Raw genomic sequence first — 54,985 nt, 5'->3', positions numbered from 1 at the left:
CTCCCGCCGCAGGATCTCCGCGAGCCGGTAGGGGATCTCGGGATCCTTGGGCAGCAGGTAGTCGCCGAGGTCGAGCAGGTGCAGCTCCGCGACGCCGAGAACCTTGGCCGCGGCCTCGGCTTCCTCGCGGCGCAGGCGACGGACCGAGGCATCGTCGGCGGCCGGGTCCTTCCAGGCGATGTTGGACTCGCCGTTCTCGCCGCAGCTCAGGCAGACGACGGTGACGCGCTTGCCGGCCGTGGCATGCAGCGCGATGGCGCCGCCGGCGCGCCAGACGAAATCGCCGACATGGGCGGTGATGACGACGATATCTGACATGGGCCGGGCTCCTCTGGGGGGCGGAAACTGACTCCGTCGCCCTCGTCTGTCCAGCAGGCGAAACGCTATTTCGGAAATTCACCCCCAAGGGAGCGGGTCAGGCGCGACGCCGCATCCCGCAGGGCGGGCTTGGCCAGCTCGGCATTCTCGGTGGTGAGGCGGGCGACGGGGCCCGAGAGCACCAGCGCGCCCGTCAGCGCCTCGCCCGGCCCGAAGACCGGCATGGCCATGGAGGCCGAATGCGGGTCGGTGATGCCCTGGGTGTAGATGGGCAGCGCGGTGGTGGCGGCATAGGCGGGCAGGGGGCTGGCCCCGAAGATCCGCAGCACCTGGGCGGGGGCGGAGTTGTCCATGGGCAGCAGGTCGCCCGGACGCAGGTGCATCCGCAGCAGATGCGGCGAGTCGGCGCGGAAGAGGCAAAGGCGCTGTTCGCCGCGGCGGACATAGAAGGTGGCGGTCTCGCCGGTGCGTTCCACCAGCTCCTCCAGCATCGGCACCACATGGGCGTCCAGGCGAAAGGATTGCTGGTAGATCATGCCCAGCCGCAGCAGCTCGCCCTCCAGCCGGTAGCCGCCGTCGGGCTGGCGGGAGAGGAAGCCCATCTCCTCCAGGGTGACGGCAAGCCGCATGATGGTGCTCTTCACCAGCCCGGTCCGGGATGCGAGCTCCGCCAGGCTGACCGCGCGGTCATTCTTGCGGAACGCCGATAGGATGGAGAGCGCGCGCCCGGCGGCCGCGACCCCTTCGAGGGCGGGCTTGCCGCGGACGATCCGATCCTCTTGCTGGCTCATGGCTGCCCTTGTATTTCGAAACGGGATTTTATTCTACTCCGAAGGGACCGGGCATGCCGACAGGGTTCAGGATCTGGCCGCGCCAGCGGAAAGTGGCGGCGGAGCTTGTCGCGAAGTTCCGCGAGCTGCCGGTCGCCAATGTCAGCGACAGCATGTCGCGCATGACGGCGGGTGGGCCGCGCCTGCGCCCCATGCATGCGGGCGGCGTCATGGCGGGCCCGGCGCTGACGGTGAAGACCCGTCCCGGCGACAACCTCATGGTCCACAAGGCGATCTCACTGGCCGAGCCGGGCGATGTCATCGTCGTGGATGCGGGTGGCGACCTGACCAATGCCATCATCGGCGAGCTGATGCTCGCGCAGATGGTGAAGCGGCAGGTGGCGGGCGTCGTCATCAACGGCGCCATCCGCGACTACGGTGCCATCCATGCCGGCAGCTTCCCGGTCTATGCCGCCGGTATCACGCATCGCGGCCCTTACAAGGACGGCCCGGGCGAGATCAACGTGGCGATCGCGCTCGACGGCATGGTGATCGAGCCGGGCGACCTGGTCCTGGGCGACGAGGACGGGCTGCTCGCCGTGCCCTTCGGCGTGGCGGAGAAGGTGCTGGCGGCCACCGAGGCCAAGCAGGCGGCCGAAACGCGCCAGATGGCGAATATCCACGCCGGTACGCATGACGCGTCCTGGGTGGACGCCACCCTTCGCCGCCTGGGCTGCGAAGGGCTGGAATAGAGGAGCGGCGCCCGGCCCGGGGCCGGTTCCGTGCCTTACACCGTGCGCGAAGTGTAGCCGTGCGTTAGGCTCCGGCCGAGCACCGGGTCGTGCAGCGCGACGCGAAACTGCGCGGCGGGGCGGATGCCGCCGAGCACGGGCAGCGTGCCGCCGAACATCAACGTGCCGACGCTGGTCGGCACGTTCAGCTCCCGGGCCTTCTGCAGCAGCTCCTCCGGATGGCGCATCGCGGCCACCGAGCCGTCCTGGTAGGGAACCCAGGCGCCGCCCTCGAAGATCTCCGTGCGGATGGCGAGCTGGTCCCAATGGTCCGCCACCTCGGCCCAGGGCCAGAGCTGCGTGCCGATGGGCTTCGGGCACATCTGCTTCGACACGGTGATGGAATAGGCCTCGACCTTGCGGTCCGTGTGGTCGGAGCCGCAGCCGATGAAGCGGCCCTCATGCGCTTCCAGGATGAACCACTCGCCTTCGCCGCTGCTGTCGCCGCCCAGCACGTCGATGTTGGCCGACTGCGTCAGCGTCTCGATGCCGGCGCGGTAGAAGCAGGGGGTGGTGGCGGGCGGCGCCACGCCGAGCGCCGCGAGCTCCTCGATATGCTCCTGCACCTTGTGCGCGTCGCGCCCGGTCCAGCCGGCGATGACAAGGTTCTGGATGGCGACGCGGAGCGTGGTGTCGGCGACGGCGAAGGGAAGTTCCCGCATGTCGGTGTCCTAGACAATTCCAGGCGCCCATCGGAACATGCGCCCAGCAAATAGGGAGGTTGTCCAATGGAGCAGGTAGGCTTCATCGGGCTTGGCATGATGGGCAAGCCGATGGCCATGAATCTCGTGGCCAAGGGCGTGTCCGTCACAAGTTTAGATGCCGCGGGTGTGACCGTCGAGGGAGCCACGCCTGTCTCCGACGCTGCTGCCCTGGCAGCCGCGACCAAGCTCGTCGTGCTCATGCTGCCGGACAGCAGGATCGTCGCGGCCGTGATGGAGAAGCTGGTTCCCGCGCTGCACTCCGGCTCCCTCGTCATCGACATGGGCAGCAGCGATCCGGGCGAGACGCGGCGCTGGGCGGCCGCGCTGAAGGCCAAGGGCTGCGGCCTGCTGGACGCGCCGGTCTCGGGCTCCGTTCCCAAGGCCCGGGCGGGCACGCTCTCCATCATGGTCGGCGGCGAGGATGCGGATTTCGCGCGCGCCGAGCCCGTGCTGCGCGCGATGGGCGAGAAGCTGATCCGCACCGGCGCGGTGGGCAGCGCGCATGCGATGAAGGCTCTGAACAACTACGTCTATGCCGCGGGGCTGCTGGCCGTCGCGGAAGCCGCGCAAATGGCAGAGGCGCAGGGCCTCGACCTGGGCATCCTGACCGAGGTGCTGAACGCGAGCTCCGGCCGCAACATCGCCTCCGAGACGAAGCTGGCGCAGGAGATCATCACCGCGCGCTATGCGGGCGGCTTCCAGCTCGGCCTGATGCGCAAGGATCTGGAGACGGCCGGCAGCATCTCGCGCGATACGGGCGTGCCGGCGGAACTGCTGCAGCTCTGCCGCGAGACCTGGACCGAGGCGATGGCCGAGCTTGGCCCCAAGGCGGACAACACGGAAATCCACCGCTTCCTGAAGAGCCGCCCTGTCACCGTCTGAAGCGCTATCGTCCGAACTTCACGTCCAGGAAAAGAACGAGGAACCACCATGAAGCTGTCCCGTCGCCAGGCGCTGGCCGCGCCGGCGCTGCTCGCGCCGCTTTCGGCCGGCGCGCAATCCTGGCCCGACCGTCCGGTCCGCATCGTCATAGGCTTCCCCGCCGGCAGCGTGACGGACAGCCTGATGCGCAACCTGATCGAGCCGCTCTCGCGCGAGCTGGGGCAGACGGTGATCATCGACAACCGGCCCGGCGGCAATGGCGTGGTCGGCACCATGGCGGTCAAGACGGCGGCGCCGGATGGCTACACGCAGGCCATCCTGAGCGTGACGAATGGCGCGCTGAACACCTACCTCGTGCGCAACCTGCCCTATGACCCGATCCGCGATTTCGCGCATACCGGCTTTCTGGCCGAGGCGCCCTACCTGCTGGTGGTGCCCGCCAACTCGCCCGCGCGCAGCGTGGCGGACCTCGTCGAAATGGCGAAGCGGCGGCCAGGCGAGCTGACCTTCAGCCATGGCAACTTCTCGGCGCTGATCGGCAGCCAGCTCCTGTGCAAGCTGACGGGCACGCGCATGCTGGGCGTGCCCTCGCGCGGCGGGCCGGAGGCGCTGACGGAGGTGCTGGCGGGCCGCATCGACAGCACGCTCACGGATTTCGCGGCCGGGCTGGCGCAGGTGCGCGAGGGCAGGGTGCGCGCGCTCGGCGTCACCTCGCCCAACGCCTTCCCGCTGGCGCCCGAGATTCCGCCGATCTCGGCTTCGGTTCCGGGCTACGAGCTGATCGTGTGGTTCGGCCTCGCCGCCCCGCAGGGCACGCCGGCGCCGGTCGTGGCGCGCTTCAACGAGGCGCTGGGCAAGGTGCTCGCCCAGCCCGAGACGCGCGAGAAGCTGGGCCGCCTCGGCTACGCGCCGCGTGCCATGTCGCCCGAGCAGTGGCGGGACTTCCTGCAATCGCAGATCATGAGCCTGACGCAGCTCGCGCGCGAGATCGGCCTGGAGCCGAGCTAGCCGAAGGGGGGCGGAAGCCCCCCTCCCATGTCTTCAGCCGAGCTTGTGGTCGGCCAGCTTCTCCAGGGCCTGCACCAGGCCGGAATGGTCCCAGCCCTTGCCGCCCATCGCCGCGCAGGCGGAGAAGAGCTGCTGCGCGGAGGCGGTGTTCGGCAGGGCCACGCCGAGTTCCTTGGCGGATTGCAGCGCCAGGTTCAGGTCCTTCTGGTGCAGCTCGATGCGGAAGCCCGGGTTGAAGGTCCGGTTGATCATCCGCTCCGCATGCACTTCCAGAATGCGGGAGTTCGCGAAGCCGCCCATCAGCGCCTGGCGCACCTTGGCCGGATCCGCGCCCGCCTTGCTGGCGAAGACCAGCGCCTCGGCCGCGGCCTCGATGTTCAGCGCGACGATGATCTGGTTCGCGACCTTGGTGACCTGTCCCGCACCGTTCTCGCCCACCAGGGTGATGTTCTTGCCCATCAGCTGGAACAGCGGCAGCGCGCGATCAAAGGCGGCCTGCGAGGCACCCACCATGATGGTGAGCGCGGCGTTCTTGGCGCCCACCTCGCCGCCCGAGACCGGCGCGTCGATGTAGTCGCAGCCCAGCGCATTCACCTTGGCGGCGTAGTCCTTCGTCGCCGTCGGGCTGATCGAGCTCATGTCGATGACGAGCTTGCCCTTGGAGAGGCCCGCCGCCACGCCGCCGGCGCCGAAGAGCACGCGCTCCACATCGGGGGTGTCGGGCACCATCAGGATGATGACCTCGGCCGCCTGGGCCACGGCGGTCGCGTCCGCCGCCACCTGGAAGGCGGCGCGGCTCTCGGCCGAGAGGGAGGCGCGCTCGGGGACGATGATCTCGTGGCCGCCCTTGGCGAGGTTCTGCGCCATGGGCAGGCCCATGATGCCGAGGCCGATGAATCCGATCTTCATGTTCGGTGCTTCCTTGTGACTAAGCATGGTCGCCGGCCGATGCCGCAGCGCCGGAGGCGCGAAGGTCCGAACCGGCGGGCTGGCGGCTATGCCGCCCGATAGGGTGCGAACCAGCCGAGGCCGGCGACGGTCTCGCCCTTCGGGCGATACTCGCAGCCGATCCAGCCGCGATAGCCGCTCGCGTCGATGGCGTCGAAGACGAAGGGCCAGTTCACCTCGCCCGTGCCAGGCTCGTTGCGGCCGGGCGTGTCGGCGACCTGCATGTGGGCGATGTAGGGCAGCAGCTCCTGCGCCTTGCGGGTCACATCGCCCTCGGTGATCTGGCAGTGGTAGAGGTCGAACTGCAGGCCGAGACGCTCGGGCCCGATCGCATCGATGATGCGCTTGGCCTCCGTCGTGGTGTTGAGGAAGAAGCCGGGGATGTCGCGATGGTTGATCGGCTCGATCACCGGCTTCACGCCGGCCTTGGCGCATTCCTCGGCCGCGTAGTCGAGATTGGCGGCGTAGGTGGAGAGCAGCGTGTCGCGGGGCACGCCCTCGGGGATGAGGCCGGCCATCACGTGCAGGCGCGGGCATTTCAGGGCGGCGCTGTATTCGAGCGCGCGCTTGATGCTCTCGCGGAACTCGGCGCGGCGGTCGGGCAGGGAGGCCATTCCGCGCTCGCCCTGGGTCCAGTCGCCCGGGGGCGCGTTGAAGAGCACGTTCTGCAGGTCGTTGCCCTCCAGCCGCTTCGCGATCTCCTCGGCCGGGTGCTCGTACGGGAAGAGGAATTCCACCGCCTCGAAGCCGGCCGCGCGGGCCGCGGCGAAGCGGTCGAGGAAGGGGACCTCGTTGAACATCATGGAGATGTTCGCGGCGAACTTCGGAATGGTTTTTCTCCCCATGCGGCACCGCGCCGGGCGCTGCGCGCCGGACGCCCATTGCCCTCAGATTGCCCGAGCTTCTCCGGGCTGCAAAGGCGCCTTTCGGCGCCTTCGCGGGGCTAAGTCAGGCATTGCCGGCGATGTAGTCCATCGCCGCCTTCACGCCGTCGGGCTTGTGCGGGATGCCGGCCGCGCGCAGCCCCATCTCCACGCCCGAGAGCGTGCCGACTAGGTGCAACTCGCCCACATCGCCCAGGTGGCCGATGCGGAAGACCCGGTCGTTGAGCTGGCCCAGGCCATTGCCCAGCGACATGTTGAACTTCTCGAGGATGGTCGCGCGCAGGCCGTTGGCGCTGTGGCCTTCCGGCACGCGCACCGCCGTCAGCACCGAGGAGTAGTGGCGCGGCTCGTCGCACTGGATCTCAAGGCCCCAGGCGCGGACGGCCCGGCGCGTCGCCTCGGCCATGCGGTCGTGGCGGGCGAAGACGTTCTCCAACCCCTCCTCGAAGAGCATGTCGAGCGCGGTGTCGAGCGCGTAGAGCATGTTGGTGGCCGGCGTGTAGGGGAAGTAGCCGGTCGCGTTGGAGGCGATCATCGGCTTCCAGTCCCAGAAGCTGCGGGTCAGCTTCGCCGTCTCGCTCGCCTTCAGGGCCTTCGGCCCGATGGCGTTGAAGGACAGGCCCGGCGGCAGCATCAGCCCCTTCTGGGAGCCGGCGACGGTAACGTCCACGCCCCACTCGTCGTGCTTGTACTCCATGGAGGCGAGGCTGCTGATCGTGTCCACCAGCAGCAGGGCGGGGTGGCCGGCATTGTCGATGGCCTTGCGGACCTCGGCGATGCGGCTGGTGCAGCCCGTGCTCGTCTCGTTGTGCACGACGCAGACGGCCTTGATCTCATGGCCCTTGTCGGCCTTCAGATAGGCCTCGATCTCGGAGGCATCGGCGCCGCGGCGCCAGTCGCCCTTGAGGAATTCCGGGCGAATGTTCAGGCGCTCGGCCATCTCGCGCCAGAGGCTCGCGAACCAGCCCGTCTCGCACATCAGCACGCGGTCGCCGGGCGAGAGGGTGTTGACCAGGGCCGCTTCCCAGGCGCCGGTGCCCGAGGCCGGGTAGATCACCACGTGGCTCTTGGTCTGGAAGATGGCTTTCACCTTCTCCAGCACCTGCAGGCCGAGCTTGCCGAAATCCGGACCGCGATGGTCCATGGTCGGGTTGTCGAGGGCGCGCAGCACCCGGTCCGGCACGTTGGACGGGCCCGGAATCTGCAGGAAATGGCGGCCGGGCGTCGTCTTGGTCGTGAAATAGGCCATGGTGCGTGCTCCTCTTCTGGCCCGGTCTATGCCCCGATCCGGCCTGCCCTGCCAATGAGTTCGGCTCGTGCGGGCCATGAGGATTATCCATCTGACGGCCGGTGCGTCTCCGGATTAGATAGGCCTATGAACGCCATCACAGTGTCCAAGAACCAAATCGGCGACTCCCGCCTGGCCGGCCGCCTGCGCCGCGAGACGGAGGGCGAGGTCCTCTTCGCGCCGGCCGATCGCGGCCGCTATTCGACCGATGCCAGCATCTACCAGATCGAGCCCGTGGGCGTCCTGGTGCCCAAGACCGCCGCGGACGTCGAGGCCGCCATGGCCATCTGCCGCGAGGAGGGCATCCCCCTGCTGCCGCGCGGCGGCGGCACCAGCCAGTGCGGACAGACGGTGAACCGGGCGCTGGTTCTGGACTGCTCCAAGCATCTGCGCCGCGTGCTGAGCGTCGAGGGCGACACGGCGCGCGTGGAGCCGGGAATCACGCTCGGCGCGCTGAACGAGGCGATCAAGGGCACGAAGCAGTTCTTCCCCGTCGATCCCAGCACCTGGCAGCGCTGCACCATCGGCGGCATGGCGGGGAACAATTCCTGTGGCGGCAAGTCCATTCGCTACGGGCTGATGGCCGACAATGTCCGCGCCATCGACGCCATCCTGGCGGACGGCTCGCGCCATGTCTTCGGCGAGCGCGCGCCCAACACGGACCTCGTCGCGCGGCTGCACGCGCTGGGCGAGCGCGAGGCGGCCGAGATCGCGGAGAAGTTCCCGCACCAGCTGCGCCGCGTGGGCGGCTACAATCTCGATGCGCTGACGCCCGATGCGCGCGCGAACGGCCGCGCGAATCTCTCGCGCCTGCTGGTCGGCTCCGAGGGCACGCTGGCCTTCTCGGCCGCGCTGGACCTGAAGCTCTGGCCCATCAAGCCGCGCAAGGTCGTGGGCATCTGCCAGTTCCCCACCTTCCGTCGCGCCATGGAAGCGTCACGCCACCTCGTCACGCTCGATCCCGAGGCGGTGGAGCTGGTGGATCGCACGATGATCGACCTCGGCCGGTCCATCCCGATCTATCGCGCGACCATCGACCAGATGGTGATCGGCGAGCCGGACAGCCTGCTGATCGTGGAGTTCCACGGGCATGAGGAAGCGCCGCTGCTGCAGGCGCTCGACCGGCTCGAGGAGATGATGGGCGACCTGGGCCTGCCGGGGCAGGTGGTGCGCGCGGTCGATGCCGGCTTCCAGGCCGCCATCGCCGAGGTGCGCGAGGCCGGGCTCAACATCATGATGAGCATGAAGGGCGACGGAAAGCCGGTCTCCTTCATCGAGGACTGCGCCGTCGGGCTGGATGACCTTGCCGACTACACGGAGCGTCTGAACGACGTCTTCGCGAAGCACGGCACCAAGGGAACCTGGTACGCGCATGCCAGCGTCGGCTGCCTTCACGTCCGCCCCGTCCTCAACATGAAGGACGGCGAGGACGTGCGGAAGATGCGCGAGATCGCCGAGGAATGCTTCGCGCTGGTACGCGAGTACAAGGGCTCGCATTCCGGCGAGCATGGCGACGGCATCGTCCGCTCCGAGTTCAACGAGCCGATGTTCGGGTCGAGGATCGCCCGCGCCTTCGAGGCCGTGAAGGACGAGTTCGACCCTGCCGGCCTGCTCAATCCCGGCCGCGTCGTGCGCCCGCCCAAGATGGATGACCGCACGCTCTTCCGCTACGCGCCGGAGTATCGCGCCGACGCGAGCGTGAAGCCCGTGCTCGACTGGAGCGCATGGCCCGGCCCGCAGGGCGGTTTCCTCGGCGCCGTCGAGATGTGCAACAACAACGGCACCTGCCGGAAGTTCGACGCGAATGTGATGTGCCCGAGCTATCGGGTAACGCGCGACGAGCAGCATCTCACGCGCGGCCGCGCGAACACGCTGCGCCTGGCGCTCACCGGCCAGCTTGGGCCGGACGCCTTGGCCAGCGATCAGGTCGCCGAGGCGATGGCGCTCTGCGTCTCCTGCAAGGGGTGCAAGCGCGAATGCCCGACCGGCGTGGACATGGCCAAGATGAAGATCGAGGTGCTGGCGGCGCGCGTGAAGGCGCATGGCCTGAGCTGGCGCGAGCGCCTGATCGCGACGCTGCCGCGCTGGGCTCCCTTCGCTGCCATGATGCCGGCGCTGGCCAATGCGCGAGGCTCCGTGCCTGGACTGGCCGCGCTGTCGGAGAAGACGCTGGGCTTAGCCGCGCAGCGCCCGCTGCCGCGCTTCGCCGGCGACGCCTTCCGCGACGAGGAGCTGCGCGCGCCCGATGGCCGTGAGGGCGAGGTCATCCTGCTGCCGGACGCCTTCAACCGCTATTTCGAGCCGGAGAACCTGCGCGCCGCCATCCGCGTGCTGCGCGCCTCGGGCTACGACCCGGCCGTGGCGCGGCCCGGGCAGGGAAAGCGTCCGCTGGATGAAGGCCGCACGCTTCTCGCCGCCGGGCTGGTCGAGCAGGCCCGGGACGAGGCGCGGCGCACCCTCGCGGCGCTCTCCGCCTGGAGCTCGCCGGTCATTGGCCTGGAGCCTTCGGCCCTCATGACGCTGCGCGACGAGTTCCTGTCGCTGCTGCCGGGCGAGGCCAGCGAGGCGCTTTCCAGGCGGGCCTTCCTCGTCACCGAGTTCCTGGAAGCGCAAGGCACGCTGCCGATGCTGAAGCCCGTCGCGGGCGTGGCGCATATCCATGGGCATTGCCACCAGAAGGCCTTCGGGGCCTTCCCCGCCTCGGTGAAGGCGCTGAAGCGCGTGCCGGGCATGGAGGTGAAGCCGATCCAGTCGAGCTGCTGCGGCATGGCCGGCGCCTTCGGCTACGAGGCGAAGAACTACGAGACCTCGGTCGCGATGGCGGAAATGTCCCTCTTGCCCGCCGTGCGCGCGGCGGCGGCCCAGGATGTGATCGTGGCGGACGGCACTTCCTGCCGCCACCAGATCCAGGACCTTGCAGGGCGCGAGGCGCTGCATTCCATCCGCGTGCTGGACCGCGCGCTGTGAGCGGCTCGGTGCAGGAGATTCTGGATTTCTGGTTTGCCGACGGGCCCGACACCTTCCGCCAGGCCTGGTTCCAGCGGGACGACGCTTTCGACGCCGAGATCCGCGCGCGCTTCGGGCATCTCGTCGTTCCCGCGCGCGAAGGCGCGCTGGATGCGCTGAGCCAGACGCGCGAGGGCGCGCTCGCGCTCATCCTGATGCTCGACCAGTTCCCGCGGAACCTCTTCCGCGGCACCGCCGAGGCCTTCGCGAGCGACGCGCATGCCCAGGCCCTCGTGCGCCAGCTGGTGCTGAAGGAGCGGCTGGATCAGCGGCTGACGCCGACGCAGCGCGGCTTCCTCTATCTGCCCTTCGAGCATGCCGAGAGCATGGAGATGCAGAACCTCTCCGTGACGCTCTACGAGGGCATGCGGGATATCGCCGAGGAAGCCGTCCCGGGCGGGACGATCGACTATGCCTGGCGGCATTGGCACATCATCCGCCGCTTCGGCCGCTTTCCGCATCGCAACGCGGCGCTGCGGCGCGAAAGCACCCCGGCCGAGCTGGCCTATCTGGCCCAGCCCGGCGCGGGGTTCTGAAGCTCAGTCCGCCGGAAGCGAGCCGACCTTCTCCATCAGCACCAGCGCGGCATCCACGCAGGCGCGGGTGGATTCGCCCTCGGCGCAGCGCAGGCGGAGCGTGGTCTCGCCGCGCTCGATATGCAGCGATGCGGCGCGCGAGGGCGGCCCGCGGTGCCAGCCGCGCATTCCTTCCATCCCCGGCGGCATCGGGCCACGCGCCTGCGGCCCCATGCCGGGCGGGGGAGGCGGGGCCGGGGGCTGCGCCTGGGGCGGCTGCGGCGGGGGCGCGGGCTGGGCCATCGCGCCGCCACCGGCGAGGACACCCGCACCGAGCAGGGCGGCGAGCAGCAACTTCTTCGACATGGCATTGGCTCCATCGCCGGTACATCCGGCTGCCGCATCTTAATCCGGCGGTCAGGGCAACGGTTGCTGCGAAGGGCAACGAATGGTTACGGGGAAGGCACCGTCTTTCGTGGGGCATCGGCCACCCAGCTGCGATTACGGCCCCGGGCCTTCGCCTGGTAGAGGGCCTTGTCCGCGCGCTCGATCAGCCCGGCGGGATTCTCATCGTCCCCGTCTCGCGCGGTGGCGATGCCGATGCTGACCGACACCCGGCCGGCCGGCGGATTTTCCCGATGCGTGATCGCGAGGCGCAGCACGTTGTCGTGCATGGCCTGCGCGACGGCGATCGCACCTTCCTCCGACGTGTTGGGCAGGATCGCGACGAGCTCCTCGCCGCCATAGCGCGCGGCGACATCGCCCGTGCGATGCGCGGCGCCGGCGAGGGCGCCCGACACGGCGCGCAGGCAGTCGTCCCCGGCCTGATGCCCATAGGTGTCGTTGAAAAGCTTGAAGCGATCGAGGTCGATCAGCAGCAGCGACAGGGGCGTTCCCGCGGCATGATGCCGCTCCCATTCCTCGGCCAGCGCGGCGTCGAAGCTGCGGCGGTTGGCCAGCCCGGTGAGAGCGTCCGTCGTCGCGAGCGTTTGCAGCGCCTGTTCCGCGGCCTTGCGCGCCGTGATGTCGCGCGCGATGGCGATGGCGCCATCCGGCTCGCGCGTGGAAGGATTGAGGAGGGGCCGCACGGAGGCTTCGACCCAGACCTGCCGCCCCTGGCGATGCGACAGGCGGAAGGCGACCGTCGCACTGCCTTCGGCATGCAGCGTGTCCGCCGCCTTCTCGACCACGGCGCGGTCCTCGGGCGCCACCTCGTCGAGGACCGATCGGCCCAGCAGCTCGGCCGGCGTCAGGCCGAGCAGGTCGATGGAAGCGGGTGAGACATAGACCAGCCGCCTGTCGGGCGCGATGCGGAGCACCATGTCGCCGGAGCGTTCGGCGAGGAGCCGGAACAGCTGCTCGCTTTCCTCCAGCGCGTGGGCATCGGCCTCGCGGCGTTTAAGCAGGTGGAAGAGGCGACTTCCGAGCAGCCCGATGAAAAGGGCGAGCCCGAGTGCCGCGATCCCGCGCTGGATGGCATTGGATCGCCAGCCGGCCAGCGCGTCCTGCTCGTCGATGCCGACCAGGAAGATCAGCGGGTAGCGCTCGGCCCGCTTGTAGGAATAGCTGCGTACCTCGCCGTCGATGATGCCGGAGCCGATGAAGGTTCCCGCGGAAGCCGCCTGCGCATCCGGACCGAAGATGCCGGCATGGCCAACGCCGCCGCCGATCGCCTCTGCGACATAGGGATAGGTTGTCAGCACCGTGCCGTCGGATCGAAGGGCTGCGATGAGACCCCGTTGCCCGACATCCATATTGTCGGACTCCTCGACGAGCCCGGTCGTCGCGGCGCCGATGACCACCACGCCGCCGAAGCTTCCATCCGCCAGCGTCACGCGGCGGGAAAGCGTCAGGAGCTTCCTCGGCGCCAAGACCGTGAGCAGCGGCGTCCCGATGTGTAGGCCCAGATCCGGACGGTCACGGTGAAGCTTGAAGAACTCGGCCTCGGCAGCATCGAAGCCCAGGGGCACCCTCGGGAGCGAGCTCGCGAACAACGATCCGTCAGGGGCGAAGACGGCCAGGACCGTGTCCTCGGGGAGGGGGCTGCCGGCTTCTGTCAGGAGCCGGTCCATGCTCGCGCGCTGTTCGTCCCCGACTCCCGCCACCGACACGCGCTCGGCGATGGAAATGAGCATGGCGTCGCCCAGATCGATCAGATCCCTCGCCCGGCCGTTCAGCGCCGAGGCCAGGTTGCTGGCCCCGCGCGCGACCGCGTCCAGGGTGACCCGCCGGTCCACCCAGGCTTCGCGGGCTTCCAGCGCGAGGACGGCCAGGCAGGCGACGAGGACGAAAAGGGATGTGCTCCCGCTGAGGCTGGGCCGCTTCCGAGGGCGAACAGGCATGCGAGTCCGGTCTTGCAGGGAGGTGGGGCGCGCATTCTGCACATGCTGCCGGGGTCGTGAAGCGCCGCGCGACAGACGAGAACCAACGAATGATGCGGGATTGAAATGGCCGACCTAGGCTTCGCGCGATCTCTCAGGAGGAGATGTCATGCCGGACCTCGTGGCTTCCGATTTCGTCAATCCCTACATGTCGGAGCGCCGGAAGTTCATCTGCTACGCGCTGGCGATGGCCTTGCCCAACGCCCAGATGACGCTGGCCTCGAACAGCCCCGCCACCAGCGGCAAGTTCCGCGAGTGGACGGGACACACGCAGTCGAGCCTGGAAAACGCGTGGCGGGCGGAGGGCTTCACGAAGGACGAGAAGGGTTCCTGGACGCGGGTGGGCGGCGGTGCTGTCACCACCTCCTGCGAGGGGCTGGTGGGCACCGTCTTCAGCAAGATCGAGGCGGCAGGCTTCGGCAAGCGCAAGGGCGGCGCCACCTCCTTCAGCCTGGCCGGCAACGACAAGTGGGGGCGGGAGGCTCAGACCGTGCCGGTGGGCTGGCACTGGTTCCGCGAGCGCGCCAACGGCCTGCACCCGCGCCCCGGCGACGTCTTCCAGATCGGAACGGAGGTGAAGTCCCGCCAGTGGCGCCACCATCATGTGGGCGTGATCACGCAATGGGGCGATGGCGACCCCTTGATGTGGGAAACCGTGGAGGCGGGCCAGGGCGGGCCGCTCTCCGGTTTCGATTCCATGAAGCGGAAGCCCTGGCGGCTCGTGAACCCGATTGATCCGAAATCCCCCACGAAAGTCATCATGGGCTGGCTCGATATCGACGAGCATTTCGGCTGATGGGGAATGGGGCGGGAATGGTGGGCGCTGTAGGGCTCGAACCTACGACCCGCTGATTAAGAGTCAGCTGCTCTACCAACTGAGCTAAGCGCCCGCCGTGGCGCGCTTTCTACTCACCCTGTGGCGCTTGTCCAGTCCCTGGATGCATGGCTTCCATGCCGAGAGGAAATTTTCCTCCCCCGGCGGGCCGTTCCTGGACGTAAGTCGGCCAGGCAAGGCCCGTCACGCGGCCGCGCAGGCCGCGGAGGAGGGCCAGCCCCTCCTCGACCGGAACATGGAATCGCGCCGTGCCCGGCGCGGCATCGAGCTGGTGCAGGTAGTAGGGCTTGATGCGGTTCCGCAGCATGGCGCGGAACAGGTCTTCCAGGGCGGCGCCGCTGTCGTTCACCCCACGCAGAAGCACCGACTGGCCGAGAAGCACCGCGCCGGCGCCGTGCAGCGCGCGCAGGGCGGCATGGCTTTCGGGCGCGAACTCGGCGGCGTGATTGGCGTGGACGCAGAGATAGAGGGGCTTCTCCAGAGTCAGCGCGTCCAGCATCGCGGCGTCGACCCGGTCCGGATCGGCCACGGGCACGCGGCTGTGGATTCGCAGCGTCTCGATATGGGGAATGGCCGCCAGCCGGGTCAGGATATGCCGCAGCCGCCGTGGCGAGAGCATGAGCGGGTCGCCGCCGGTCAGGATCGCCTCGCGCACCTGCGGGGTGCGGGCGAACCAGTCGAGCGCCGCCTCCAGCTCCGCCTCGCCCAGCAGCCCGCCGCCGGGGCCTACCGCCTCGCGACGGAAGCAGAAGCGGCAGTAGACCGGGCAGGCCAGCAGGGGCTTCAGCAGCGCGCGGTCCGGGTAGCGGTGGACCACGCCCTTGATGGGCGTGAAGGGCGCATCCGCCGTGGGGTCGTCCAGCTCATGCGGCGCGGTGACCAACTCCTCGGCCGAGGGGATGTATTGCCGGGCCAGGGGCGCGCCATGTTCGCCGATCAGCCGCGCCACCAGGGGCGTGACCGAGATGGAATAGCGTTCCGAGACCTGGGTCAGCGCGGGGGCGGCATCGGCCGTGACGAGGCCGGCCTCGACCAGATCCTCGGCGGATCGGAGGGAGCGATGCATGGCGGGGCAGCCTGTGCCCTGTTAAGTCGGCGGGTGCAATGGCGAACCCCACATGGCACCCAGAACGCCTCGCGGCGAGGCTCCCCTTTCTGACGGCCCGCTCGCGCCTGACGGCCGCCACCCGTGCCTGGTTCGCGGCGCGCGGCTACCAGGAGGTCGAAACCCCCTGCCTGGTTCCCGCGCCGGGCATGGAAGTGCATTTGCGCGGCTTCTCCAGCGAGTATCAGCCCCATCTGGGCCAGGGCGAGCGGCGGAAGCTCTGGCTCCGCACCTCGCCGGAGCTGGCGCTGAAGCGCCTGCTGGTGGGCGGCGCGGGCCCGGTCTTCGAGCTGGCGCGCGTCTGGCGCAACGGCGAGATCGGCAGCCGCCACGCGCCCGAATTCACCATGCTGGAGTGGTACCGCCCCGGCCTCCCGCTGGAGGGGTTGATGGACGAGGCGGAGGCGCTGGTCCGCCAGCTCTGTCCCCGCCTCGTTGCCCATGAGGAGGTGACCACCGACCTCGCGCTGCCCTTCGAGCGCATCACCTGTGCGGAAGCGTTCGACCGCTGGGTCGGCATCGACCTGCTGGCCAGCATCCGCCCGGACGGTTCGGGCGACGCGGCGGCCTTGGGCGCGCGTGGGGACGAAAGCTGGGAGGAGGCCTTCTTCCGCCTCCTGCTCGAGCACGTGGAGCCCAGGCTGGGCCGCGAGCGGGGCAGCTTCCTCACCCACTGGCCCACGCCGCAGGCGGCGCTCGCCCGCCGCGACCCGTCCGACCCGCGCGTGGCGCTGCGGTTCGAGATGTTCGTGGGCGGGATCGAGCTGGCCAACGCCTTCGACGAGCTCACCGACGCGCCGGAACAGGCGGCCCGCTTCGCCCATGACGTGGCCGAGCGGGAGCGTCTCTACGGCACGGCCGATTCCTGGCCCGTGGACGAGGATTTCCTGGCGGCCCTGGCGCATGGCATGCCCCCGGGCTCCGGAATCGCCCTGGGCTTCGACCGGCTGGCGATGCTGGCCAGCGGTGCGCGCCGCGTCGAGGATGTGTTGTGGATGGGCGGCTTTCCCTACGCCTGACCGCGCGACGGACGCGACACCTCTCCCGCCCCGTCCAGGCGTGATCTATGGCATGTCGCGATGTGCGCGACGTTTGGAGATCGCCCGTGACGCGGCCCAGTGACACCTACCGATGGATCGTCGTGGCTTCGGCCGCGGCGATGCTCGCCATCGTGATGGGGCAGCTCGTCAACGGCCTCTCGGTCTTCTTCATTCCGCTGGAGCAGGAGTTCGGCTGGTCGCGCGGGTCCATCGCGCTGATCAACACGGTGGGGCTGATCGGCGTCGCCCTCGGCGGCATCGTCATGGGACGAGTGGCGGACCGCGCGGGCATCCGGCTGGTCTGCCTGGTCGCGGCGATGGCCGTGGGTCTCGGCGTGGGCGGCGCGGCTTTCGCCGATCAATTGTGGCAGTTCTACCTTCTCTTCTTCCTGGCCGGAGCGCTGGGCGCGGGAGCCCTCTTCGGCCCGGTCATCGCCGCCGTCGGCGGCTGGTTTCCGGCTGGTGCGGGGCTTGCCATCGGAATCGCCTCGGCTGGCCAGGCAATCGGGCAGGGCGGCGTGCCCTTCGTCGCGGCCTATCTGATCGAGGCCCTGGGCTGGCGCGGCGCGCTGCTGGCGCTGGGCGGCGTATCGCTTACCGCGCTGGTGCCGCTGGCACTCGCGATGCGCGAGCCGCCGCCGGTCCGCCCCATGGCGGGCCGGGCGACGGCGGCGCGCCAGACGCCCACGGGCCTCACGCCCCATCGCACGCTGTTCACGCTGAGCCTGGCGGTGATGCTGTGCTGCACCTGCATGGCGGTGCCGCTGATCCACCTCGTGCCGCTGATCCAGGGCTATTGCATTCCCGCCCCCGAGGCTGGCGGCGTGCTCTTCGCCATGCTGATCGCGGCCATCGCGGGACGCGTCGCCTTCGGCAAGCTGGCCGATGTGATCGGCCCCGTCGGCGCCTATCTCGCGGCCTCGTTGTGGCAGACGGTCGGCGTCTTCGCCTTCACGCTGATCCGAGACCTGCCGATGTTCTACCTCTTCGCGCCCATCTACGGCTTCGGGTATGCCGGCGTGATGACCGGGGTGCTGGTGACGGCGCGCGCCCTGGTCCCGGCCGACCGGCGCGCCATGCACATGGGCATCATCCTCGCCTTCGGCTGGCTGGGCCATGCGCTGGGCGGCTACCAGGGCGGGCTCTTCTTCGACCTCACGGGCGGCTACACGGTGAGTTTCGCCAACGCCGCCGCGGTCGGTGTCCTGAACCTGATGGTCGTGGGCAGCCTGCTGCTGCGGGTCCGCCGCCAGGCAGCGCTGGCGGCGGCCTAGGTCAGCCCTTCCAGACGGGCGGCGCCACGCTGCCCACCTGCTCCAGGATGCGCCCATACGCCTCGGGCCGGCGATGGGCGGCGAAGTTGAAGATGGTCGTCCGGCCGAGGTTGCACATGTCGAGGTCGCAGTCGGCCGTGATCAGCTCGTCGCCCCAGCTCGTGGCCTGGGCCATGATCTCGCCCTGCGGGTTCACGATGATGGAGTGGCCGAAGAGCTCGTGCCCGTCCTCGGTGCCGCCCTTCGCCGTCCCCACGCCGAAGCAGGCGTTCTGGTAGCAGCCCGAGCGGATGGAGAGGTGCGAGTGCTCGACGCGCAGGTGGTGCGCCTCGAAGCCGCGATTGTCCATGTTGAGGCTGGGCGTGTTGTAGCCGAGCATGACGATCTCGACCTGCTGCAACCCCATGACGCGCCAGGCCTCCGGCCAGCGGCGGTCGTTGCAGATCATCATGCCGATATTGGCTTCCTGCGTGCCCACCGGCGCGCGGATGACGGGGAAGCCCAGGTTGCCCACCTCGAAGTAGCGCTTCTCCAGGTGCTGCACCTTGCGGATCGGGTCGAATTCCTTGTGCCCCGGCAGGTGCACCTTGCGGTACTTCAGCACGATCTCGCCCGAGGGATGCACGTAGACCGCCGTGTTGTAACGGTGCCCGTCCGGCGTCTTCTCCGCATAGCCGAGGTGGAAACCTATTCCGTACTTCTTCGCGGCCTCGAAAAGCGGCGCGGTTTCGTTGGACGGCAGCGCGTGCTCATACCAATGGTCGGCCTTGGAGATGTCCTCCTCGTACCAGCGGGGAAAGAAGGTGGTGAGCGCGAGCTCGGGGAAGACCACGACCTCCACGCCCCGCTGATGCGCACGCTCCATCAGCCGCACCATGCGGCCGACCGCGACGTCGCGGCCTTCCGCCTTCTGAATGGGGCCGAGCTGTGCGGCGGCGAGGGTGACGAGACGGGGCATGCGCGGTTCTCCTGTAAGGCGGCCGGAGAATCCGCCCGTGCCCGCCGGGGCGCAACCCCGGCCAGGTCAGGCGCTGATGGCGAGCGACTCCAGCATGGGCAGTGTTTCAGCGGCTGCGGCGGGAATGGCGCGCAAATTGGGCGTCACATCCTGTCCGGACCGGATCGCCCGCTGCAAGGCATCGATCACGGCGCTCAGGCGCTCGGCGCCCAGGCTGCGCGCCGGTTCCATCGTCATATGCGCCGCGTGGCGCATGCGGGTCGGGTCGCGCGCGATGCCCGGCTCGGACAGGATGTCGCAGCCCTGGCGGATCTCCTCGATCATGTCGCGCACGGCATGTCCCGCCAGCGGCCCCATCTCCTGCAGGAGCCGTCGCAGCGTCGCCTCGTTCAGCACAGGCGGCGCCTCGGAGGCCGGCTGCGCGCGGGCCGGGCGCTTCCAGCTCGCGCCCGCGACGAGGTCGTGCATGGTGGAGAGCAGGCTGTCGCGATCCACCGGCTTGGACAGGTAGCCGTCCATGCCGGCCTCGTAGCAGGCGGCGACTTCCTCGGGCAGCGTCGAGGCGGTGACGCCCAGGATGGGAGTCGCGTTGCGCGGCGCGGGAAGGCGGCGGATGCGCCGCGTGGCCTCGAGCCCGGTCATCTCGCCCATATGGACATCCATGAGCACGAGGTCGAAGGCCTCCCGCTCCAGCGCCGCTACCGCCTCCACGCCACTGGCGGCAAAGGTCAGCCGGTGCCCCTCGGCGGCGAGCAGCGCCTGCATCACCAGCCGGTTGGGCGCGAGATCGTCGACGACCAGCACGTCCAGGCTGCGGCGGGCCAACGGGCGCGGCGTCTGCGGCCGGTCCTCGCCGGGTGCGAGGATCTCCTGGAGCGGCAGTTCCAGCCAGAAGATGGCGCCCGCGCCCGGCTCGCTGTCGCACCCGATATGGCCCCCCATGGCGGAGACCAGACGCGCGGTGATCGCGAGGCCAAGGCCCGTGCCGAGCCCCTCCGGCCCGGCATGCGGGGCGAGCTGCGAAAAATCGCGGAAGAGCAAGTGCTTCTTCTCGGCCGGCACGCCTGGCCCGCTGTCCGCGACCTCGATCCGGATCCCGTGCAGGCGCGTGGCGCGCAGCAGCCTTAGGGCCACCTGGCCGCCGGCTGGGGTGAACTTCACGGCATTGGACAGCAGGTTCAGAAGCATTTGCCGCAAGCGCATCGCGTCTGCCTCGACGACCGCGGGCACGCCCGCGGCGATATCGAGATGCAGGGAGAGGCGCTTGCGCTCGACATCCGGAGCCATGAGGCCGGCGCAGGCTTCGAGGAGCGGCCGCAGGGTCACCGGGCGGGTGTCGAGGTCGAGCTGCCCGGCCTCGATCTTGGTGAGGTCCAGCAGGCGGTTCACCAATTCGCGCAGATGGCCGCCGGCATCGTGCAAAAGGCGCAGCTGCTCGCGCTCGGCCGGGCCGAGCTCGTTGTTGGTCATCAGCGCCTGCGCGAAGCCCAGCATGCTGTTCAGCGGCGTGCGCAGCTCGTGAGACATGCGGGCGAGGAAGAGACCCTTCGCCTCGTCCTCGGCCTGGGCCGCGTCGCGTGCCTGGGCGAGCTCCTCGTTGGCGTGCTTGAGCGCGGTGATGTCCGTGCGGATGCCGATGGTGCCGCCATCGGGCGTCATGCGCTCGGTCACCAGCAGCCAGCGTCCGTCGGGCAGCAGGCGCTCGATCGGCGGCGACTTCGAGCGGCGCCAGCGCGACATCTCGTCGATGAACTCGTCGACCGAGCCCTCGATCTGTGGGAACTGCCCGCGCAGCGCGCCCTCCCGCATGATGTCGCGGTAGGAGGCGCCCTCCTTCAGAAAGGGTGCGGTCAGGGCGTACATCTCGCGGAACCGCTCGTTGCAGATGACCAGGCGATCGTCAGGCCCAAAGACCACGAAGCCGTCGGTCATGCTGTCGAGCGCACTGGCCAAGGTGCTGCGCCAGCGGTCGCCTGCCGCTTCCTCGCGCTGGCGCAACACGAGCAGCAGCAGGCCCGCAAGTGCCACGATCATCGCGGCGAAGAGCGTGGAGAATAGAAGTGTCGGCCAGCGTTCGCCCGACCAGTCCGCAAGCGCCGCGGCCCGGGGCAAGGAGGCGCGGATGGCGAGCTGGCCATAGGGCGTGGGCCGGGTGACCGCGATGTCACCGGCATCGGGAGCCGCGGCCTGGGTGCCGATCAGGGTCTCGTCATGCGGTGCGGCGGCCAGGACCATGCCATCCTGCCGCAGCAGCAGAACCCGCAAGCCCGGGATCTCGTTCCCCGTCGCGAGCAGACCCGCCAGGGCGCTCAGCGGAACCTCGGCCATGGCAGTGGCCTGCGGCAAGCCCGCGATCGCGCCTGGCTGCGCGAAAAGCAGTGCCCATTCGCGCGAGGCGGGGTTGCGGATGGGCCCGCCGATCCTCAGCCCTCCTTCCTGCAGCCCGTATTCAAGGAAGCCCGGGCCTTGGGGCAGCGGCAGGCGCCGCCGCCGATAGACGCTGAGCGCCGTCGCCACCGCCTGCCCCTGCGCGTCCAGCAGCATGAGGTCGCGGAAGACGAGGTTCTGATTGTTGAGCTCCTGCAGCACCTCACCGGCGCGCGCCGCATCGAAGCGGCCGTTGCCCGGCGCCAGGATGGTGGGCAGCCCGGCGAGGAGGGACTCGATCTGCGTGAAGTGGCGGTTGAGATGGGCCTCGGCGCTGCGCGCGACCCGTTCGACATCCTGGCTCGCCCGGGCCAGGGCCTTCTGCCGGCCGCGCTCGAGCAGGAGTGCCGCCGCGGCAACCTGCAGCAGCAGCAATGCCAGGGCCGCGCCCAGGATCGCGTGCTTGATGCGCCGGGCCACAGGCACGTCAGCGACGGCCCGGGCTCATGGCCCAACAAGCCCGGGCTGGTGGGAGGCCGCCATGTTCCCGCGACTAAGCTCCGGTTGGGGCCCGCCGGCGCGGTCGCGCCAGGGGAACAGCTCCCCAACCGAATCGGGCCCACTCGAATCCGATTAGCTCCCCGAATACGATTCGCCAATCAGTAGTGCCCAATTGCCAGTATGTTATCCCATGAAGTTCATAAGTAATCGTAAGAATACATCTTATAGTTGTGCTGATCTGAAAAGACACTCGCCTTTGGCGTAGGTCGCATTCCCAGGCATTCAGAAGCCCTCTCGCGCCAGCGCGTCCATCGCCTGGTTGAAGCCGCGGGTGGAGAAGGGCAACGCGACCTCGCCGTTCAGCGCGTCGCGATAGGTGAGGCGGCCCTGGAACTCGCGGGCGCGCATGCGGGTGATGAAGGGCGCCGTGATCTCCGCCTCCGCCACGCAGCCGCGGGGGCCGCAGGCCTTGAGGGTGACGGGCAAGGGATTGCCGCCATCGCCCAGTTCCAGCCGCATGGGCACGGCGACGGTGATGTTGGAAGGGATCAGAGCCACGAGGCGCAGGGGATCTTCCCGCCGGATGCGTCCGAAGGCGAATTGCGCCACGGGCTGGTTGCGCTGGTCCTGAAGGGATTGCAGCAGTTCGCACCCGCGGGTCGGAGTAGGTTCGCGCCGGGTTTCGCAGCGCAGGACCCAATCGCCGTAGGCAGCCTGGCTGCGCTCGGTGCTCGGGTCCGCCGGGGCCTGGGCGGCCCCAGGCGCCTGCCTGGCCGGCGGAGTGCCCTGCCGCTGCTGCGCCGATGCCGGTGCGGCCAGGGCCAGAATGAGCAGAACGGAAAAAGTGAAGCGCATCGGGCCCGCCGAGATTTGACGGGCCCGAGGATACCGCTTCGCGATCAATCCGCGAACTGGCCCGCGGCCTGGATCACCGGGCGCCAGCGGGCCACGTCGGCGGCCCAGAAGGCGCGGTGCGCGTCAGGCGTCGCGCGCTCCTGCGCGACGGGCTCGGTGCCCAGGTCCTGGAAGCGGCGCACCAGGCCCGGGTCCCGCAGCGCGAACTGCAGCGCGCGGGAGAGGCGGGTGATCACCTCCGTCGGCGTGCCCTTCGGCGCGTAGAGGCCGTGCCAGATGCTGACCTCGAAGCCCGGCATGCCGGCCTCGTTCGCCGTCGGAAGGTCGGGCAGGGAGGCGAGGCGCGTCGGCGTCGTCACCGCATAGGCGCGGACGGAGTTGGCGCGGATCTGCTCGGTCGTGTTGGTGGTCTGGTCGCACATCAGGTCCACCGTGCCGCCCACGAGGTCGTTCATCGCCGGGCCCGTGCCGCGATAGGGGACGGTCGTCAGCTGCACGCCCAGCGCCGACTGGAACAGCAGGCCGCAGAGGTGGCTCGCCGCGCCCACGCCCGCATTGGCGAGGTTGATGTTCTGCCGCTCGCGCCGCACCAGCGTCACCAGCTCCTGCAGGTTGTTCGCCGGCAGGTTGCGCTTGCCGATGATGGTCATCGGCACTTCCGTGATCAGGCCCACCGGCTCGAACCCGCCGACGGGGTCGTAGGCGAGGCGGCGGTACAGCGTCGGGATGGTGCTCATGCCGATGTGATGGATCAGCAGCGTGTAGCCATCCGGCCGCGCCTGCGCCGTGCGCTGCGCGCCGAGCGTGCCGCCCGCGCCGCCCACATTCTCGACCACGACGGAGCCGCTGAGGTCACGGCCCATCGCCTCGGCCACGAGGCGGGCCACGGTGTCCGTCGGGCCGCCGGCGGCGAAGGGGACGATGACGGTGATGGGGCGGCTGGGATAGCTCTGCGCCATGGCCGGCGCCGCGAAGGCCGCGGAGAGCGCGAGAACCGAGGCGAAGATACGCCGGTTGAGGCGAAGCATGGTTTCCTCCATCAAGGGGACCGGAAGTCGGACTTTGACCGGTTCTTTGGCCAGCCCCCGAAATCTTGGCAATGGATAAAGCGCATGACGCGGCGGAATATGTCTTGAGTCGGACCCGTCCTGAACGCATGGCCCGCTCGTGAAGATTACTGCGGATGAATTGCTGCGGCGCGGCGTGGATCGTCACCGCGCCGGACGTGTCGAGGAGGCGGAGAGCCTCTACCGCCGCGCGCTGCGCCTGCAGCCCGGCCACCCGGACGCGGAGAACCTGCTGGGCGTCTGCGCCCGCCAGCGCGGCGACCTGCCCGCCGCCCTGGCCCATGCCGCCCGCGCCGTCGCCGCCATTCCCGATTCCGCGCTGTTCCAGGCCAATCATGGCGCGACGCTCGCCGAGGCCGGCCGGCTCGGCGAGGCGATCGCGGCGCTGCGGCGCGCCCTGGCGCTGAATCCGGCCGATGCCGTGAGCCTCCGCAATCTCGGCCAGGCGCTGACCGCGGCGGGCCAGGCGGCGGCGGCGCTGGAGCCCCTGCGCGAATCCGTGCGCCATGCCGCGCTGCCCGAGGCGTGGCTCGCCCTCGCCCACGCCGCCCGCGAGGCCGGAGCGGCCGAGGAAGCGCGCGACGCTGCCCGTCGCGTGACCGGCCCGCTCTCCGAACAGGCGGGCTTCCTGCTCGCGGGCCTCGGCGCCGCGCCGCTGCCCGACCGCGCGCCGGCCGCCTATGTGCGCGAGCTGTTCGATGCCTTCGCCCCGCGCTTCGATGCCGAGCTGGAGGGCGCGCTGGGCTATCGCACCCCCGCGCTGCTGGCCGCGCTGCTGGAGGGGACGGCGCCGGGCCGCCTGCTGGACCTGGGCTGCGGCACCGGGCTTTCCGGCATCGCGCTGCGGCCCTTCGCCACGCGGATGGAGGGGCTCGACCTTTCCCCCCGCATGCTGGAGGTGGCGCGCGGGCGCGGGCTCTACGACGCGCTGCACGAGGCGGATCTGCTGGACTTCCTGCCCCGGCGCCCGGGGGCCTTCGACATCGTCGCGGCGGCCGATGTGCTGAACTACCTGGGCGACCTGGCGCCCGCCCTGGCCGCCACGCGCGCGGCGCTGAAGCCGGGGGGGATCGCCGTCTTCAGCCTGGAGGCGGGCGAGGCCGAGGTGGCGCTGGGCGAGGGCCTGCGCTTCCGCCACCGCCCGGACCATGCGGCGCGCCTGGCCGAGGCGGCGGGCTTCACGGTCGCGGCGCGTCAGGAAGCCGTGCTTCGGCGGGAGAAGGGCGCCGATGTCGCGGGCGTGCTGTTCCGGCTGGGCGCCTAAGGGGCTCAAATCCACGCCTCCTTCACCGGCCTGGGGATGTAGCGCCGACCGGCCGCGAGGGTGTGGGCGGCGCGGAGCAGGCGGATATAGGCCAGCGCGGCCTTCTTGTTCCGGGTCCAGATCGAAAGCCGCGCTTCGATCGGCAGATTCCGCATGCTTTCGGACAAATCCGGATCGGCGACCATGGAGGGCGGGCCCGGCAGGGCGCGCAGCAGCTTGAGCCGGCGGGCAAGCACGATGAGCCGCAGCCCGCGCAGGCGGATCGCGCGGCGGGCGGCGCGGCAGATATAGCCCTCCAGCCGGCGGAGGACGTGGCCCTCCGGTGCCGCGGCCAGGGCGATCAGCAGACGTTCCCAGAGGCCGGTATGGGTAAGGCGGCGGAAGTGGCGGGCGATGGTGTCCGGCTTGCCGTGGGCTTCGGGCAGCTCGCGCCACGGGCCGGCGGTGGCGGCGATGCGGAAGAAGGCGTCGACATGGGCACGGAGGTCGCAGGGGCGGCCGCGAGTGGGGGCGGGAAGGTGGGGGAGGAGGGCGGACCATTCCTCATCGGTCAGGGGGGAGTGGGGGATGAGCATGGGGCAGGCCATCCGCCTGTCTAGCCGAGCCTTCAAGAACAAAACAAGAACAAACCGACCCTACACCCGTCTTAACGGCACCCGCCAGGCCAGCACCGTCGCCGCCCCCATCAGCACCGCCGCCCCCGCCAGCATCGCGTGGAACCCGCCGGCGAGCCCCGCCGCCATCAGCGCGCGCTCCTCGCCCGGCAGCGCGGCCAGCGCCTCCCGTCCCGCGCGCATTGCCGCCGCGAAGCGCGCCGCCAGCTCCGAATCCGCCGCCGCGAAGGCCCCGAACAGCACCGCCCCCAGCAGCGCGGTCCCGGCCGCCGAGCCCAGGTTGCGCATGAACTGCACCGAGGCCGTGGCCACCCCCACGCGCCCCACGCCCGCCGCCACCTGCACGGTGGTCTGCACGGCGGGAAAGGAGCAGCCGGAGCCGAAGGTCACCAGCGCCAGCAGCCAGGGCAGGACTTCCAGCGGCACCCGGTCCATGAAGGCCGAGAGGTAGCAGAGCGCCAGGGTGCTCACCGCCAGGGCGATGGAGGGCAGCAGCATGTTCCGCCCCGTCCGCGCCAGGAACTGGCCCGAGCACAGTGCGCCCAGCCCCCCGCCCAGGCTCATGGGCAGCAGCATGGCCCCCACCGTCGCGATGGGCACCCCGCGCACCACGGTCAGGTACAGCGGCAGGAAGGAGATCATGGCCACCATCACCCCCGCCACGCAGGTGGCGAGGGCGTTGGTGCGCCAGATCACCGGGTCCGTCAGCATGGGGATGTGCAGCAGCGGGTCGTTCACCCGCCGCTCGATCCGCAGCAGCAGGAGGAAGGCCGCCGCGGAGACCAGGGCGAGCGGCACGCAGATCCACAGCGCGTCCCAGCTCAGCCGCTGCGCCTGGTCCATCACCAGCAGCAGCGCGCCGACGAAGATGGTGAAGAGCACGGTCCCGGCCGCGTCGAAGTAGAAGCCGGCGCCCAGGCGCGGCCGGCGCGGCAGCTTCCAGGTGGCGAAGACGCCGAAGCCCACCAGCGGCAGCCCGCCGAGGAAGACCCATTGCCAGCCCCAATGCTGCGTCAGCCAGCCGCCCGCCAGCGGCCCGGCGGCCGAGGCGCTCATGAAGCACGCCACGAAATAGGCCTGGTACCGGCCGCGCTCGCGCGGCGGCAGGCTTTCGCCGATCAGCGCCATGGCCAGCGTCAGCAGGGCCCCGCCGCCGAAGCCGTGCAGGATGCGTGCGGCCAGCAGCGCCTCGAAATTGGGGGCGAGCCCGGCGCAGAGCGCGCCCACCGCCTGCAGCGCATAGGCCACGAAAAGCATGGGCCGCCGCCCGAAGGCGTCGCCCAGCTTGCCGAAGACGGGGGCGGCGATGGTCGCGGCGACGAGATAGGCGACCACCACCCAGGAAATCCGCTCCACCACGCCGAAATGCGCGGCCATGGCGGGCAGGGCGGTGGCCGTGATGGTCTGGTCGATCGCCGAGATGAAGATGGCGATGCCGATGCAGGGATAGGCGCGCAGGAACTCGCGCCGGATCGCCTCGCGATCCACGGGCTGGTCCATGGTCAGGCCGCCATTTCGCGGATCGTTTTCCTCCCGGGGGTGGGCATCACACCACCGCGTGGCGCCCCATCTCGAGGAACTTCTCCCGGCGCCGGGCCTTCAGCGTGGCGCCGTCCAGCGGCAGCAGCGGCTCCAGCGCCGCCCAGACGGCATCGCCCACGCGCTCCATGGCGGCCTCGCGGTCGCGATGGGCGCCGCCCAGCGGCTCGGGGATCACGGCGTCGATGAGGGCCAGGCGCTTGAGGTCGTCCGCCGTCAGCTTCAGGGCCTCGGCGGCGGTCGGCGCCTGGGCGGCGTCGCGCCAGAGGATGGAGGCGCAGCCCTCGGGGCTGATGACCGAATAGATGGCGTGCTCCAGCATCAGCACCCGGTCGGAGGCCGCGAGCGCGATGGCCCCGCCCGAGCCGCCCTCGCCGATGATCGTGGCCACGCTCGGCACCGGCGCGGAGAGCCCCGCCTCGATGGAGCGGGCGATGGCCTCGGCCTGGCCGCGCGCCTCGGCCTCGATGCCCGGGAAGGCGCCGGAGGTGTCGACGAAGGAGAGGATGGGCATGCCGAAGCGGCCCGCGAGCTCCATGATCCGGCGGGCCTTGCGGTAGCCCTCGGGCTTGGCCATGCCGAAATTGTGCTTCACGCGGGTATCGGTGTCGTGGCCCTTCTCGGTGCCCAGGACCGCGACGGCCCGGCCCCGGAAGCGCCCGAGTCCGCCGATGACGGCCGCGTCGTCCGCGAAGGCGCGGTCGCCGGCCAGGGGCGTCCATTCCTCGATGAGGGCCTCGACATAGTCCAGGCACTTGGGCCGGTCGGGGTGGCGGGCCACCTGGGCCTTCTGCCAGGGGGTGAGCTTGGAATAGGTCGCGGCAAGGAGCTTTTCGGCCTTGTCGCGCAGCTTTGCGACCTCTTCGGCCACGTCGATGCCGCCGGCATCGGTGGTCCGGCGCAGCTCCTCCACCTTGCCTTCGAGCTCGGCGATGGGTTTTTCGAAATCGAGAAAGTGGCGCATGGTCGGGCCGGTCTAGCTCAAACCCCGCCCCCCGCAAACGGGGCGCGGCAGGGACGCGCCATCCCCGGGTTGGCGGGGGCCTCCCACGGCCATAGAGTTCGCCCCCTTTCCACACCGCCAGGAACCGAAAATGCCCGCGCTTGCCGCCCGTCTCGCCGATGTGAAGGTCTCCGCCTCGGTCGCCATGTCCATCAAGGCGCGGGAGCTCGCGGCCCAGGGCATCGAGGTCGCGGGCCTGACGACGGGCGAGCCGGATTTCGACACGCCGGCGCACGCCATCGTGGCCGCGAACCAGGCCGCGCTGAAGGGCGACACGAAATACCCGCCCCAGGGCGGCACGCCGGCGCTGAAGGCCGCGATCCAGCGGAAGTTCAAGCGCGACAACAACCTGGACTACGCGGCCGACGAGATCCTCGTCACCAATGGCGGCAAGCAGGCGATCTTCAACGCCTTCATGGCCACGGTCGATCCGGGCGACGAGGTGGTGATCCCCGCCCCCTACTGGATCAGCTACGCCGACATGGCGAAGGTCGCGGGCGGCGTGCCGGTGACGGTGAACTGCCCGCAGAACAACGGCTTTAAGCTCCGCCCGCAGGACCTCGAGGCCGCCATCACCCCCAAGACCAAGTGGGTGATGCTGAACTTCCCCAACAATCCCACGGGCGCCGCCTGCTCGCGCGAGGAGATGAAGGCGCTGGCGGAGGTGCTGCTGAAGCACCCGCATGTCTGGGTCATGACCGACGACATGTACGAGCACCTGGTCTATGACGGCTTCGAGTTCTGCACGATCGCCGAGGTCGAGCCCCGGCTGAAGGACCGCACGCTCACCATCAACGGCGCGTCCAAGACCTATGCCATGACGGGCTGGCGCATCGGCTTCTGCGGCGGCCCGGCGCCGCTCATCAAGGCGATGTTCAACATGCAGGGCCAGGCGACCTCGGGCGTCTCCACGGTCGGCCAGGCGGCGGCCGCCGCCGCGCTCGACGGCCCGCAGGACCTGGTGGCCGAGCGCGCCGCCGAGTACCGCATCCGCCGCGACCTGGTGGTCGACATGCTGAACCAGGCGCCGGGCATCGCCTGCCACAAGCCCGAGGGCGCCTTCTACGTCTTCCCGAACGTCGCGGGCTGCCTCGGCAAGACCAGCAAGGGCGGGCGGAAGATCGAGACCGACACGGACTTCGCCTTCGCCCTGCTGGAGGAGGCGCATGTCGCCGTCGTGCAGGGTGCCGCCTATGGCATGTCGCCCTACGTCCGCATCAGCTACGCGACCGACATCGACACGCTGCGGAAAGCCTGCACGCGGATCCAGGAGTTCTGCCGCGGGCTCGCCTGATGCTGCGCCCGGGCCGCGACGAGGATCGTGACGCCTTCATCCGCCTGATCGGCGAGGCCTGGGCCGAGTTCCCGGGCATCGTCTTCGACGTGGATGCGGAGCTGCCGGAGCTGCACGCGCTTGCCTCCTATTTCCAGGAGAAGGGCGGCGCGATCTGGCTCGCGGAGGGCGAGGGCGGGCCCCTCGGCATGGTCGCGACGCGGCCGCTGCGCGAGGACGGCGCCTGGGAAATCTGCCGCATGTACGTGGACAAGGCGGCGCGGGGCACCGGCCTCGCGCACCGCCTGCTGGACACCGCGGAGAAGCACGCCGCCGCCCATGGCGCCGAGCGCATGGTCCTCTGGACCGACACGCGCTTCAACGCCGCGCATTCCTTCTACGAGAAGCGCGGCTACGTGCGCCAGGGCGCCATCCGCATCCTGGACGACCTCTCGAAGTCGCTGGAGTTCCGCTACGCGAAACCCGCCCAGGGCCTGGTCGTGGAGGCGCTGGACGCCGCGGCGGCCGCGAGCGCGGAGCGCCGCTTTTCCGAGATCCTCGTGGCCTGCGTCGCCGCCGGCGCCTCGGTCAGCTTCCTGCCGCCGCTCGCGCCCGAGAAGTCGCGCGCTTTCTGGAAGCGCGTCTCGGCCGAGGTGGCGCAGGGGCATGTGGCGCTGCTCGGCGCCTGGCTGGACGGCGCCCTGGTGGGCACCGTGCAGCTCCAGCTCGCGACGCCGGAGAACCAGCAGCACCGCGCCGAGGTCGTGAAGATGCTGGTGGACCCGGGCTTCCGCCGCCGGGGCGTGGGCGAGGCGCTGATGCGGCGCGCCGAGCAGGCGGCGCTGCGCCTGGGCCGCAAGCTGCTGACGCTCGACACCCGCGCCGGCGACGATGGCGAGCGGCTGTACCGCAAGCTGGGCTGGAACGAGGGCGGCCATATCCCCGGCTACGCGCGGGATGGCGCGGGACAGCTCTTCGACACGCGCTTCTTCTACAAGACGCTGGGCTGATCGCGCGCTAGCCTCGGCCCTGATGGGCGGGAGGCGTGGATGATCGAGCCGGGATGGGTCCGCATGATGGCGGCCTACAACAGCGAGTCGAACCGCCGCACCTACCGGGCGGCCGCGACGCTCGACGATGCGGAGCGCCGTGCCGATCGCGGCGCCTTCTTCGGCAGCATCCACGCCACGCTCAACCACCTGGTCTGGGCCGACCGCATGTGGATGGGCCGCTTCGCCGGCTGGGAGAAGCCGGCCGTCAGCATCCCCGGCAGCACCAGCCTCTACGAAGGCTGGGAGGAGCTGCGCGCGGCGCGGGAGGAGTTCGACCTTCGCATCGAGGGCTGGGCGGCGGGCCTGGTGCAGGCTGACCTCGAGGGCGACCTCGTCTGGTATAGCGCCTCGGCCGGGGCGGAGCAGCGCAAGCCGCGCTGGTTCACGGTCTGCCACATGTTCAACCACCAGACGCATCATCGCGGCCAGGTGCATGCGCTGCTGACGCGCGCGGGCGCGAGCGTCGCGGCGACCGACCTGCCCTGGGTGGTCGAGGCGGCGTGGGAACGGGGATCGCATTTCCCAACCAACCCAATGTAGCATGCTTCCGCCGGGCGTGAGCGCCGGCCCAATCTGGGAGAGATACTGATGCGCCTGTTCCACCTCGGCCTGCTCGCCGGCCTTGTCGCCGTCACCCCCGCCCTCGCGCAGCAGCGCCCCGACGCCGTCGCCGTGACGCGCAGCGGCAGCGAGCAGGCGACGATCGAGTCCATCGACCAGCGCGCCCGCCAGGTGGTGCTGCGCATGGCCGACGGCACGCTCAAGACCATCCAGGTGGGCCCCGAGGTCCGCAACCTGCCGCAGGCCAAGGCCGGCGACATCGTAGTGGTCGAGTATGGCGAGGGCCTGGCGCTTGAGCTCGCGAACCCGGCCGATGGCGCGCCGCCGGTCGATGGCGGTGCCGCCGCCGCCGCCGCGCCGCTCGGCTCGCGCCCGGGCGTGGGCTTCGCCCAGGCGGTCCGCGCGCGCGTGACGATCAATGAGGTGAATTCCCGTACCGGCACCGTCACCTTCACCGGTCCGAATGGCGTGCAGCGCACCGTGCGCCCGCAGCGCCCGGAAGTGGTCCGCTTCGCGCGCCAGCTGCGGCCCGGCCAGCAGGTGGACGTGGTCTATGCGGAGCGCCTCGCGATCCGCGTGCAGCCCGCGCGGTAATTCGGCGCCCTCGGGCGACGGGCGCGCGCTCCCGGCCCGAGGCTTTGCCTCGGGCCGTTTTTCATGCAGTCAGCCGTCCAGCCGGATGCCCAGCTCGCGGATGAGCGGGCGCCAGATGGCGTTCTCGCGCTGCACGAATTCCGCCATCTCGGCCGGGGTGCGCAGCACCGCCTCCGCGCCCGTATCCGCGAATTGCCGCTGCGCCTCGGGGCTCTGGATCGCCTGGTTCAGCGCGGCCGAAAGCCGCTGCACCGCCGGCGCTGGCGTGCCGGCCGCGACCGAGATGCCCTGCCAGCCATAGGCCACCGTATCCGGATAGCCGAGCTCGATGCCCGTCGGCACGTCCGGCGCGCGGGCAGGGCGGCTCTCGCCCATCACCACCAGGCCGCGCACGCGGCGGTCGGCCAGGAAGGGCGTGGCGTTGGTCACGTCCGCGATGGCGCAATCCACCTGCCCGCCCACCAGGTCCTGCATCACGGCGGGCATGCCGCGATAGGGCACGTGCTGCGCCTGCAGGCCGGAGCGGCGCTTCAGCACCTCCATCGCCATGTGGTGCGGCGAGGCGACGGCGGGCGTCGCATAGGTCAGCGTGCGGTCGCGCGAGGCGGCGAGGATGTCGGCGAAGCTGCGGTGCGGGCTCTCGTTGCGGACCAGCAGTATCAGCGGAAAGCGGCCGATGAAGCCCACGCTCACCAGGTCCTTGTCAGGGTCGAAGGGCAGGCGGTTGTAGAGCGCGGGGTTGTAGACCAGCACGCCGTTGTCGACATGCAGCAGCATGTGCCCATCGGCCGGCGCGCGCACCACGGCCTCGGTCGCGACGATGGCGCCGCCGCTCGGCCGGTTCTCCACGACGATGTTCTGGCCGAGGGGGGGCGACATGAGGCGGCCGAGCAGCCGCGCGAAGATGTCGCTGGCGCCGCCGGGCGGGTAGCCGACCATCCAGCGCACCGGCCGGTCCGGCTGCCAGGTCTGCGCGCGGGCCGGCGAGGCGGCGAGCCCGGCGCCGGCCAGAAGCCCGAGGTCACGGCGGCGGATCATGCGGCACTCCCGGTCGTTACGGCGCGAAGGCTCCGTCAAGCGCGGGAATGCTTCAATATCTTTTTGCGCCGTCGCCTAGGCCGGCTTCGCCTTCAGCGTCGCGGCGGTGGTGGCGTGGAAGTCCAGCCAGCCGGGCGCCAGAAGCTCGTCCATCTTCTTCAGGCGATGCCAGGCCAGGAAGCGGTCGGCGACCTCGGGGAAGGGGAACCAGCGGTCCGCCGGCAGCTCCCGGCCGAAGAGGCCGCTCATATGGCCGGTGAACTGCACCGGCACGTGCTTGCCCTCGCGCGGCGGGTTCGGCGGCTGGGTGTTCCAGTGGTACTGCTGGTTCACGATCTGGAACCGGTCGTAGCCGCAGGCCGCGAGCACCGCGATGTCCGTGAGCGAGGTCGCCTCGACCGAGACGAAGGCCGGGCGGCGGTGATCGGCCAGCAGCTGCCGGACCATGATCGCATCGCCGCCCTCGATGTCGCATTTGAGGTAGTAGGGAACGCCGTGCTCGTCGAAGAGATCCTTGAGCGTGAGCGTGGGGACCGTGATCTCCGTGGCCTTGTACTGCCCCTTCTCCGCGACGCCGCGGAACAGGCTGCTCCAGTCGTCTTTCTCCGCGACGGTGTAGAAGGTGACGTTCTGGCCGCCTTCCTCCCACAGCGCCTTCTCGACGATGGTGACCTGCCCGCCCATGAGCGCGGGCAACAGGATCTTCCGCGCCTCGGCCACCATGGCGGGGTTGGCTTCGAGGCTGACGACCTTGAAGCCCTTGTCGGCGTAGAACTTGGTATCGAGCCCCGTGTGCAGGCCGATATCGAAGATCAGGTTCCGGTCGATCATGGACAATCACTCTCCAGCCGGGCGGAGGCAGCGCCTCACCGCACCGTCCTGTGTTCGAAGGGGCGTGAAATCGGGCGGACGATCTCAGAGAACCGGCGGCCGCGCCAGCCCGTCCGCCCGCAGGCGCTCCACCAGCGCGCCGAGGCGTGACCGGCGATAGGCGTCGAGGTCCATGTTCTCGTAGTCCAGGAAGCCGCGCCCGGTGCCGAGCCCGGTATGCCCCTCGCGCATGTTGCGCTCGATGATCGGCGGCGCGGCGTAGCGCGGATCGTGCAGCGCGGAGGTGAGATAGCGGCTCGCGTGATAGAGCGTGTCGCCGCCGCCCCAGTCGATGAACTCCAGGATGCCGAGCACGCCGAAGCGGAAGCCGAACCCGTACTTCACGGCCTTGTCGATATCGGCGGCGCTGGCGACCCCTTCCTCCACCATGCGCGCGGCCTCGTTCATGGCGAGCGCCTGGATGCGCGGCACGATGAAGCCCGGGCTCGCGGCGCAGACCACGGGCACCTTGCCGATGGATTCCAGCACCGCGTTCAGCCGCGCCGTCACCTCCGGCAGGGTGGCACGGCCCGGCGAGACCTCCACCAGCGGCACGATGAAGGCCGGGTTCAGCCAATGCGCGTTCAGGAAGCGCCCGGGATGCGCCACCACGAAGGAAAGCTCGTCCACCAGGATGGTCGAGGTGGTGGAAGCGAGGATCGCATCCGGCCGCATCTCGGCCGAGGCGCGGGAGAGCGCGTCGCGCTTGGTCTCCACCACCTCGGGCACGCCCTCGAAGACGATGTCCGCCTCGGCCAGCGCCGGCGCGGCGCCGGAGGCGGGCACGACCGAGACGCGCTTCATGATCGTGGAGACATGCGCGGCGTCGAAGAGGCCGAGCCCCGCCAGCGTGGTCAACGCGGAGCGGACCTCCTTCAGCGCGGCGGTGGCCAGGGTGACGAAGGCGTCCTCGTCGCGCGGCTTGAAGTCCAGGATCGCGACCTCGTGCCCCGCATAGGCGAAGCAGACGGCGATGCCGCGCCCCATGCGGCCGGCGCCGAGGCAGAGGATGCGGGCGCGTTCAGAAGCCATGGTGGAGCACCTGGCGGAGCTCGTCGCGGGAAAGCCCGCCGAGACCGACATCGGCGAGCGTGCGCCCGGAATGATCCGGCGCATCGCCGCGGATGGCGGCGCCGATGGCCGAGAAGCCGCGCGCCAGCGGCGCCTCCACGCCCGCCAGATCCGCCGCCGAGATGAGCAGCGAGAGGCCGAGGCGCGTGTCCTCCATCATGTAGCGATGGCTCTGCAGCAGGATGCGTTCCCGCCAGTCGCCGGATTCGGTGAGGCGGTCGTGCGAGCGGCGGCCATACATCCATTCCTCGCCCTCGGTCGCGTAGTGGTTGGCCAGGGGGAAATGCGGCGGCCCGTAGCCGAGCGCGGCGCGGATGGCGATGCGTTCCAGGTCCAGCGCGTCCGTGGTGCGCCGGATGGCGGGCTGGGTGCCCTCGTTATGGATGTCCCATTTGGGGAAATGCTCGAGCGGGCCGGCATTCATCACGATGAGCGGGGGATGGATGATCGGCCCGGCATTCATCAGCGCGGCCGAGAGCGCGTCGCCGCAATCCTCGATGCTGTCGGGAAACGCCTGGCGGATCACCCCCAGCGCGCGGCGGCTCAGCGCCTCGGGGAAGACGCCCGTGGGCAGGCGCTTGGCCCGGATGGTGATCGCGATCTCCTGCGGGCCGCGCTTGCGGACGAGCCAGGGCAGGGTGCCCGTCTCGGCGAAGGCCACGCTGGCGCCGGGGCGGTGGCGGTGAAGCGCCTGCGCCATGAGGACGGAGCCCAGCGTGCCCGGCGGCAGGTAGACCACCTGGCCGTCCTGCAGCAGCGGCACGAGGCGCCGTGCGATGTCGGGCTGCGCGGTCGCGGGCGTGGGGCAGAGGATGAGCTCCGCGCCATGCACGGCGGTGCCGAGATCGTCGGTGATGAGATGGGGCAGCGCCTCGTGGATGCCGGCGGCGTCCAGCACGGTGATGTGCCCGCCCGCCGCGATGTGCGCCGCGACGGCGGCGCTGTCGCGGCGCCAGAGCCGCACCTCGTGCCCGGCGAGGGCGAGGTCCGCCGCCGCCGCGAAAGAGCCGTTTCCACCACCGAGCACCGCGATCCTCATGCGCGCGAGGATACGCCCCTGCGGTGGAACAGGTCGAGGAATTAAGGCGTTCTGAGCGTCAGACCGCCATCGACGACGATCTCGATGCCGGTGACATACTTCGCCTCGTCGGAAGCGAGGTAGAGCGCGGCATAGGCCACGTCCCAGGCATCGCCCATGCGGCCCATCGGCGGCTGCGCGTTGCGCTTGGCCACGATCGCCGCGACATCGCCGCCGCTGCGCTGCCCGGCGAGGCGTGCCTCCACCAGCGGCGTGTGCATGAGGCCGGGCACCACGACATTGCAACGAATGCCCTGGGGCGCGTAGCGCACCGCGATCATCTTGCTCAACGCCGTGACGGCGGATTTCGACGCGGCATAGGCCATGAGGTCGGTGCCGATGTGCCGCAGCGCCGCGACCGAGGAGAGGTTCACGATGGCGCCGCCGCCCTGCTTCACCATGATGGGAAGCACGGCCCGCGTGCTGAGATGCACGTAGTGCAGGTTGTGGTGGAACTGCTTGTGCCAGACCTCGGGCGGCATTTCCTCCGGCCCGCCGGGAACGCTGCCGCCGACATTGTTCACCAGGATGTCGATGCGGCCGAAGGCGGCCATCGTGGCGTCCACGATGCGCGCGATCTCGCTCTCCTGCGTCACGTCGGCGGACATGGCGAAGGCCTGCCCGCCTTCCTTCGCGATGAGGGCGGTGGTCTCCTCGGCGGCGGCGAGGTTGAGGTCCACGCAGGCGATCTGCGCGCCCTCCCGCGCGAAGAGGATGGCCATGGCCCGGCCATTGCCGATGCCCTCGCCGACCGAGCCCGCGCCCAGGAGCAGGACGCGCTTTCCAGCAATACGGCCGTTGCCGCCCGGCCGACCCGGACCTGCGGGCTGCGTCCTGGGATCGTCGGACGGGGCCATCAGCGCTGGTTCCAAGGCGTGGTCTGCCACAGCGAGCGGTAGCGCTGCTCGTCCTGCCGGAGGCGCGCGAACCAGGCCTGCCCCGGCTCGTGCCGCACGATGAGCGAGCGCGCCTCGATGGCCCGGATGAATTCGGGGTCCTTCGCGATATCGGCGGTGGCTTCCTGGAAGCGCGAGACGATATGCGCGGGCGTGCCCACGGGCATGACCAGCCCGCGCTCGGAGGCCATGTCCACCGCGATGCCCTTCTCGCGCAGCGTCGGCAGGTCGGGCGCGAAGCGGCTGCGCTCGGGCGCGGCCAGCGCCAGCAGGCGCATGCCCTCGTTGTTCGCGAGCACGTAGCCGAGGTTCAGCCCCGTCGCGACGATCTGGTTGCCGAGGATCGCGGTGCGGATCGGCGGGTCGCCTTGGAAGGCCACGTGGTTGAAGCGCAGCCCCGTCGCCGCCTGGATGAGCACGACCAGGAGGTGGTCATCCGTTCCGATGCCCGGCGAGCCGAAGGTGATCGTGTCCGGAGCGCGGCGCGCGGCCTCGAACAGCTCCTCGATGGTCCGGTAGGGGGAGCTGGCGGCGACCGAGATGGCGGAAGGGTCGCCGATGATGTTCCCGATGGGCGCGAAGTCGTCGAGCTTGAACTGCGCCGGCCGCTCGATGGGGATGGTGAGTAGCCCGGGCATGTTGGTCGTGCCGATCACGGTGCCGTCCGGGCGCCCGCGCGCGATGGCGGCCAGCGCCACCTCGCCGCCCGCGCCGGGCCGGTTGGAAACGACGACGGTGCCGCCGATCCGCGGCTCCAGCATGCGGGCATAGAGGCGCGCATCGACATCCGTGGCGCCGCCGGCGGTGAAGCCCACGATGATCTCGATGGGCCTGTCCGGCCGCCAGGATTGCGCGAGCGCGGGGGCCGCGAGCAGCCCCGGCGCGGAGCCGAGCAGAAGGCGTCTTTTCATGGCCGTTGTTTTCCTCCCGTGGGGGCTTTCAGCCCTCGTGTCGTTCCCGCGCCTCGTTGCCCTTGAGCCAGCGGATCAGCCGGCCCAGGCCCTCGCGCATGTCCACCTCGGGCTTCCAGCCGATGGTGGCGTGCGCCTTCTCGTGCGCGATGCGGAAGGCGCCGCCCGAGGTGAGGCGCACCTTGCCCGGCGTGTCGCCCACGAAGACCGGCGCGGGGCCGCCGCCCGCGAGCTCCGTCACCAGCGCGACGAGCTGCTTCGTGCTCACCGGCTCGGGGCCCGAGCAGTTGACGGCGACGTTGCTGGCCGCGCTCTCGAAGGCCATCCGGTTGGCGCGCGCGAGGTCGCCCACATAGACGAAGTGCTTGGTCTCGCTGCCGTCGCCGAAGATCTCCGGCGGCTCGCCCTTCGCGAGCTTCTCCAGCGTCTCGATGATGTAGAGCGCATTGGCCGCGCGGTGGTGCTGCCGCTCGCCATAGACGGTCGAGTAGCGCAGCACGACATGCGGCAGGCCGCGCTTCATCGTGTAGGTGCGGCAGAGCTGCTCGCCGATGATCTTGGTGGCGCCGTAGAGGATGGCGGCCGGCGGCGCGCCCTCCGAGAAGAAGGGCGTGGTTTCCACCAGGTCGCCCTTGATGCCGGGGCCGTAGCCGTAGACCGCGTTGGAGGAGGCGAAGACCACCTTCTTCACGCCGCGCGTCACGGCCGCCTCCAGCGCGTTCTGCACGCCGCGGATATTGACGTCGAGGCCGCCCCAGGGGTCGCGGTCCATGTTCAGCGTCATGTAGGCGGCCAGCAGCAGCGCGCCGTCCATGCCCTCCATGGCGGAGAGCAGGTCGGCGATGCGCATCACGTCGCCGCGGACGATCTTGAGGCGCGGATTGTCCTTGAGATGCGCGACGGCCGTCTCGGCCCCCATCGAGAAATTGTCGAACAGGCGGACCTCGGCCGCGCCGGCATCCAGAAGCTCGGCCGCCGTGGCGGAGCCGACGAGGCTGCCGCCGCCGATGATGATGAATCGTCCGCCTGCGATGGGCACCGAGGCCATGCGCTTCCCTCCGGGTCTTGTTCTTCCCGGAGCATGGAACGCCGCCGCCTGTTCAGCAACTCACCGGCAGCGTGATCGCGGGATTCAGACCTCCGGCGCGTTCGCGCTTCCTGTCATCCCGCTCACCGCCAGGCGATCGCGGGCAATGTCGTGATGGGAAGGCGCGCGGCGGTGAGGCGGCGGCCGCGCAGCTCGAGCGGTGCCTCCACGCGCGGCGGCCCGCCCTCCGGCGGCACCCGCGCAGCGAGCCCGAGCACCGTGCGCAGCAGCGGCGCCTGGTTGGGCGCGACGAAGCCCGCCTCGGTCATCAGCGTCACGGCTTCCTGCACGCCCGTCAGCGTCAGGATGCCGCGGCCCTCGGGCTGCAGCTGCTGGTCCAGCGTCAGCGTCGCGCTCAGCATCGCGATCACCTCGCCGGTGCGGAACTCGGCGCGCTCCACGCTCAGCGCGCCGCCCGAATCGCGCCAGGCGGCGAGAGAGGAGGCGGGCGGGCGCGTCAGCCGGCCGGTGACATGAACCGTGTCGAAGCGCGGCAGGCCCGTCACCGCCATCTGGTCGGCGCGCGCGTTGACCTGCGCGTTGAAGATCTCGACGGAAACGCGGCGCATGCTGGTCGTCTCGCCGAGGCGGAGGTCCTCGCCCTCCAGCGTGCCGCCCTGGCCGTCGAGCCGGAAGCGCAGGCTCAGCTCCTTCTGCTGGATGGGCGTGATGCCTTGCGGATGTGTGAAGCTCTGGGCGCCCTCCAGCGTGAGGCGCAGCTGGCCCGGATCCTGCGGGTAGAGGCCGAGCACCGCGCGCTCGGCCCGCCAACCGAAGCCCGCCGGACTGTCCACGCGCATGCCGTCGAAGCGCAGCGCGGCCGCGAAGGGAAAGCCGGTGCGGACGGGCGGCGGCACCCGGATGCGCCAGCCCTCGGCCGTGCGGGCGCGGATCCAGTTGGCGGATTCCGCCTCCAGCCGTGTCGTGGCCTCGTTCCAGATCCACCAGGCGCCGCCCGCGGCGACACCCAGCAACAGTACGAAATAGGCCAACCATTTTTTCGCCATGCGAAAGGGATTAGAGAGGGGCTGACAGGTTTCGCAAGGGTGGTTCCGGGGTGTCGTCCCTGCCTTTGGATGCCGACGGGCATCTCTATGTCTTCGCCTATGGCTCGCTGATCTGGCGGCCGGACTTCGTCCATCTGGGGCAGGAGAGCGCGGTGCTGCGGGGCTATCATCGCCGCTTCTGCCTCACCTCCCGCCATTATCGCGGCACGCCGGAGACTCCGGGCCTGGTGCTGGGCCTCGATCGCGGCGGCACCTGCCGGGGCGTCGCCTTCCGCGTCTGCCCGGACGCCGCGCCCGAGGTGCTGGATTACCTGGAGGCGCGCGAGAACGTGAATGGCGAGATGGTCTACGACCGCCGCCTGCTGCCGCTGCGCCTCGGCTCGGGCCGCGAGGTGCGCGGCATCGCCTATGTCGCGAACCGCAGCCATCCTGCCTATTGCCGCCCCTGCGAGGCCAGCACGGCCGAGACCATCGCGCGCGGGCGGGGGCAGGCGGGGACGAATCTCGACTACCTGCTCAACACCGCGCGGCAGCTCGCCTCCATGGGGCTGCGCGATTCCCGGCTGGAGCGGCTGGTGAAGCTCGCCACGGCGGAAGTGACTTGCGGGCAGCCGGCCTGACGCCTTAACCCTGGGTTGCAACGGCGCCGTCCGAGCGCCGCCACCCAGGGAGCGCAAATGCCGCACGGTCACGCCGATACCAGCACAGGCCTCGTCACGGTCCGGGAGGCTGTCTTCGCGCTGATGCGCGAGCTGGGCATGACGACCGTCTTCGGCAATCCGGGCTCGACCGAGCTGCCCTTCCTGGACCGCTGGCCGGAGGATTTCCGCTACGTGCTCGGCCTGCAGGAATCCTGCGCCGTCGGCATGGCGGACGGCTATGCCCGCGCCACCGGCCGCGCCGGCTTCTGCAACCTGCATTCGGCGGTGGGCGTGGGGCATGCGGCGGGCAACATCTTCACCGCCTTCCGCAACCAGACGCCGCTGGTGATCACGGTGGGCCAGCAGGCGCGGCCGCTGCTGCCGCTCAACCCCTTCCTGGGCGCCACCGAGGCCGCGAACTTCCCGCGCCCCTACGTCAAATGGAGCATCGAGCCCGCCCGCGCCGAGGACGTGCCCGCCGCCATCGCCCATGCCCACCACATCGCCATGCAGCGCCCGCGCGGGCCGACGCTGGTGAGCATCCCGATGGACGACTGGTCCGTGCTGACGCGCCCCGTGCGCCCCCGCCGCGTGGCGAGCGAGATGGCCCCCGACCCGGCCCTGCTGGACCTCATGGCCGAGGGGCTCTCCCGCGCGCAGCGCCCCGTGCTGGTCGCCGGCCCCGAGGTGGACCAGGAGGGCGCGGGACCCGCGCTCGTCGCGCTCGCGGAACATCTGCGCGCGCCCGTGCTGGCCAGCCCCTTCGCCAACCGCATTTCCTTCCCCGAGGATCATCCGCTCTTCGCGGGCTTCCTGGCGGCCGCCCCCGGCGCGGTGGCGCAGGGGCTCGCGGGCTACGACTGCATCGCCGTGATCGGCGCGCCGGTCTTCACCTTCCATGTCGTCGGCGAATGCGGCGTCTTCCACGACGGCACGCCGATCTTCCAGCTGACCCATGACGGCGAGGCTGCCGCCGCCGCCCCGGCGGGCACGGCGATCCTGGGCTCGATGCGGCTCGGCCTTCTCGCGCTGCTCGGCAGGCTCGGCGCCGCCGCCACGCGCGCCGCGCCGCCGCCGCGCGCGAAGCCGCCCGCGCCCGAGGCCGGCGCGCCGCTCAAGGCCGAATACCTCTTCGCCACCCTGCGCCGGCTGATGCCGGAGGGCGCCATCGTGGTGGAGGAAGCGCCCTCGCACCGCCCGGCCTTGCAGGCGCACCTGCCCATCACGCGCTGGGGCGGGTTCCACACCATGGCCAGCGGCGGGCTCGGCTACTCGCTGCCGGCGGCGGTCGGCGTCGCGCTGGGCGAGGCGGGGACGCGCATCGTCGCCGTCATCGGCGACGGCTCCATGATGTATTCCATCCAGGCGATCTGGAACGCGGCGCAACTCGGCCTGCCCATCACCATCGTCGTGGTGAACAACGCCGGCTATGGCGCCATGCGCAGCTTCAGCCGCGTGCTGGGGGTCGAGGGCGCGCCGGGCATCGACCTGCCGGGCATCGGCTTCGTGGACCTCGCCCGCGGCATGGGCTGCGCGGGGCGCCGCGTGGAGACGGCCGGCGAGCTGGAGGAGGCGCTGGCCGAATCCTTCGCCAGCCCGGCCCCGCGCCTGATCGACGTGGTGGTCGACCACGCCATTCCCCACCTCTACCACAAGGCGAAGTAGATGCTGCGGAGAACGCTCCTCGCCTCGCTGGCGATCCCGGCCCTGGCGCATGCCCAAGGCGCCTGGCCCTCGCGCCCGCTGCGCATCGTCGTGCCCTTCCCGCCGGGCGGGCTCGCGGACCTGCTGGCGCGGCCGCTGGCGGTGCGGCTGCAGACGGCGCTGGGCCAGCCCGTGGTGGTGGAGAACCGGCCCGGCGCGGGCGGCAATATCGGCGCGGATGCCGTCGCGAAGGCGGCGCCCGATGGCTACACGTGGCTGCTGGGCTCCATCGGGCCGCTGGCGGCGAACCAGTTCCTCTTCGCCTCCATGCCCTACGACACGCGCACCGCCTTCGCGCCCACCGCGCTGCTGGTGAACACGCCCAAGGTCATCGTGGTGAACAAGGACCGCCCCTGGCGCAGCCTGGGCGAGCTGATCGCCGCCGCGAAGGCGGCGCCGGACTCGCTGCGCGCGGGCTCGGCGGGGAATGGCAGTTCCCTGCATATCGCGATCGAGCTCCTGAAGCAGCAGAGCGGCGCGGCCATCACCCATGTTCCCTATCGCGGCGCGGCCCCGGCGGTGACGGACCTCGTCTCCGGCCAGATCGACCTGATGATCGACAACCTGCCCAATATCCTGCCGCAGATCCGCGAGGGCGGGGTGCGTGCGCTGGCGGTGGCGACGCCCGAGCGCCTGCCGCAGATCCCCAACGTGCCGACGACGGCCGAGGCCGGCCTTCCCAGCTTCATCTTCGGCACCTGGTTCGGCCTGGCCGCGCCCGCGCGCACGCCGGCCGAGATCGTCTCGCGCATGGCCTCGGCCGTGGATGCGGCGCTGCGCGAGCCCGAGATCGGCGGGCGCCTGGCGGAGCAGGGGGCCGTGGTCGGCGGCGGCACGCCCGAGGCTTTCGCGAGCTTCATCGCCGCGCAGACCGCCTCGCTGGAAGGCGTGATCCGCGCGGCGAAAATCCGCGCGGATTGAGCGCGGCTAGGCCGCCAGCGCTTCCTGCTCGGCGCTGCGGCGCAGGGCCGGCAGCACGTCGCGGCCCAGCCGCTCGACCGCGGCCAGCACCTGGGCCTGCGGCAGGCCGGAGAAGCCGCAATACATGCTGATATGCGAGGGTCGCAGCACCTTCACGTCGTGCGAGAGGATGCGCGTCACCTTTTCCACGCTGCCGATGGGCGTGTTCTCCAGCAGCCAGTCGATGCTCGGCTCGCCCTCGAAGGGGACGGAATGCATGCGCACGCCGTCGCGCGGCGGCACCGGCACGCGCAGCGAGAGCGTGGTGCGCGCGAGCTTCAGCAGGCCCTCGGCGGCGCGGCGCTGCTCGGAAGGGTCGTCGGTCACGAAGATGTAGCGCTGCAGGCCGAGGGGGATGTCGCGCCCGGTGAAGCCGCCGGCGCGGTAACCTTCCTCGGCCTTCGCCTTCAGGGGCAGCGCCATCTCGGCGGTGCGGACGCCCTGGCTGACCAGCAGCGTGGCGCCCGTGCGGCCCGCGCGCTCCAGCAGGCTGCCGGCGGCCCCGGCGAGGTAGATCGGCGGCAGGCCCGGCGCGATGCAGATGGGCGAGTCCGGGTAGGAGTAGTGCTTGCCCTGGTGGTTCACGCGGCCCGTCGTCAGGCCCTGCACCAGGATGTCCCATTCCTCGTGCATCGCGTCCGAGCGGGAGGCGTGGTCGATGCCGTAGCTGTTGAACTCGTGGAACTGGTGGCCGGTCGCGATGCCGAGGTTGAGCCGCCCGCCGCAGGCCAGCTGCGCGAAGCCGATTTCCTGCACGGCGCGCAGGGGGTTGTGCAGCGGCAGCACCACGACGCCGGTGCCGAGGCGGATGCGCTTCGTGATGGCCGCGCAATGCGTGACCATGAGCAGCGGGTTCGGGCAGATCGAGGCGCTGGTGAAGTGATGCTCGGCGAACCAGGTGGCGTCGAAGCCGATCTCGTCGGCGAGCTGGACGGCGGCCGCCGTCATCGCGAAGACCTGCTCGGGCGTCTCCTGGTCGTGGTTGAGCGACATCAGGTTGAACAGCGCCAGTTCCATGCGGGATCTCCGGTGATTTCGCGATCAGATTTTCGCGACGCAGCATAGCAAGATGCGGGCCGCGCCGTATGCGCCGCCCAGCGGCCTAACCGCTATGCCTCCCGCAGCAGGGCTTCGAGCCCGGCCATGGCGGATTCCAGCCGGGCGAGGGCGACCCGTGCCTGTTCCGGCGCCACCGCCTCGAAGCGCAGCACCGTGCCCGGCACGGATTGGCCGAGCCGATGGAGATCCGCCGTGATGACGGTCGCGATCTTGGGATAGCCGCCGGTCGTGTGCCGGTCCGGCAGCAGGACGATGGGCTGGCCGTTGCCGGGCACCTGCAGGCAGCCGGTGGCATTGCCGTCCGAGGCGATCTCGGGCGCGCCGGAATGGGTAAGCAAGGGCCCGGAGAGGCGCAGGCCCATCCGGTCCGCCTCGGTCGTGACCGAGAAGGCGGCCGAGAGCAGGGCGTCGATCGCGCCCTCGGTGAAATGCCCCGCTTGCGGGCCGAGGATGACGCGCAGCGGCCGGTCCCGCCCGGCGGGCACGGGATGCGGCAGCGCGCGCTCCCGCCGGCGGGGCGCGGCGGAAAGCGCCAGCGGCAGCACGTCGCCGGGCTGGAGCCGCCCGCCGTGCAGCCCCCCGAAACCGGCCCGGGTGTAGGTGGAGAGGCTGCCCAGCACGGGCTTGAGCGCGAAGCCGCCCTCGACGGCCAGATAGAGCGCCCCGCCCGCGATGCGTCCGATGCGGAGCGTCTCGCCCCGCCGCAGCGTGCGGCTGCGGAGCAGCGGCAGCTCCGAGGCCGCATCGGCGCCGGCCAGGGCCACGCGCACGCTCTCGGCCTCGACCTCCAGCGTGCCGCCGAAGCGGCACATCTCCAGCGCCGCCATGCCGGGCGGGTTGCCCAGGATCATGTTGGCCGTGCGCAGCGAGACCGGGTCGAGCGCGCCCGAGGGCGGCACGCCGAGCCGCTGGTGCCCGTGCCGGCCGAGATCCTGCACCGTGGTGAAGAGGCCGCCCTCGAGAATGCGGAGGCTCATGCGCGGCAGAGCTCCACCGGGTCGGCGCCCGCGCGGAACTCGGCGTCCAGGCGGCGGAATTCGGCGGGCGGAATGGGGCGGAAGGCGATGGCGTCGCCGGCCGCGACCAGCGCGGGCCGCGCCTCGCGCAGCGGGTCGAAGAGCGGCACGGGCGTGCGGCCCAGGATGTGCCAGCCGCCGGGCACCGTCGCGGGATAGATCGCGGTGAACTCGTTCGCGATGCCCAGCGACCCGCCGGGCACCGCGACGCGCGGCGTGGTCCGGCGCGGCAGGCGCAGCCGCGCATCGAGGCCGGCGAGATAGGGGTAGCCCGGGTACCCGCCCACCATGGCCGCGTGGTAGCGCCCGCCCGCATGGATGGCGACGATCTCCGCCTCGCTCAGCGACAGCCGCGCGGCGAGGTCGGCGAGGTCGGGCGCGTATTCGCCCTCGTAGCAGATGGGCAGCGACCAGGCGGCGCCGGCCGCGTCCGCGGCCCCGGCGGGCGGCAGGGATTCCAGCAGCGCGGTGAGCCGCCGCAGGCTGAGGCGCTGCGGGTCGTAGTGGATGAGCAGCGCCCTGAGGCTCGGCACGCATTCGGTGATGCCGGGCTCGGCCAGCGCGGCGAGCTGCCGGTCCAGCGCCTGCGCGCGCCCTGCCGCCTCCGGCGAATAGGCCTCGGCGAAGACGACCGAGAGCGCGGCATCGCCGACGGGGAGGAGTTGAGGCATCGCGGCATCCTGCCCGGCGGAATTGCCGCCACCAAGCCCCCGCGCCATCATCGCGCGATGGTTGCGATCTCCCTCAACGCCGATCTCGGCGAAAGCTTCGGCCCCTGGAAGATGGGCGACGACGCCGCGCTTCTGCCGCTCATCAACAGCGCGAGCCTCGCCTGCGGCTTTCATGCGGGCGACCCGGAGATCATGGCGGCAACGGTGAAGCTGGCGCTGGGCGCCGGGGCGAGCATTGGCGCGCATCCGGGCTTCCCGGACCTGCAGGGCTTCGGGCGGCGCGCCATGCGCATGGGCGCAGGCGAGGTGGAGGCGATGGTGGCCTACCAGGTCGGCGCGCTCGCGGGCACCGCGGCGCTGCACGGCGGCAAGGTCACGCATGTGAAGCCGCACGGCATGCTCAACACCATCGCGAGCGGCGACGCGGCGCTCGCCCAGGCCATCGCGAAGGCCGCGCGCGCCATCGGCCGGGACATGATCCTCGTGGCGCTTCCGGGCACGGAGCTGGAGAGGGCAGGCCGCGCCGCCGGGCTGCCCGTGGCGCTGGAAGGCTATGCCGACCGCCTCTACGAGCCGGACGGCACGCTCAGCTCCCGCAGCCTGCCGGACGCCGTGCACCACGACGTCGCGGTGATCCGCGAGCAGGCGCTGCGCCTGATGCTGGCGGGCGAGGTGATCGCGCGCGGCGGCGTTCGCATCAAGCTCCAGGTCCAGACGCTCTGCCTGCATGGCGACGAGCCCGATGCGGTGGAAGCCGCCCGCCAGGTGCGCGCGGGGTTGCTGGCCGGGGGCGCGAAGCTGCTGCCCCTGCCGGAGATGACATTTCCGTGAGGTGTTGACCGCGATCCCGGTCGCGCGATACCCCATTACCCGATGGTCCTGATGCGCCTTCATGGAATCGCCCGGCGGGTCCTGCCCGTGCTGATGGTGGCGCTGCTGTGGACCATGGCTCCCCATGCCCATGCGCTGGAGGTCCAGGAGGCCGGCATCCACATGCCGTCCGGCCCGGACAGGCATGACAGCACCAGCAAGGCCTCGCCCTGCGGCGTGGATTGCACGGCGTGCCATCCGGCGGCCCTGCCGCCGCTGGGTCTCGAGCCGCATCCCTCCTTCGCCTCCCTGCGGCTCGGCACGCCGCCGGAAGCGCCGTTCTGCCTCGGGCAAGCCGGGGATACGCCGCAAAGACCCCCCAGGCCGGCCGCGACCGCCTGAGCGCGGGGCCTCCGGGCCGCCGCGCTGTCTTTCCGCGTCGCGTTCCTCCGAAGGCCCTGCCATGTTCCATCGCCTGCTCCGCCCGGCCGCCCTGGCCTGCGCGCTGATCCTTTCCACGCCCGTGCTGGCCCATGAGGGCCATGACGAGGCCGCCGCCGCCTCGGCCCCTGCGCGGCCGCGCGTGGCCGTCCATACCGAGCTGTACGAGCTGGTCGCCGTGCGCGAGGCGCCTGACCGCCTGCGCATCTGGCTCGATCTCTTCGCGGACAACGCGCCCGTCGCGGATGCGCGCATCCGCGCGACCCTGGGCGACGCGACGCTGGAGGCCGGGGCGCAGCCCGACGGGACCTACCTGCTGGCCGACGAGCGGCTGGCCGCCACCGGCTCCCCCTTCGAATTCGTCTTCGACGTCTCGGCCCGCGCGGGCGACGACCTGATCGTCGCGACGCTGCCCGCCCTGCCGCCACCCGACCCGCATCACGGCCCGCAGGAGAATGCCTGGCTGGAGGCGGTGGAATGGGCGGCGCACCGGCCCTGGTTCCCCATCGGCGGCGGCGCCGTCGCGGGCTTCGCGCTGGCGCTGCTGCTGCGCCCCCGCCGCCGGCGCGTGGCGGTGGGCTTGGCGCTGCTCGTCGCCATGCCCGCCCAGGCCGGGCCGGGACACGACCCCGGGCCGGAGCCCGCCGCCGCCTCCACCGCCGCCATCGATACGCCGCAGCGTCTCCCCGACGGCAGCGTCTTCCTGCCCAAGGTCAGCCAGCGCCTGCTGGAGCTGCGCACCGTCACGCTCCGCGACGAGGAGGCGCGCCGCGCGGTGACGCTCGTCGGCCGCGTGGTGGCGGACCCCAATCGCGGCGGCCTCGCGCAGAGCATTGCCGGCGGCCGCGTGGCGCCGCCGGAGGGCGGGCTGCCGCGCCTCGGCCAGCAGGTCCGGCGCGGCGACATCCTCGCGCTGGTCGAGCCGCCGCTGCCCATCGCGGACCGCACCACCATCGCCGAGCGCACGGGCGAGATCGACCAGCTCATCGCGGGCGCGGAGGCGCGGCTGACGCGCGCCCGCTCGCTCGTCGCGAGCGGCGCCGGCACGCGCGTCCAGGTGGTGGATACCGAGATCGAGCTCGAGGGCCTGCGCCGCCGCCGCGCCCTCATCGGCCAGACCCGCGTGGAGCCCGAGGCCATCCGCGCGCCGGCCGACGGCATCATCGCCGTCGCGCGCGTCGTCGCCGGGCAGGTGGTGCAGGCGCAGGACGTGCTGTTCCAGATCCTCGACCCCGGCGGCCTCTGGGTGGAGGCGCTGGTCTATGGGCCGGACGCCGCGCGGCTGGAGGTGCAGGACGCCACGGCCGCCGTCGGCGCCGGCGAGCCCATGCGCCTGACCCTGCAGGGCTTCGGCCAGGCGCTGCAGCAGCAGGCCATCCTCGTGCAGTTCCGCGTGGAGGACCCCCCGCCGGGCCTGGCGCTCGGCCAGCCCGTGCGCGTCGTGGCGCGGCTGGCGGAGAATCTGCGCGGCCTGGTGCTGCCGCGCGCCGCCGTGGTCCGCGCGGCCAATGGCGAGAGCATCGTCTGGCGCCATGTGGAGCCCGAGAGCTTCGTCGCCGCCCCTGTCCGCGTGGAGCCGGTGGATGCCGCCCGCGTCCTCGTCGCCTCCGGCCTTTCGGCCGGCGAGCGCGTGGTGGTGCAGGGCGCCGGCCTCGTGAACCAGATCCGCTGATGTTCGCCGCCCTCGTCTCCGCGAGCCTGCGGAACCGCCTGGTCGTCCTCGCCGCGTTCCTGGTCCTGATGGGCTATGGCGCGCATGTCCTGCCGCGCCTGCCGGTGGACGTCTTCCCCGACCTCAACCGCCCCACCGTCACGCTGCTGACGGAAGCCGAGGGCCTGGCGCCCGAGGAGGTAGAGCGCCTCGTCTCCTTCCCCATCGAGACGGCGATGAACGGCATGCCGGGCGTGGCCCGCGTGCGCTCCGTCTCCTCCGTCGCGCTCTCCATCGTCTACGTCGAGTTCGGCTGGTCGGCGGACCTCTACCGCAGCCGCCAGATGGTGGCCGAGCGGCTCTCGCTCGTGCGCGCCGCGCTGCCGGCCGGGCTGAACCCGGTGATGGGCCCCGTCAGCTCCATCATGGGCGAGATCATGCTCGTCGCCATCACCGCCTCGGCCGCGACGCCGATGGAGGTGCGCGAGGCCGCCGACTTCGCCATCCGCCCGCGCCTGCTCGCCGTGCCGGGCGTGGCGCAGGTCATCCCCATCGGGGGCGAGGTGCGGCAGTACCGCGTGACGCCGGACCCGGCGGCGATGCAGGCGCTCGACATCGGACCGGCGCAGATCGAGGCGGCGGTGGCGCGCTTCGGCGCCAATACCGGCGGCGGCTTCGTGGACCAGCAGGGGCGGGAATACCTCATCCGCAACCTCGGCCTCACGCGGCGGCTGGAGGATCTGCGCGACACGCCCGTCGCGCTGCGCGTGGGCCAGGCCGCGCCCATCCTCCTGCACCAGGTGGCCGCGGTGGAGTTCGCCGCCCGTCCCCGGCGCGGCGATGCCGGCTTCATGGGCGCGCCCGCCGTCATCGTCGGCGTGCAGAAGCAGCCCGGCGCCGACACCATCGCCGTGACGCGCGAGGTCGAGGCCGCGCTGGCCGAGATCCAGCGCGGCCTGCCCGCCGGCATGGACGCGACGCGCGTGCAGTTCCGCCAGGCCGACTTCATCGCGACCTCCATCCGCAACGTGGAGACGGTGCTGATCGAGGCAGCGGCGGTCGTCACGCTCGTGCTCATCCTGTTCCTGCTGGATGCGCGCGCGACGGCGATCTCGCTCACCGCCATCCCGGTCTCGGTGCTCGCGACGGTGGTGGTGTTCCACCTCGCGGGGCTGACCATCAACACCATGACGCTGGGCGGCATGGCGATCGCGATCGGCGAGCTGGTGGACGACGCGGTGGTGGACGTGGAGAACATCCTGCGCCGCCTGCGCGAGAACGCCGCGCTGCCCGCGCCGCGCCCGGTGCTGGAGGTGGTGGCGGCGGCGAGCCAGGAGGTGCGCTCGGGCATCGTCTACGCGACGCTGATCGTGGTGCTGGTTTTCGTGCCGCTCTTCGCGCTGCCGGGCATCGAGGGGCGTCTCTTCGCACCGCTCGGCGTCGCCTACATCGTGGCGATCCTGGCCAGCCTCGTGGTCTCGGTGACGCTGACGCCCGTGCTCTCCTACTGGCTGCTGGGCCGCCGCCGCGCCCGGCACCGCGGCGACGGCTGGGTCCTGCGCGCCATGAAGCGGCTGAACCGCGCGGGGGTGCTGGGCGCCATGGCGCGGCCGCGGCTGGTCTACGGCACGGCGATGGTCATGTTCGGCATGGCCGTCTGGGGCGCCTGGATGCTGCCCCGCGCCTTCCTGCCCGCCTTCAACGAGGGCACGGTCCTCGCCACGCTCTCCTTCCGGCCCGGCATCTCCCTGCCGGAATCGAGCCGCCTCGGCACCCTCGCCGAAGGGCTGGTGGCGGAGGTGCCGGAGGTGATCTCCGTCGGCCGCCGCACCGGCCGCGCCGAGCTCGACGAGCATGCCGAGGGCGTGCATGTCAGCGAGCTCGACGTGGCGCTCCGCCGCTCCGCGCGGGGGCGGGAGGAGATCCTGGCCGATATCCGCGCGCGCCTCGCGCCGCTGCCGGTGCAGCTCAATCTCGGCCAGCCCATCCAGCACCGGCTGGACCACATGCTCTCGGGCGTCAGGGCCGAGATCGCGGTGAAGGTCTTCGGGCCCGACCTCGACACGCTCGGCATGCTGGCCGAGCGGCTGCGCGGGGATTTCGCGCGTATCCCGGGCCTGGTGGACCTGCAGGTGGAACGCCAGGTCCGCATCCCGCAGCTGCGCGTGGTGCCGGACTACGCGCAGGCCTCGCTCTACGGCATCACGCCCGCCGCGCTGAACACGGCGCTGGAGGGGCTCTCCAACGGGCGCGTCGTCTCGCAGATCGTGGACGGGCTGCGGCGCTTCGACGTGGTGGTGCGCCTCGCCGACCGCGACCGCACCACCGAGGGGCTGGGCGACCTGCTGGTCGCGACGCCGGGCGGCTTCCTGCCGCTGCGCCTCATCGCCTCGGTCGAGGAGGTGGACGGGCCGAACCAGGTGCTGCGCGAGGCCGGGCAGCGGCGCATGGTCGTCTCCGGCAACACGGACGGCGTGCGGGACGGCGCCTCCATCGTGCGCGACATGCGCGCGATCCTCGCGGATTCCACGCTGCCGCAGGGATATTCGGTCGTGATCGAGGGCAATACCCAGGCGCAGGCCGAGGCCATGCGGCGGATCGGCCTGCTCTCGCTCGCCTCGCTCGCGCTGGTCTTCGTGGTGCTGCTCTCGCGCTACCGCTCGGCGGCTCTGGCGCTCATCGTCATGGGCAACATCCCGCTGGCGCTGACGGGCAGCGTGGCGGCGCTCTGGCTTTTCGGCCTGCCGCTCTCGGTGGCGTCCATGGTGGGCTTCATCACGCTGGCCGGCATCAGCGCGCGCAACGGCATCCTGAAGGTCAGCCACACGCTGAACCTCGCGCTCTTCGAGGGCGAGCGCTGGGGCAGGCGCCTCATCCTGCGCGGCAGCGAGGAGCGCGTGGCTCCGGTGCTGATGACGGCGCTTTCCGCCGGCCTCGCGCTGACGCCGCTGCTCTTCGGCGCGGGCGAGCCGGGGCGCGAGATCCTGCATCCCGTCGCGGTGACGATCTTCGGCGGGCTCATCAGCGCGACGCTGCTGGACGCCGTGCTGACACCGCTGCTCATCCGCCGCTTCGGGCGCCGCGCGCTGGAGCGGCTGGCGGCCGGGCAAGCGGAGACCCGGAACCCTCACGCGGCCCTGGCCGCCTTTTGACGGAGCGATCCATGAATTTCCCGCGACGCATCCTTCCCGCCGCGCTGCTTCTGGCGGCCGCGCCCGTGTCGGCGCAGCCCGCGCGCGGGCCGAATGGCGGCGTGCTGGCCTCCGAGCACGGGCATGTCTACGAGCTCGTCATTTCGGGCACGACGGCCACCATGTTCCTCATGGACGGCTCGCAGCCCATGAGCAGCCGGGGCGCCCAGGGCAGGCTCATGGTGCAGTCCGGCGGCCAGACGTCCCACGTCACCCTGCGCGCGGTGGCGCCGAACAGGCTGGAGGGCACGCTCGCGGCCGCGCCGGGCGCCGGCGCCCGGGTGGTGTTCACCGCGCAGCTCGGCGATGGGCACCGGCTGCAGGGGCGCTTCGTGCTGGAGTGATGCGCCCGGCCGGGGGCATGTCGTCGTTTCCGGGATTTGACGCTAAGTCCCGGAGGGATACGACCATGAAGTGGACGACGGAATTTGGCTGGCTCTCTTCTGCTGCTGACCCAGGCTTTCCTTTATTTCGGTGTCATGACGGCGCTGCTGCGGTTCCGGCGCGGATTCGGGATCGGGGTCTTCGTCTGTGCCCTCGGCGTGATGCACTTTCTCGAGACCTATCTCGCGGCCGTCTTCTTCATCGAGTTGCCCTTCGGCCTCATCTCCCCCGGCTCGACCGTGATGTTCAGCGGCAAGCTGGCGATGATCCTGCTGCTCTACATCATCGAGGACAGCGAGACCGTTCGCCAGCCGATCTATGGCCTGCTGATCGGCAATGCGCTCATGGTCGGCCTGGTGCTGCTGCTGCGCTTCTACGAGCCCGCCTCCGGCCTCTCGCACCTGGGGCCGGACCTCGTGCTGATCGACCATGTCGGCGTGCTGATGGTCTGGGGCACGACGCTGCTCTTCCTCGACAGCCTCGCGATCGTGCTGGTCTACGAGGCGCTGTCCCGCCGATGGCCCGGGCACACCTTCCTGCCGATGCTGCTGAGCCTGACGGCGGTGCTGACCTTCGACCAGATCGCCTTCTTCACGGGACTCCACATCGTGGCGGGGACGCCGGCGGCGGCGCTGTTCGGCGGCTGGGTCGCGAAGATGGGCGCCTCGCTGTGCTTCACGCTGATGGCCGCCTTCTACCTGCGCTGGGTGGAGCGGCCGCCGGCCGGGCATGAGGGGTCCGGGACGGCCCAGCTCTTCGGCAAGCTGACTTACCGCCACCGCTACGAGGCCCTGCTGAGCGCCAGCCGGACCGACCCGCTGACCGGCGCGTTCAACCGGCGGCATTTCGAGACGGCGGCCCCCGCGCGCCTCGCCCGCGCCATCGCGGAGGGCGGTTCGCTGAGCCTCGCGCTCGTGGACATCGACCATTTCAAGCAGGTCAACGACACGCAGGGACACCAGGCCGGCGACCTGGCGCTCAAGCGCGTCGTGAACGCGCTCCTGGCTTCGATCCGGCCGAGCGACGAGGTCTTCCGCTATGGCGGCGACGAATTCGTGATCCTCTCCGGCGGCCTCGCCGAGGAGGACCTGCCGCGCTACGCGGAGCGGCTGCGGCGGGCGGTGGCGGGAAGCGGGGGAGCGTCCCAGCCGCTCACGGCCTCCATCGGCATCGCCAGCTTTCCCGCCGATGCCGCGACCTTCGATGCCCTGCTGCGGAAGGCCGACATGCGGCTCTACGAGGCGAAGGACCTGGGCCGGGACCGCGCCGTCGGCGGCTGACGCGTCAGCGCAGCCGTTCCAGCACCTGGTCCACGAAGCGCAGCGCGCTGCCGAGGTAGTTCTCCGGATTGCACATGGCCGCGATCCGGGCCCGGTCCACGCGGGCCGTCACCTCCTGCTCGCGCTCCAGCGCCTGGGCGAGCGGGATGCCCTCGGCGATGGCCACGTCGCAGGCGTGGTTCACCACGTGATGCGCCTCGCCACGGCCGAGCACGGGGGCGAGCTCCATCATCACCTGCTCGGCCGCGATAAGGCCGCCGGTGGAGGCCAGGTTCTTCAGCATGCGCGCCGGGTCCACCACCAGCCCTTCCGCGAGGAAGCGGGCCTGGGCCAGCGCGCCGTGCGTGAGGTTGAAGGCCTGGCCGATGGCCAGCAGCTCGGTCTGCCAGGGGCCGGTGCCGCGCTCCTGGTCCTGCGCCATCGCGCTCAGCATCTGCGGCACCAGCGCGTGCACGCCGCGCGACTGGGCGATGATGTACTCGCAGGAGATCGGGTTGCGCTTCTGCGGCATGGTGGAGCTGCCGCCGCGCCCGGTCACGTGCGGCTCGTTCACCTCCGCGACCTCGGTCTGCATGAGCAGGATGACGTCGGTCGCGATCTTGGAGAGCGCCCCGCAGACGAGGCCGAGGAAGTTCACCGCCTCGCAGAAGCCGTCCCGCGCGACATGCCAGGGGATGTCGGGGCAGGCGAGGCCGAGCTCGCGCGCCAGCTCCTTCTGGACCGCGATGCCCTGCTCGCCGAGCGAGGCGAGCGTGCCCGCGGCGCCGCCGAACTGCAGGCGCTCCACGCGCGGGCGCATCTGGTCCAGCCGCTCCAGCATGGTGATGAGCGGCGAGAGCCAGACCGCGACCTTGTAGCCGAAGGTGACGGGCAGGGCGTGCTGCAGATGTGTGCGACCGGCCATGATGGTGCCGCGATGCCGGCGCGCGAGCTGGCCGAGCGCGGCATTCACCTCCACGAGCTCGGCGCGCAGCAGGGCGAGGCCCTGGCGCATCTGGAGCACGACGGCGGTGTCCATGATGTCCTGGGTGGTGGCGCCCCAATGCGTCCAGCGGCCCGCATCCGGGCCGGCGGCGGCGGTGAGCTGCTTCACGAGGCCGACCACCGGATAGCCGGTATTGCGCGTGGCGGCGCCGAGCGCCTCGAAGTCGAGCTTCTCCACCAGCGCGGCGCTGGTGATGGCGGCCGCGGCTTCCGGCGGCACGATGCCCAGGCGCGCCTGCGCGCGGGCCAGCGCGGCCTCGGTGTCCAGCATGCGCTGGAGGAAGGCGCGCTCGCTCATGGCCGCGCGCATGGCGTCGGTGCCGTAGAGCACGCCCATCACGGGGGAGTCGGCGGGATTCACGGGCATGTCAGATATCCAGGAAAACGGTTTCCGCCCCGCCCTGCAGGCGGATGTCGAGCTGCCAGGTGGCGGGCGCCACCGGCGTCGCGATCATGGTGCAGCGGCGCTCGGCCGGCACGAGGGCGAGGAGCGGGTCGCTCTCGTTCAGCGGCTCGTCGGCGAAGTAGAGGCGGGTGGTGAGGTGCTGCAGCAGGCCGCGCGCGAAGATGCTGACCTGCACATGCGGCGCCTGCAGCGTGTTGCCGCGGCCGGGCACCGCGCCGGGCTTCAGCGTGGTGAAGCGGAAGCGCCCCTCGGCATCGGTGGCGCAGCGGCCGAAGCCCTGGAAGGCACCGTCGTAATGGCCCTGCGGGTCGGCGTGCCAGATCTCGATCATCGCATCGGTGACGAGCGCGCCGTCGCCATCCGTCACGGTGCCCTGGAGCGTGATGCGCTCACCCTGCGCGCCCGCATTGGGGCCGTCCTCGCGCAGCAGGT

At 71.0% G+C, this 54,985-nt stretch carries 51 protein-coding genes and 1 tRNA gene (2 of these 52 cut by a window edge); 22 read left to right on the top strand and 30 right to left on the bottom strand.

What is annotated here, in order from left to right:
* Both WJM96_RS12515 and WJM96_RS12510 read right to left on the bottom strand, forming a co-directional pair.
* Positions 1-318, bottom strand: partial view of a PIG-L deacetylase family protein gene (locus WJM96_RS12515; RefSeq protein ID WP_424812825.1) — the start only. Its footprint begins 393 nt before the window's first position; the window shows 318 of its 711 coding nt (coding positions 1-318); its start codon is at positions 316-318; its stop codon lies beyond the left edge, outside the window.
* Positions 319-383: 65 nt separating this feature from the next.
* Positions 384-1,109, bottom strand: coding sequence for an IclR family transcriptional regulator (locus WJM96_RS12510; protein WP_424812824.1), 726 nt, complete (start codon positions 1,107-1,109; stop codon positions 384-386).
* Between the two features lie 53 nt (positions 1,110-1,162).
* Here WJM96_RS12510 and WJM96_RS12505 point away from each other — a divergent pair, with 53 nt between their 5' ends.
* The gene (locus WJM96_RS12505; RefSeq protein WP_424812823.1) at positions 1,163-1,840 is read left to right on the top strand and encodes an RraA family protein; all 678 of its coding nucleotides are present in this window, start codon (positions 1,163-1,165) and stop codon (positions 1,838-1,840) included.
* A 35-nt stretch (positions 1,841-1,875) separates the two neighbouring features.
* Here WJM96_RS12505 and WJM96_RS12500 read toward each other — a convergent pair whose 3' ends face one another.
* Positions 1,876-2,541 (bottom strand): DUF2848 domain-containing protein, encoded by a 666-nt coding sequence (locus WJM96_RS12500; RefSeq protein ID WP_424812822.1) that lies wholly within the window; start codon positions 2,539-2,541, stop codon positions 1,876-1,878.
* Positions 2,542-2,607: 66 nt separating this feature from the next.
* On the opposite strand from WJM96_RS12500, the gene WJM96_RS12495 reads away from it, so the two are divergent.
* Positions 2,608-3,465, top strand: coding sequence for an NAD(P)-dependent oxidoreductase (locus WJM96_RS12495; RefSeq protein ID WP_424812821.1), 858 nt, complete (start codon positions 2,608-2,610; stop codon positions 3,463-3,465).
* Between the two features lie 48 nt (positions 3,466-3,513).
* Entirely contained in the window at positions 3,514-4,473 is a 960-nt protein-coding gene (locus WJM96_RS12490) for a Bug family tripartite tricarboxylate transporter substrate binding protein (RefSeq protein WP_424812820.1), read from the top strand.
* A gap of 33 nt (positions 4,474-4,506) precedes the next feature.
* Here WJM96_RS12490 and WJM96_RS12485 read toward each other — a convergent pair whose 3' ends face one another.
* The 3 genes from WJM96_RS12485 to WJM96_RS12475 form a co-directional block, all read right to left on the bottom strand.
* Complete coding sequence (locus WJM96_RS12485) at positions 4,507-5,382, bottom strand: 2-hydroxy-3-oxopropionate reductase (protein WP_424812819.1); 876 nt, start codon at positions 5,380-5,382, stop codon at positions 4,507-4,509.
* 86 nt (positions 5,383-5,468) lie between these two features.
* A complete protein-coding gene (otnI, locus tag WJM96_RS12480) occupies positions 5,469-6,266 on the bottom strand; it encodes a 2-oxo-tetronate isomerase (protein WP_424812818.1) in 798 nt (265 codons plus the stop codon).
* A gap of 103 nt (positions 6,267-6,369) precedes the next feature.
* Positions 6,370-7,554 carry a pyridoxal-phosphate-dependent aminotransferase family protein gene (locus WJM96_RS12475; RefSeq protein ID WP_424812817.1) on the bottom strand — a complete coding sequence of 395 codons (1,185 nt, stop codon included), beginning with the start codon at positions 7,552-7,554 and terminating at the stop codon, positions 6,370-6,372.
* Between the two features lie 141 nt (positions 7,555-7,695).
* Between WJM96_RS12475 and WJM96_RS12470 the strand changes: the two genes are divergently transcribed.
* Together WJM96_RS12470 and WJM96_RS12465 are read left to right on the top strand one after the other, a co-directional pair.
* The gene (locus WJM96_RS12470) at positions 7,696-10,560 is read left to right on the top strand and encodes an FAD-binding and (Fe-S)-binding domain-containing protein (RefSeq protein ID WP_424812816.1); all 2,865 of its coding nucleotides are present in this window, start codon (positions 7,696-7,698) and stop codon (positions 10,558-10,560) included.
* Positions 10,557-11,135 (top strand): DUF924 family protein, encoded by a 579-nt coding sequence (locus WJM96_RS12465; RefSeq protein ID WP_424812815.1) that lies wholly within the window; start codon positions 10,557-10,559, stop codon positions 11,133-11,135. Before WJM96_RS12470 ends, WJM96_RS12465 begins: the two co-directional genes overlap by 4 nt.
* A 3-nt stretch (positions 11,136-11,138) precedes the next feature.
* Here WJM96_RS12465 and WJM96_RS12460 read toward each other — a convergent pair whose 3' ends face one another.
* The gene (locus tag WJM96_RS12460; RefSeq protein WP_424812814.1) at positions 11,139-11,480 is read right to left on the bottom strand and encodes a hypothetical protein; all 342 of its coding nucleotides are present in this window, start codon (positions 11,478-11,480) and stop codon (positions 11,139-11,141) included.
* Between the two features lie 86 nt (positions 11,481-11,566).
* Positions 11,567-13,456 carry a sensor domain-containing diguanylate cyclase gene (locus tag WJM96_RS12455; RefSeq protein WP_424812813.1) on the bottom strand — a complete coding sequence of 630 codons (1,890 nt, stop codon included), beginning with the start codon at positions 13,454-13,456 and terminating at the stop codon, positions 11,567-11,569.
* A gap of 148 nt (positions 13,457-13,604) precedes the next feature.
* Here WJM96_RS12455 and WJM96_RS12450 point away from each other — a divergent pair, with 148 nt between their 5' ends.
* Positions 13,605-14,291 (top strand): hypothetical protein, encoded by a 687-nt coding sequence (locus WJM96_RS12450; protein WP_424812812.1) that lies wholly within the window; start codon positions 13,605-13,607, stop codon positions 14,289-14,291.
* Between the two features lie 18 nt (positions 14,292-14,309).
* Here WJM96_RS12450 and WJM96_RS12445 read toward each other — a convergent pair.
* Both WJM96_RS12445 and WJM96_RS12440 read right to left on the bottom strand, forming a co-directional pair.
* A tRNA-Lys gene (locus WJM96_RS12445) sits at positions 14,310-14,385 on the bottom strand.
* 15 nt (positions 14,386-14,400) lie between these two features.
* Complete coding sequence (locus tag WJM96_RS12440; protein ID WP_424812811.1) at positions 14,401-15,396, bottom strand: lysine-2,3-aminomutase-like protein; 996 nt, start codon at positions 15,394-15,396, stop codon at positions 14,401-14,403.
* Between the two features lie 38 nt (positions 15,397-15,434).
* Here WJM96_RS12440 and epmA point away from each other — a divergent pair, with 38 nt between their 5' ends.
* Entirely contained in the window at positions 15,435-16,454 is a 1,020-nt protein-coding gene (gene epmA, locus WJM96_RS12435) for an EF-P lysine aminoacylase EpmA (protein WP_424812810.1), read from the top strand.
* Positions 16,455-16,540: 86 nt separating this feature from the next.
* Entirely contained in the window at positions 16,541-17,749 is a 1,209-nt protein-coding gene (locus tag WJM96_RS12430; RefSeq protein WP_424812809.1) for an MFS transporter, read from the top strand.
* Between the two features lies 1 nt (position 17,750).
* On the opposite strand, the gene WJM96_RS12425 is transcribed toward WJM96_RS12430, so the two are convergent.
* The 4 genes from WJM96_RS12425 to WJM96_RS12410 form a co-directional block, all read right to left on the bottom strand.
* Complete coding sequence (locus WJM96_RS12425) at positions 17,751-18,707, bottom strand: N-carbamoyl-D-amino-acid hydrolase (protein ID WP_424812808.1); 957 nt, start codon at positions 18,705-18,707, stop codon at positions 17,751-17,753.
* Between the two features lie 66 nt (positions 18,708-18,773).
* Entirely contained in the window at positions 18,774-21,554 is a 2,781-nt protein-coding gene (locus WJM96_RS12420) for an ATP-binding protein (RefSeq protein ID WP_424812807.1), read from the bottom strand.
* Positions 21,555-21,857: 303 nt separating this feature from the next.
* Positions 21,858-22,430 (bottom strand): invasion associated locus B family protein, encoded by a 573-nt coding sequence (locus tag WJM96_RS12415; protein WP_424812806.1) that lies wholly within the window; start codon positions 22,428-22,430, stop codon positions 21,858-21,860.
* A 44-nt stretch (positions 22,431-22,474) separates the two neighbouring features.
* A complete protein-coding gene (locus tag WJM96_RS12410) occupies positions 22,475-23,458 on the bottom strand; it encodes a tripartite tricarboxylate transporter substrate binding protein BugD (protein WP_424812805.1) in 984 nt (327 codons plus the stop codon).
* A gap of 139 nt (positions 23,459-23,597) precedes the next feature.
* Between WJM96_RS12410 and WJM96_RS12405 the strand changes: the two genes are divergently transcribed.
* Positions 23,598-24,761, top strand: coding sequence for a methyltransferase (locus tag WJM96_RS12405; protein WP_424812804.1), 1,164 nt, complete (start codon positions 23,598-23,600; stop codon positions 24,759-24,761).
* A gap of 5 nt (positions 24,762-24,766) precedes the next feature.
* Here WJM96_RS12405 and WJM96_RS12400 read toward each other — a convergent pair whose 3' ends face one another.
* The 3 genes from WJM96_RS12400 to WJM96_RS12390 are packed head-to-tail and all read right to left on the bottom strand — an operon-like array spanning position 24,767 to position 27,878.
* Positions 24,767-25,336 (bottom strand): transposase, encoded by a 570-nt coding sequence (locus WJM96_RS12400; protein ID WP_424812803.1) that lies wholly within the window; start codon positions 25,334-25,336, stop codon positions 24,767-24,769.
* Between the two features lie 60 nt (positions 25,337-25,396).
* Positions 25,397-26,875, bottom strand: a complete 1,479-nt coding sequence (locus WJM96_RS12395; protein WP_424812802.1) for an MFS transporter — start codon at positions 26,873-26,875, stop codon at positions 25,397-25,399.
* Positions 26,876-26,921: 46 nt separating this feature from the next.
* Positions 26,922-27,878 (bottom strand): acetyl-CoA carboxylase carboxyltransferase subunit alpha, encoded by a 957-nt coding sequence (locus WJM96_RS12390; RefSeq protein WP_424812801.1) that lies wholly within the window; start codon positions 27,876-27,878, stop codon positions 26,922-26,924.
* 130 nt (positions 27,879-28,008) lie between these two features.
* Between WJM96_RS12390 and WJM96_RS12385 the strand changes: the two genes are divergently transcribed.
* From WJM96_RS12385 to WJM96_RS12370, 4 genes are read left to right on the top strand one after another with little or no spacing between them, the layout of a single operon-like run.
* Positions 28,009-29,211, top strand: coding sequence for a pyridoxal phosphate-dependent aminotransferase (locus WJM96_RS12385; RefSeq protein WP_424812800.1), 1,203 nt, complete (start codon positions 28,009-28,011; stop codon positions 29,209-29,211).
* A complete protein-coding gene (locus tag WJM96_RS12380; protein ID WP_424812799.1) occupies positions 29,211-30,200 on the top strand; it encodes a GNAT family N-acetyltransferase in 990 nt (329 codons plus the stop codon). Before WJM96_RS12385 ends, WJM96_RS12380 begins: the two co-directional genes overlap by 1 nt.
* A 39-nt stretch (positions 30,201-30,239) precedes the next feature.
* Positions 30,240-30,782 carry a DinB family protein gene (locus tag WJM96_RS12375; protein WP_424812798.1) on the top strand — a complete coding sequence of 181 codons (543 nt, stop codon included), beginning with the start codon at positions 30,240-30,242 and terminating at the stop codon, positions 30,780-30,782.
* Positions 30,783-30,830: 48 nt separating this feature from the next.
* Positions 30,831-31,397, top strand: a complete 567-nt coding sequence (locus WJM96_RS12370) for a hypothetical protein (protein WP_424812797.1) — start codon at positions 30,831-30,833, stop codon at positions 31,395-31,397.
* Between the two features lie 69 nt (positions 31,398-31,466).
* On the opposite strand, the gene WJM96_RS12365 is transcribed toward WJM96_RS12370, so the two are convergent.
* The 8 genes from WJM96_RS12365 to WJM96_RS12330 all read right to left on the bottom strand — a co-directional run bounded on the left by WJM96_RS12365 (position 31,467) and on the right by WJM96_RS12330 (position 39,355).
* Positions 31,467-32,435, bottom strand: coding sequence for a Bug family tripartite tricarboxylate transporter substrate binding protein (locus WJM96_RS12365; protein WP_424812796.1), 969 nt, complete (start codon positions 32,433-32,435; stop codon positions 31,467-31,469).
* A gap of 75 nt (positions 32,436-32,510) precedes the next feature.
* Entirely contained in the window at positions 32,511-33,266 is a 756-nt protein-coding gene (locus WJM96_RS12360) for an FkbM family methyltransferase (RefSeq protein WP_424812795.1), read from the bottom strand.
* 84 nt (positions 33,267-33,350) lie between these two features.
* Entirely contained in the window at positions 33,351-34,337 is a 987-nt protein-coding gene (locus tag WJM96_RS12355; RefSeq protein WP_424812794.1) for a 3-hydroxybutyryl-CoA dehydrogenase, read from the bottom strand.
* Positions 34,327-35,415 carry an NAD/NADP octopine/nopaline dehydrogenase family protein gene (locus WJM96_RS12350; protein WP_424812793.1) on the bottom strand — a complete coding sequence of 363 codons (1,089 nt, stop codon included), beginning with the start codon at positions 35,413-35,415 and terminating at the stop codon, positions 34,327-34,329. Before WJM96_RS12350 ends, WJM96_RS12355 begins: the two co-directional genes overlap by 11 nt.
* 41 nt (positions 35,416-35,456) lie before the next feature.
* Complete coding sequence (locus WJM96_RS12345; RefSeq protein ID WP_424812792.1) at positions 35,457-36,311, bottom strand: SDR family NAD(P)-dependent oxidoreductase; 855 nt, start codon at positions 36,309-36,311, stop codon at positions 35,457-35,459.
* Positions 36,311-37,261: a tripartite tricarboxylate transporter substrate binding protein gene (locus WJM96_RS12340; protein ID WP_424812791.1), complete on the bottom strand. Its 951-nt coding sequence runs from the start codon at positions 37,259-37,261 to the stop codon at positions 36,311-36,313. Before WJM96_RS12340 ends, WJM96_RS12345 begins: the two co-directional genes overlap by 1 nt.
* Before the next feature lie 28 nt (positions 37,262-37,289).
* The gene (locus WJM96_RS12335; RefSeq protein ID WP_424812790.1) at positions 37,290-38,309 is read right to left on the bottom strand and encodes an NAD-dependent epimerase/dehydratase family protein; all 1,020 of its coding nucleotides are present in this window, start codon (positions 38,307-38,309) and stop codon (positions 37,290-37,292) included.
* A 122-nt stretch (positions 38,310-38,431) separates the two neighbouring features.
* A complete protein-coding gene (locus WJM96_RS12330) occupies positions 38,432-39,355 on the bottom strand; it encodes a DUF2125 domain-containing protein (RefSeq protein WP_424812789.1) in 924 nt (307 codons plus the stop codon).
* A 50-nt stretch (positions 39,356-39,405) separates the two neighbouring features.
* On the opposite strand from WJM96_RS12330, the gene WJM96_RS12325 reads away from it, so the two are divergent.
* The 3 genes from WJM96_RS12325 to WJM96_RS12315 are packed head-to-tail and all read left to right on the top strand — an operon-like array spanning position 39,406 to position 42,621.
* Positions 39,406-39,975, top strand: a complete 570-nt coding sequence (locus tag WJM96_RS12325) for a gamma-glutamylcyclotransferase (RefSeq protein ID WP_424812788.1) — start codon at positions 39,406-39,408, stop codon at positions 39,973-39,975.
* 57 nt (positions 39,976-40,032) lie between these two features.
* Positions 40,033-41,661: a benzoylformate decarboxylase gene (gene mdlC, locus WJM96_RS12320; RefSeq protein ID WP_424812787.1), complete on the top strand. Its 1,629-nt coding sequence runs from the start codon at positions 40,033-40,035 to the stop codon at positions 41,659-41,661.
* Positions 41,662-42,621, top strand: coding sequence for a Bug family tripartite tricarboxylate transporter substrate binding protein (locus WJM96_RS12315; protein WP_424812786.1), 960 nt, complete (start codon positions 41,662-41,664; stop codon positions 42,619-42,621). It abuts the gene before it with no gap.
* A gap of 6 nt (positions 42,622-42,627) precedes the next feature.
* On the opposite strand, the gene WJM96_RS12310 is transcribed toward WJM96_RS12315, so the two are convergent.
* The 3 genes from WJM96_RS12310 to pxpB all read right to left on the bottom strand — a co-directional run bounded on the left by WJM96_RS12310 (position 42,628) and on the right by pxpB (position 45,406).
* Positions 42,628-43,677 (bottom strand): LLM class flavin-dependent oxidoreductase, encoded by a 1,050-nt coding sequence (locus WJM96_RS12310; RefSeq protein ID WP_424812785.1) that lies wholly within the window; start codon positions 43,675-43,677, stop codon positions 42,628-42,630.
* A 92-nt stretch (positions 43,678-43,769) separates the two neighbouring features.
* On the bottom strand, positions 43,770-44,696 hold the full coding sequence (locus WJM96_RS12305) for a biotin-dependent carboxyltransferase family protein (RefSeq protein WP_424812784.1): 927 nt from the start codon (positions 44,694-44,696) through the stop codon (positions 43,770-43,772).
* Complete coding sequence (gene pxpB, locus WJM96_RS12300) at positions 44,693-45,406, bottom strand: 5-oxoprolinase subunit PxpB (RefSeq protein WP_424812783.1); 714 nt, start codon at positions 45,404-45,406, stop codon at positions 44,693-44,695. The genes WJM96_RS12305 and pxpB overlap by 4 nt, the downstream gene beginning before the upstream one ends.
* Positions 45,407-45,463: 57 nt before the next feature.
* On the opposite strand from pxpB, the gene WJM96_RS12295 reads away from it, so the two are divergent.
* The 6 genes from WJM96_RS12295 (at position 45,464) to WJM96_RS12270 (ending at position 53,163) form a co-directional block, all read left to right on the top strand.
* The gene (locus WJM96_RS12295; protein ID WP_424812782.1) at positions 45,464-46,237 is read left to right on the top strand and encodes a LamB/YcsF family protein; all 774 of its coding nucleotides are present in this window, start codon (positions 45,464-45,466) and stop codon (positions 46,235-46,237) included.
* 51 nt (positions 46,238-46,288) lie between these two features.
* A complete protein-coding gene (locus WJM96_RS12290; RefSeq protein ID WP_424812781.1) occupies positions 46,289-46,618 on the top strand; it encodes a hypothetical protein in 330 nt (109 codons plus the stop codon).
* Between the two features lie 61 nt (positions 46,619-46,679).
* The gene (locus tag WJM96_RS12285; protein WP_424812780.1) at positions 46,680-48,329 is read left to right on the top strand and encodes an efflux RND transporter periplasmic adaptor subunit; all 1,650 of its coding nucleotides are present in this window, start codon (positions 46,680-46,682) and stop codon (positions 48,327-48,329) included.
* On the top strand, positions 48,329-51,460 hold the full coding sequence (locus WJM96_RS12280; protein WP_424812779.1) for an efflux RND transporter permease subunit: 3,132 nt from the start codon (positions 48,329-48,331) through the stop codon (positions 51,458-51,460). The genes WJM96_RS12285 and WJM96_RS12280 overlap by 1 nt, the downstream gene beginning before the upstream one ends.
* A gap of 11 nt (positions 51,461-51,471) precedes the next feature.
* Positions 51,472-51,843: a hypothetical protein gene (locus WJM96_RS12275; protein WP_424812778.1), complete on the top strand. Its 372-nt coding sequence runs from the start codon at positions 51,472-51,474 to the stop codon at positions 51,841-51,843.
* 84 nt (positions 51,844-51,927) lie between these two features.
* Positions 51,928-53,163 (top strand): diguanylate cyclase, encoded by a 1,236-nt coding sequence (locus tag WJM96_RS12270; protein ID WP_424812777.1) that lies wholly within the window; start codon positions 51,928-51,930, stop codon positions 53,161-53,163.
* Positions 53,164-53,167: 4 nt separating this feature from the next.
* Here WJM96_RS12270 and pcaB read toward each other — a convergent pair whose 3' ends face one another.
* Positions 53,168-54,514, bottom strand: a complete 1,347-nt coding sequence (gene pcaB, locus WJM96_RS12265; RefSeq protein ID WP_424812776.1) for a 3-carboxy-cis,cis-muconate cycloisomerase — start codon at positions 54,512-54,514, stop codon at positions 53,168-53,170.
* A gap of 1 nt (position 54,515) precedes the next feature.
* Positions 54,516-54,985, bottom strand: the 3' portion of a protein-coding gene (gene pcaG, locus WJM96_RS12260) for a protocatechuate 3,4-dioxygenase subunit alpha (protein WP_424812775.1). The gene runs 64 nt beyond the window's last position; the window shows 470 of its 534 coding nt (coding positions 65-534); its start codon lies beyond the right edge, outside the window; its stop codon occupies positions 54,516-54,518.

The organism is Roseococcus sp. YIM B11640 (genome assembly GCF_049727625.1).
Classification (GTDB): Bacteria; Pseudomonadota; Alphaproteobacteria; order Acetobacterales; family Acetobacteraceae; genus Roseococcus.
The sequence above is the reverse complement of the archived record's forward strand: the minus strand, read 5'-3'. Positions and strand labels throughout refer to the sequence as shown.

What these genes read in the sequence shown, in the direction of transcription:
- WJM96_RS12510 (WP_424812824.1), bottom strand. Translation starts at nt 1,109, where the DNA reads ATGAGCCAGCAAGAGGATCGGATCGTCCGCGGCAAGCCCGCCCTCGAA.
- WJM96_RS12505 (WP_424812823.1), top strand. Translation starts at nt 1,163, where the DNA reads ATGCCGACAGGGTTCAGGATCTGGCCGCGCCAGCGGAAAGTGGCGGCG.
- WJM96_RS12500 (WP_424812822.1), bottom strand. Translation starts at nt 2,541, where the DNA reads ATGCGGGAACTTCCCTTCGCCGTCGCCGACACCACGCTCCGCGTCGCC.
- WJM96_RS12495 (WP_424812821.1), top strand. Translation starts at nt 2,608, where the DNA reads ATGGAGCAGGTAGGCTTCATCGGGCTTGGCATGATGGGCAAGCCGATG.
- WJM96_RS12490 (WP_424812820.1), top strand. Translation starts at nt 3,514, where the DNA reads ATGAAGCTGTCCCGTCGCCAGGCGCTGGCCGCGCCGGCGCTGCTCGCG.
- WJM96_RS12485 (WP_424812819.1), bottom strand. Translation starts at nt 5,382, where the DNA reads ATGAAGATCGGATTCATCGGCCTCGGCATCATGGGCCTGCCCATGGCG.
- otnI (WP_424812818.1), bottom strand. Translation starts at nt 6,266, where the DNA reads ATGGGGAGAAAAACCATTCCGAAGTTCGCCGCGAACATCTCCATGATG.
- WJM96_RS12475 (WP_424812817.1), bottom strand. Translation starts at nt 7,554, where the DNA reads ATGGCCTATTTCACGACCAAGACGACGCCCGGCCGCCATTTCCTGCAG.
- WJM96_RS12460 (WP_424812814.1), bottom strand. Translation starts at nt 11,480, where the DNA reads ATGTCGAAGAAGTTGCTGCTCGCCGCCCTGCTCGGTGCGGGTGTCCTC.
- WJM96_RS12455 (WP_424812813.1), bottom strand. Translation starts at nt 13,456, where the DNA reads ATGCCTGTTCGCCCTCGGAAGCGGCCCAGCCTCAGCGGGAGCACATCC.
- WJM96_RS12450 (WP_424812812.1), top strand. Translation starts at nt 13,605, where the DNA reads ATGCCGGACCTCGTGGCTTCCGATTTCGTCAATCCCTACATGTCGGAG.
- WJM96_RS12440 (WP_424812811.1), bottom strand. Translation starts at nt 15,396, where the DNA reads ATGCATCGCTCCCTCCGATCCGCCGAGGATCTGGTCGAGGCCGGCCTC.
- epmA (WP_424812810.1), top strand. Translation starts at nt 15,435, where the DNA reads ATGGCGAACCCCACATGGCACCCAGAACGCCTCGCGGCGAGGCTCCCC.
- WJM96_RS12425 (WP_424812808.1), bottom strand. Translation starts at nt 18,707, where the DNA reads ATGCCCCGTCTCGTCACCCTCGCCGCCGCACAGCTCGGCCCCATTCAG.
- WJM96_RS12415 (WP_424812806.1), bottom strand. Translation starts at nt 22,430, where the DNA reads ATGCGCTTCACTTTTTCCGTTCTGCTCATTCTGGCCCTGGCCGCACCG.
- WJM96_RS12410 (WP_424812805.1), bottom strand. Translation starts at nt 23,458, where the DNA reads ATGCTTCGCCTCAACCGGCGTATCTTCGCCTCGGTTCTCGCGCTCTCC.
- WJM96_RS12400 (WP_424812803.1), bottom strand. Translation starts at nt 25,336, where the DNA reads ATGCTCATCCCCCACTCCCCCCTGACCGATGAGGAATGGTCCGCCCTC.
- WJM96_RS12395 (WP_424812802.1), bottom strand. Translation starts at nt 26,875, where the DNA reads ATGGACCAGCCCGTGGATCGCGAGGCGATCCGGCGCGAGTTCCTGCGC.
- WJM96_RS12390 (WP_424812801.1), bottom strand. Translation starts at nt 27,878, where the DNA reads ATGCGCCACTTTCTCGATTTCGAAAAACCCATCGCCGAGCTCGAAGGC.
- WJM96_RS12385 (WP_424812800.1), top strand. Translation starts at nt 28,009, where the DNA reads ATGCCCGCGCTTGCCGCCCGTCTCGCCGATGTGAAGGTCTCCGCCTCG.
- WJM96_RS12380 (WP_424812799.1), top strand. Translation starts at nt 29,211, where the DNA reads ATGCTGCGCCCGGGCCGCGACGAGGATCGTGACGCCTTCATCCGCCTG.
- WJM96_RS12375 (WP_424812798.1), top strand. Translation starts at nt 30,240, where the DNA reads ATGATCGAGCCGGGATGGGTCCGCATGATGGCGGCCTACAACAGCGAG.
- WJM96_RS12370 (WP_424812797.1), top strand. Translation starts at nt 30,831, where the DNA reads ATGCGCCTGTTCCACCTCGGCCTGCTCGCCGGCCTTGTCGCCGTCACC.
- WJM96_RS12365 (WP_424812796.1), bottom strand. Translation starts at nt 32,435, where the DNA reads ATGATCCGCCGCCGTGACCTCGGGCTTCTGGCCGGCGCCGGGCTCGCC.
- WJM96_RS12360 (WP_424812795.1), bottom strand. Translation starts at nt 33,266, where the DNA reads ATGATCGACCGGAACCTGATCTTCGATATCGGCCTGCACACGGGGCTC.
- WJM96_RS12355 (WP_424812794.1), bottom strand. Translation starts at nt 34,337, where the DNA reads ATGGCTTCTGAACGCGCCCGCATCCTCTGCCTCGGCGCCGGCCGCATG.
- WJM96_RS12350 (WP_424812793.1), bottom strand. Translation starts at nt 35,415, where the DNA reads ATGAGGATCGCGGTGCTCGGTGGTGGAAACGGCTCTTTCGCGGCGGCG.
- WJM96_RS12345 (WP_424812792.1), bottom strand. Translation starts at nt 36,311, where the DNA reads ATGGCCCCGTCCGACGATCCCAGGACGCAGCCCGCAGGTCCGGGTCGG.
- WJM96_RS12340 (WP_424812791.1), bottom strand. Translation starts at nt 37,261, where the DNA reads ATGAAAAGACGCCTTCTGCTCGGCTCCGCGCCGGGGCTGCTCGCGGCC.
- WJM96_RS12335 (WP_424812790.1), bottom strand. Translation starts at nt 38,309, where the DNA reads ATGGCCTCGGTGCCCATCGCAGGCGGACGATTCATCATCATCGGCGGC.
- WJM96_RS12330 (WP_424812789.1), bottom strand. Translation starts at nt 39,355, where the DNA reads ATGGCGAAAAAATGGTTGGCCTATTTCGTACTGTTGCTGGGTGTCGCC.
- mdlC (WP_424812787.1), top strand. Translation starts at nt 40,033, where the DNA reads ATGCCGCACGGTCACGCCGATACCAGCACAGGCCTCGTCACGGTCCGG.
- WJM96_RS12315 (WP_424812786.1), top strand. Translation starts at nt 41,662, where the DNA reads ATGCTGCGGAGAACGCTCCTCGCCTCGCTGGCGATCCCGGCCCTGGCG.
- WJM96_RS12310 (WP_424812785.1), bottom strand. Translation starts at nt 43,677, where the DNA reads ATGGAACTGGCGCTGTTCAACCTGATGTCGCTCAACCACGACCAGGAG.
- WJM96_RS12305 (WP_424812784.1), bottom strand. Translation starts at nt 44,696, where the DNA reads ATGAGCCTCCGCATTCTCGAGGGCGGCCTCTTCACCACGGTGCAGGAT.
- pxpB (WP_424812783.1), bottom strand. Translation starts at nt 45,406, where the DNA reads ATGCCTCAACTCCTCCCCGTCGGCGATGCCGCGCTCTCGGTCGTCTTC.
- WJM96_RS12295 (WP_424812782.1), top strand. Translation starts at nt 45,464, where the DNA reads ATGGTTGCGATCTCCCTCAACGCCGATCTCGGCGAAAGCTTCGGCCCC.
- WJM96_RS12290 (WP_424812781.1), top strand. Translation starts at nt 46,289, where the DNA reads ATGCGCCTTCATGGAATCGCCCGGCGGGTCCTGCCCGTGCTGATGGTG.
- WJM96_RS12285 (WP_424812780.1), top strand. Translation starts at nt 46,680, where the DNA reads ATGTTCCATCGCCTGCTCCGCCCGGCCGCCCTGGCCTGCGCGCTGATC.
- WJM96_RS12280 (WP_424812779.1), top strand. Translation starts at nt 48,329, where the DNA reads ATGTTCGCCGCCCTCGTCTCCGCGAGCCTGCGGAACCGCCTGGTCGTC.
- WJM96_RS12275 (WP_424812778.1), top strand. Translation starts at nt 51,472, where the DNA reads ATGAATTTCCCGCGACGCATCCTTCCCGCCGCGCTGCTTCTGGCGGCC.
- pcaB (WP_424812776.1), bottom strand. Translation starts at nt 54,514, where the DNA reads ATGCCCGTGAATCCCGCCGACTCCCCCGTGATGGGCGTGCTCTACGGC.